Source organism: Streptococcus sp. HMSC36C04 (assembly GCF_001839535.1).
Taxonomy (GTDB): Bacteria; Bacillota; Bacilli; order Lactobacillales; family Streptococcaceae; genus Streptococcus; species Streptococcus hominis.
Window position 1 is genome coordinate 167628 of record NZ_KV841587.1, and the last position, 50514, is coordinate 218141.

Sequence of the window (50514 nt, forward strand, 5' to 3'; positions counted from 1 at the left end):
ATGAAGAAGTGAGCGAGATTGGTCACAAGCTCAGTCTAAAAGAACTGTATTTGGATGAATTGGTGATTCTCCGAGACCAGCTAAAGAGCTATCAAGCTCAACTGAGCCCAGAGAAACAAGAGCAGTACGAGCGCTTACTAGCCGATGAACGGTTCAAAGGCCGCCAAGCTATGATTCGAGAATTAAGGGTCTACTTAAAGGACTATAGCGATTAAGATAAGTCAGAACTTTCCCCTTTTCAAAGGTTATAAATTTCGAATGATTTTCTTCGTGCATTTGGCATGAAAAAACAGAAATTCTCTTGTAAAATGGAAGAAATTTTGATATGATAGTAGATGTCGTGTAATCGGCAAATACTCATTTCAGATGAATTGTGAAGCCGTTGCCTACGGGTGGTCTTGCGAGTTGAAATCTGGGAGAGGAAAAAACAAAAAAAGGAGACATTACTCATGGCAGTAATTTCAATGAAACAACTTCTTGAGGCTGGTGTACACTTTGGTCACCAAACTCGTCGCTGGAACCCTAAGATGTCGAAGTATATCTTCACAGAACGTAACGGTATCCACGTTATCGACTTGCAACAAACTGTAAAATTTGCAGATCAAGCATACGACTTTATGCGTGACGCAGCTGCTAATGATGCAGTTATCTTGTTTGTTGGTACAAAAAAACAAGCTGCTGATGCTGTAAAAGAAGAAGCAGAACGTGCTGGTCAATACTACATCAACCACCGTTGGTTGGGTGGAACACTTACAAACTGGGAAACGATTCAAAAACGTGTTGCTCGTTTGAAAGAAATCAAACGTATGGAAGAAGACGGAATTTTTGATGTTCTTCCTAAAAAAGAAGTCGCTCTTCTTAACAAACAACGCGCTCGTCTTGAAAAATTCTTGGGTGGTATTGAAGAAATGCCACGTATTCCAGATGTGATGTATGTTGTGGATCCACATAAAGAACAAATCGCTGTTAAAGAAGCTAAGAAATTAGGTATTCCAGTTGTAGCGATGGTGGATACAAATACAGATCCAGATGACATTGATGTCATCATTCCAGCTAACGACGATGCTATTCGTGCTGTTAAGTTAATCACTGCGAAAATGGCTGATGCAATTATCGAAGGCCGTCAAGGTGAAGATAACGTTGAATCAGTAGAAGCAGAATTAGCTGCAACTGATTCACAAGCAGATTCTATCGAAGAAATCGTTGAAGTTGTCGAAGGCTCAAACGAATAATCAAGTAACGAACCTATGGGGCGGGGCCTAGTCCTCCCCTTTTTATTAAATAAAACCGTAATATCTTAATTGGAGGATCAAAATGGCAGAAATTACAGCTAAGCTTGTAAAAGAATTGCGCGAAAAATCTGGTGCTGGTGTCATGGACGCTAAAAAAGCACTTGTAGAAGTAGATGGCGATATCGAAAAAGCAATTGAATTGCTTCGTGAAAAAGGTATGGCAAAAGCTGCTAAAAAAGCAGACCGTGTTGCTGCTGAAGGATTGACTGGTGTCTATGTAAACGGCAATGTTGCCGCTATCGTTGAAGTGAACTCAGAAACAGACTTTGTAGCAAAAAACGCTCAATTCGTTGAATTGGTAAACGAAACAGCTAAAGTAATCGCAGAAGGCAAACCAGCTAACAACGAAGAAGCTCTTGCTTTGACAATGCCTTCAGGTGAAACACTTGAAGCTGCTTATGTTAGTGCAACTGCTACAATCGGAGAAAAAATCTCATTCCGTCGTTTTGCAGTTGTTGAAAAAGCAGATGATCAAGTATTTGGAGCTTACCAACACAATGGTGGACGTATCGGTGTTATCACAGTTCTTTCAGGCAGTGACGAAGATCTTGCAAAACACGTGGCAATGCATGTTGCAGCTATGAAGCCTTCTGTTCTTTCATACAAAAAATTGAGCGAAGAATTTATCCATGATGAATTGGCTCAAATGAACCACAAAATTGATCAAGACAACGAAAGTCGTGCAATGGTTGGTAAACCAGCGCTTCCACACTACAAATTTGGTTCTAAACTTCAATTGACGGATGAAGTGATTGCACAAGCTGAAGAAGACATCAAAGCTGGTCTTGCAGCTGAAGGTAAACCAGAAAAAATCTGGGACAAAATTATCCCTGGTAAAATGGATCGCTTCATGCTGGACAATACAAAAGTTGACCAAGCTTACACATTACTTGCGCAAGTCTATATCATGGACGACAGCAAGACTGTTGAAGCATTCCTTGAAAGTCAAGGGACTACAATCGCTAGCTTCACTCGTTTTGAAGTAGGTGACGGTATTGAAAAAGCTGCCAACGATTTTGAATCAGAAGTAGCTGCAACTATGGCTGCTGCTCTTGGTCAAAACTAAGGTAATCAATAATTAGCATTTAAATCATAAATAAAAAGGCTAGAGAGCTGGTGTAACTCTCTAGCCTTTTCTAGTAGCGTCTGCTATTATTTTACAATTTTTTTCGTGAATCCCTTGTGAGAAATCACAGAATCTACAAAGATTAAAACGATTAAAGAAATTAGTAGATAAGTAATTTCAGAGTAAGTGAAAGCGATTCGGTAAGTTTGTGTAAAAAGAATAGCAAAGACACTAGCGACAACGATGGCTAAGTCAATTGTCCATTTTGTTTTAGGGTTTATTGAAGATGGTTCAAATAAAAACGGGGCAAATAAGCAGATGACTAACGGGACGACTTGGACATCCACATAATCAGCAGAAATAACTGTAAAAAAGAATAAAGTTGAAACCAACCAAACCAGTACATGACGTGTATATTTGAACCAATCCATTTTCATTCATTTGGCCTCCTTTTATTATTATCGTCAAATTTTCATCTATATTATAACGCTTTAAAATTAAAAGGCAAGCGTTTACACTCGAATTATTCCTATTCTATAAGCTTTTTCACTTGCTTGAATAATCAGACTTTTCAGTTTTTCATTTAGGTCTTTTTCTTTCAAAAATAAGAGATTTTCGGTATAATATTAGTCAAAGATAGTCAATATCAGTTGCTCATTTATGGAGCAAAAGAAAGAACTGGAAGAAAGGGTTGTCATGAGCCATAAGAATACGTCAGACAGTATTGAGGAATATATCAAAGCGCTTTTAGCTCAAGCTGGGATTGCAGAGTTGAAGCGCAGTGAAATTGCGGATGTTTTTCAGGTTGTTCCAAGTCAGATAAATTATGTCATCAAGACACGTTTTACGGAAAGTCGTGGCTATGTTGTTGAAAGCAAGCGTGGTGGAGGCGGCTACATTCGGATTGGTCGGATTGAATTCTCTAATCATCATGAGCTACTTTGTGATTTGCTGCATAGCGTTGGCGAGCAGATTAGTCAACAGGTCTTTACAGATATCATTCAGCTATTGTTTGATGAAAAAATCATGACAGAACGAGAAGGGAATCTTCTTTTAGCGACGACAACTGATAGAGTATTGGGAGTAAATGCTGCACAGATTCGTGCGCGGATGTTAAAGAAAATTTTACAACAAGTTGATAGAAAAGGGAAAAACTAATATATGAAATATTCAAAAGCTTTGACAGAAAGTATTGAGTCGGCGCAACTGCTAGCAAGCCATTTTGAAACAGATTATTTGGAGTCTTGGCATTTGTTGATTGCCATGGCGAATAATCCTTATAGTGTTGCGGGTTCTGTTTTAAATGATTATCCGCTTGAAATTGATGATTTTGAGAAAGCAGCCTTTCATATCACAGGAAAGATTTATCAACAAGAGGGGAGCTTTACCATTTGGCCATTTTCTCATCGTATGAAAGTGTTGTTTTTGACAGCTGAGCGAATTGCAGAGGCTGTACATGCTAAGAATCTTGGGACAGAGCATGTGTTGTTAGCTATGCTATTTGACCGAGGAAGTTTGGCGGCACGTCTCCTTGAATTCACAGGATTTAGCTATGAGGATAAAGAAGGCGTTTTGCGCATGACCGATCTTCGGAAAAACTTAGAGCATAAGGCAAGCTGGAATAAAGAGGATTTAAAGGCGATTCGTCACCTAAATAAAAATGCTGCAGCAACAAGACAAACGATGGCTAATATGATGGGAATGCCTCCTGCAACCAGTGGCGGACTAGAAGATTATACTCGTGATTTAACCGAAATGGCTCATACGGGTCTTTTAGAACCGGTCATTGGGCGGGATAAAGAGATTTCTCGCATGCTTCAGATTTTAAGTCGCAAGACGAAAAATAATCCAGTGTTGGTAGGAGATGCAGGAGTTGGGAAGACAGCATTAGCCCTTGGTTTGGCGCAACGTGTGGCAGCTGGTCAAGTTCCAAATGAGCTTGCAAAGATGAGAGTTTTAGAGCTAGATTTAATGAATGTGGTGGCTGGAACTCGTTTTCGTGGTGATTTTGAGGAACGGATGAACAATATTATCAATGATATTGAAGCAGATGGACATGTCATTCTTTTCATTGATGAGCTTCATACTATTATGGGGTCGGGTAGCGGGATTGACTCGACATTAGATGCAGCGAACATTCTCAAGCCAGCTTTGGCTAGAGGGACGCTCAGAACGGTCGGCGCAACGACACAAGAAGAGTACCAGAAATATATTGAAAAGGACGCAGCTCTTTCACGGCGATTTGCCAAAATTACTATTGAAGAGCCGACGGTAGCCGATAGTATTGCGATTTTACAGGGGCTCAAGAAAAGTTATGAAGAACACCACAAAGTGGTGATTACAGATTCAGCGATTGAGACAGCTGTTAAGTATGCTCATCGTTATCTAACAAATAAACATCTACCTGACTCGGCGATCGATTTGCTAGATGAAGCTGCCGCAACGGTACAAAATAAAGGTCCGCAAAATCATGTAAAAACAGAATTGAGTGCAGCAGACGAGGCTTTAATGGCAGGCGATTGGAAAAAGGTTGGCACTTTGTTGGAGAAAGAAAGTCAGCCAATTGTCTACAAACTAAAGGTTAAAGATGAGGATATTTTGGCAACACTCAGCGGTTTATCGGGAATTCCTGTGCAAAAGTTGACGCAAACAGATGCGAAGAAATACCTCAATTTAGAAAAGGAACTGCACAAGCGGGTCATTGGGCAAAATGAAGCAATTTCTGCTATTAGTCGAGCGATTCGGCGCAATCAATCCGGTATCCGCACTAGCAAGCGTCCAATTGGCTCCTTTATGTTCTTAGGGCCAACCGGGGTCGGAAAAACTGAGCTAGCTAAGGCTTTGGCAGAAGTTCTCTTTGATGACGAAACAGCACTGATTCGTTTTGATATGAGTGAATACATGGAAAAATTTGCTGCCAGTCGCCTCAATGGAGCGCCTCCAGGTTATGTTGGTTATGAAGAAGGGGGCGAATTAACTGAAAAAGTTCGCAATCGTCCGTACTCTGTACTCCTCTTTGATGAGGTAGAAAAAGCACATCCTGATATTTTCAATGTGCTTCTCCAAGTCTTAGATGACGGGGTGCTGACAGACAGCAAGGGGCGTAAGGTGGATTTTTCCAATACCATTATCATTATGACCAGCAATCTTGGTGCGACAAGTTTGCGGGACGACAAGACGGTTGGTTTTGGAGCACGTGATGTTCACTTTGATCATGAAAGCATGGAAAAACGGATGATGGAAGAGCTTAAGAAAAGTTATCGTCCAGAATTTATTAACCGAATTGATGAAAAGGTTGTTTTTCACAGTTTGACTAGCGAAGACATGCAAGAAGTGGTAAAAATCATGGTGAAACCACTCATTGTCAGTCTCGCTGAAAAAGGAATTAAACTCAAATTCCAGCCGAGTGCTTTGAAACTTCTGGCTCAAGAGGGTTATGACCCTGAAATGGGAGCTCGTCCACTGCGCAGAACTCTACAAACTCAGGTAGAAGATCATTTATCCGAATTACTTTTAGCTGGTGAGTTACAGATGGGACAAAGTTTGAAAGTCGGTGTCAAAGCTGGACAGCTGGAGTTTGAAGTGCTATGAGTTTTTCCTTGAAACGTTCAGGGATAGATAAGGACTTAAAAGATGAACATTCGTGAAATGGCAGAAACGGATTATGATCAGGTTTATCAATTGTGGTTATCATGTGCAGGCATGGGATTGAATGATTTAGATGATTCAAAAGAGGGAATTGCTCGGTTTTTGCAGAGAAATCCTCAAACTTGTCTGGTGGCAGTAGAAAATCAAACGATTATCGGAGCGATTTTAGTTGGTTCGGACGGACGAAGAGCCTATATCTACCATACAGCTGTTCATCCGAACTATCGCAGGAGAGGGATTGCAAGACAGCTGGTTGAAACGGTTTTAACCGTCCTAGATGATTTGAAAATTCATAAGGTTGCCTTGGTTGTCTTTAAAAGGAATGCAGAAGGAAACAAGTTTTGGGAGAAATTAGGATTCTCTGTTCGAGAAGATCTCATTTACCGCAATCAAGCAAGGACTGAAATGGTTCGGCTGGATACCTAGTAGAAATGACTAATAAAAAACATCAACCATTTAGGAATAATTTCCCAGATGATTGGTGTTTTTTTAATGTTTAAACTTGTAGTAATTCTTCAATTTCTGCAAGACTGTTGGCTTGGGAAATAGCGCTGCGGAGTTTGGCAGCACCAGCTGTTCCGCGGAGGTAATGAGGTGCTAAGCCACGAAATTCTCTAATGGCGATATGCTCTCCTTTAAGGTCAATCAAGCGCTTCAAATGATCGTAAGCAATGTGCATTTTATCCTCAAAGCTGAGGTCGGGCAAGATTTCTCCCGTTTCAAAATAGTGATTGATTTGATGAAAGAGGTAAGGATTGCCCATGGCAGCGCGTCCAATCATGACTGCGTCAGCACCGACTTCTTCTATACGCTGTTGAGCATCTTGGACAGTACGAATATCGCCATTGGCAATAAAAGGAATCTTGGTTAAGGCTTGCGCAACATTGTGGAGGGTTTCAAGATCAGCGTGACCAGTATACATCTGCTCGCGTGTACGTCCATGCATAGCCAGCGCTGCCGCACCAGCAGCTTCAGCTGCAAGAGCATTTTCCACAGCTAGTGAGGCATCTGCCCAACCAGTACGCATTTTCACGGTTAACGGAATATCTAGAACAGAACGAACTTTATTGATAATAGAATAGATTTTTTCTGGATCTTTGAGCCATTTTGCCCCAGCTTCGTTTTTAACAATTTTATTGACGGGACAGCCCATATTGATGTCCACAATATCTGTTTGGGTATTTTCTTGGATAAATTCGGCTGCGCGCGCCAAACTATCTTCGTCACTGCCAAACAACTGAATGGAAACGGGATGTTCTCCTTCATCAATATGCAGCATGTGAAGTGTCTTTTCGTTATTGTACTGAATGCCCTTGTCTGAGACCATTTCCATGACGACAAGACCTGCACCCAGCTCTTTTGCAATCGTCCGAAAAGCTGAATTGGTGACGCCTGCCATAGGAGCGAGAACTGTTCGATTGGGAATTTTTACATCGCCAATCAGAAAAGGGGTATTAAGATTTGTCACGAATGAGTTCCTCCAAGTCTTTCTCGTCAAAATGATACGTGCTTTGGCAGAATTGGCAAGTGATTTCAGCTCCGTGGTCTTCGTCTCGCATTTCTTCAAGGTCTGACTTAGGTAGGCTTGAGAGAGCATTTAGGAAGCGCTCTTTGCTGCAATCGCATTGGAAGCGAACTTCTTCTTCTGACAATCGTTTGTAAGGTTCGTTGCCGTAGATAGCTGAAAGCAGGGCTTCAATATGGTCTTCGGATTCCAAAAGTGTTGAAATAGCAGGCATTTCTTGGATTCGTTTTTCAAAGCGGGCGATTTCTTCTTCTTTGGCACCTGGAAGGACTTGCAAGAGGAAACCACCAGCAACCTTGACCTTGTCATTGGCATCTAGTAGAACATTTAACCCGACAGCTGACGGAGTTTGCTGGCTTTCTGTTAGATAGAATGCCAAATCTTCGCCAATCTCACCGGATACAAGTGGTGTCATAGAATGATAAGGATTTCCAGTTCCATAGTCTGTAATGACGAGGAACTCGCCGTTTCCAACAAATGGTCCGACCAGCACTTCGCCAGTCGCGGTTTTTTTAATGTCTACGCCGGGATTTTGCACATAGCCTTTGACCGTACCTTTTGTATCTGCGACGGTAATAATAGCACCGATAGAGCTTGTCCCTAGCACTTTGACGGTGATTTTTGTATCTCCTTTTTCATTTGCGACAAGGATTTGACTGGCAATGAGCGTACGGCCTAGTGCTACAGTTGAGCTGGCCTGAGTATGATGCTTTTCTTGAGCTGTCCGAACGGTTTCAGTACTGTCCAGTACATAAGCCCGGAAAGCACCGTTTTTTGAAATAGTTTTAATAATCTTGTCCATACCCTTTATTGTAACATAAAAAAAGAAAAGGGAGCGGGACAAAAATCGGTATTTCGTAAGAAAGTGATTTTGTTGTCCCACCCCGCATAGTTGACGAGGCTGTTGTCATTCTTTGCATAGCAAGGAATAACAACCACCAAGCACCTATTTCGTTTCGGTGAAAAAATAGTATATTGTAAGAATTTAGGAAATTTTTGTCCTAAATTCTTGTTCCAGTCCATTAGTTTTCGTTTGTAGTTCGTTCATCCACTTCTTTTTGAGTTTCTTTTCCCTGATCTAGCAGAGCCTGGATAATCTTGTGGTCGCGTAGTTTAACAGAGTCGTTAATGGTTTCAGCGGATTGGATAACAGTCGCTTCAAGGAGAGCGCGTTTCTCCCGTCCTTTGTCAATGGCTTCGATAATACCTTGGTTTTGAGCGACTAAGCTTTCAGCCAACTTAGTAACAGATTCGACAGCAATTGTTGGATTTTGCGAGATTCTCTCCATTTGTGGAATGACTTCTTTGCTGGTTTCAGCCAGCATTTGAAGCGCTGCATTGTTGGCATTAGAAATGGCGTCCGCTACCTGACCAGATTTCATTGATTGTTGCAAAATACCTAGTTGAGCAATAGAGAGCTTCATGGTCGGAATGGTATTGCGACGGAGCATGCCGAGTTTTTGGCGCATATCAGAAGACACCTTCACGAGATTACGCATTTGCGGGGTAGTGGCCCAAGCAACATACAGACGGCTGATGTATTCTGTGTGCTGCTGTTCCAATGTATTGACAACTTCAGTCAAGCGGGCCAATTCTTGTGATTTGGTTTGGTAATCTAGAGTGGCGGTATCTAATTGTGCCACTTCATTTTGAAGAGTCAAGGCACGCGCACTGGCTTCTCTTTGACTGGCTTCAATAAAGGAAATGACACCGACTAGATTTTCAATGGATTTGGTATTGTCTTCAATCAACATCTCAGCAGAAACGATATTGCGTGCGAGTACATCTTCTTGCTTGACGACAGTAGCAGCCATTCCGTCCATTTTTTGCTCGATATTTTGTGAATCAAAATAGAACTCTTGCAAGGTATTCTTGCTTTGTTTAAAGAGTTTTTCTAAGAAATTTGGCTTTTTATCTAGTTCTGCAATTTGAGCATCCTTGTACTTAGCAACAAAACCATTTAACTCTTTATTAGTATTTTTTAGCAATTCATCGACTTGTGGGATTTGAAGTTTCTTTTGCTCGGCTAAAATACGGTTGACAGTGTTATTAACATCTTCGACCGCGGCTTGTCCAAAATCTAAAAGAGCATTCTGGTCAGAAATAAAGTTATCTACCAACTGTGGGGCTTTTGCCATGATAGCATTTTGTTGTTCAGGAGTTAATTTCTCCAAAAAAGTTAACTGCCCATTTGCTTGAGTTTTGGTTGATTCAATAATCTCGGTGGTTTTATCCGTTTTCGTAATGGCATTGTTAGCGATTTTGTCAATGTCGAAGTTAAATTCTTGGCTCATAAGGTCTCCTTTTGATGTTATAGTTCTGTGTTCGTTTCTTTTTTAGTTAAAATCCGCAAGCTGATGTCAAAATCTCGTAGATCAGCTTCGTTGAGCTGACGGAGTGTTTCGTCCAAGTCTAAATCAAACTGCTCAATAGCCGCTTTGGCGCTGGACAGTCGTTCTTCGGCATTGTAAAAATCTTTCGGGGAAGCCTTGATTTTTAGGTAGCCTTCCAAAATATCCTCATAATGCTCCATTTGAGATTGATGAATAGCGGTTAATTCTTCCTTGTTGTTGCTTTCTGATTGAGAAATTTTCTTGAGAATAGCTTCATGGTCGGTTTGGATATTGTGAATGGTTTCGAGCAATTCTGGTACTAATTCTTCAAGGATTGACTTTGTACTCTCAGCATTTTGCGTGCGGAGATTGTAAAGTTGAGCATGAATGTCTGCTGTTACGTCTTGCACTTTCCGTTGAATCCGCTGGTAAATCTCAGGTGAGATATGTTTTTTCAAAGTATCAGCCCGTCCTTGAATATAGCTTAATTGAGGCAAGAGCTGTTCAGCCAACTGTTGGTATTTTTCATAAGCCTTTTCTTCTAGATAAGCATCTAATTGTTTGATTCGACTATCTGCGGCACCGATTTCCTCTTTCAAATCTTCAATTTGTTGACTGGCGCTAGGTCCTGTGATTTTTTTCGGCTGATGGGTTGCATAGTAGTAAATTCCGTAGCTTACACCGACAGCAAAGAGGATCGGGATGAGGTACTGCATAATAATACCAACTGCGATAAAAATAAGCAATATACCAATCCATCTTCTAGAACGTACATTTCTATAATCTCTTCTGGACATAAATTATCTAATCCTGTTTCTTCTGAAATTTCTAAGTCTATTTTAGCATAAAAAAGCATCAAAGACGGAACTGAACGATATTTTTAATAAAAAGTTTGGCTGAAAATAATCATGGAATGATCAGATTTTTCAAAAATTTCTTGACTTAGAGTGAACTCCAAGGTATATAATAAAAGTGTAAATATTTTACCTTTTTGATGAATGTGGAACATCATCTTTTTAATAGAGAAAGGAGCAATAAAATGAAAGCAGCAGTTTTTGTAGAACCAGGAAAAATGGAGGTGAGAGAGGTTGCGCGTCCCGGTGCTGTTGTCGGACGCGTCGGTGTGCCACATACAGGAGACATCAATATCGGTGACTACTGGATGGTCAACTTGGCAATGGCTGGTGGACCAGCTTCTTGTACAACTTATGACAAAGAAATCTTGCTAAAAGCAGTTCTAGACGGTCAAATCAATCCTGGTAAAGTTTTCACTCAATCTTACAAATTGGAAAACATTGACCAAGCGTACAAAGATATGGCTGACAGAAAAACAATTAAAGCGATGATTGTGATGAATTAAGAATTCCGAAAGAGGTTGGTAGAATCCGACCTCTTTTATGGTTGTGAATGTTAGTCCAATAGTTCTCAAATACCTTCATTTTTGATAAAATAAAAGAAAAGCAGTTAAAAGGGGAGAAAATCATGTCTTTAACTAGTCAGATTGTTACAGCTGAATTTCCAGATTTAGAAAAAGTGGAACGACTCAACACGGAAGCTTTTCCTGAGGAAGAGCGTACACCGCTATCCGAGTTGCTACGCTATGGAGATGGGGAATATTCTCATTTTTTTGCCTTTTATGATGGCAATGAATTTGTCGGTTTTGCCTTTTCAGTTTACAATGAAAGAGCCTTTTATATCAGTTTTTTTGCGATTATGCCTCATTTGCGTAGTCATGGTTATGGCGGGAAGATTATTGATAAGTTGGTGGATTTTTATCAAAGAACCATGGTTTTAGAAGTAGAACGGCTGGATGAGCCTTGTGATAATCTAGAACAACGAAAAGCTCGAATGGATTTCTACAAGAGAAATGGTTTTCGCTCTTCGCACGCCTACTTAGAATACGACGGTTTAAGTTTTGAAATTCTTTATAAAGGACCGTTTTTTGATGAAAAAGCCTATCGGGACATTTTCAAAAAGATTCAAGAAGATGGTTATTTTGAATTTGAAATCAAGCATGGACATGGCAGGGACTGGGAATAAACTAAGAATCACTATCGAATATTTCTATTTTTCGTTGATCTACCTAAAAAACGAGCTGTTGTTTTCGGCTCGTTTTACAGTGTATCTAGTGTTTAATGGATTTCTGGGAAAAGTTTAGCCAATATTTTAGGTGTAATGCTTTGACCGGGACCTTCTGCACAATAAGTGTGCATATACATAGAAGGATTGAAATTGAGCTCAATGCAGGTACAGTTAGAATTGTTTTTGCTGGCTGGAAGTGTGCTATTCGGGATAATTAAATCCACGCCACAGACCCAAGCTCCCATAGCAGCTGCCATTTCTGCTGCTAGTTCCTTATAGGAGGTGTGCATGGTTTCAGTCACATCTACTGAGTCTCCACCAGTAGAAATATTAGAATTGCGACGGAGAAAGACTTGAACCCCTTGCGGTAGGACATCATCTGCTTTATAACCTTGCTGGGCTAGCATGAGTAGCTCAATCTCACCAAGCTCAATCATTTCCAGTGGAGAGCGATGGTCGCGCCCTCGTAGGGGATTGGTATTTTTAAAAGCTACCAGTTCTCGAATGGTGTGCCGACCGTCTCCTACAACATTGGCTGCTAAGCGCAGAAGCACCGCCTCACATTTGCCGTCTAGGACAAAGAAACGGTACTCGGTTCCTGCGATAAATTCTTCGACAAGGACAGAGCTGTCCTCTGAAAAGGCAATTTCCAATGCTTTTTGGTAACTGTCTCGATTGGCAGGTGCTTGAAAAATAGAAATTCCTAACCCGAAGTTGGTGGATTTGGGTTTGACAACAATCGGCATATTTTTGATAAGGGGATAGTAAGCTAGCCCTTCTTCCAGAGTGGAGAATTCAGCTCCAGCAGGAACGAGAAAACCAGCAGCAGATAAAATTTTCTTAGTCACCGTCTTATTTGCCATCGCAAGAGGCACGATATAGTTGTCCTTTGAGGTCATATTGCCATTTTTGACATACTCGATGTGATCTTTATGTTGAAGTTTTAAAAACTGGTCACTTTCGTCCAATATTTCGACCTGCAACCCTTTTTGAATCGCATCAAAGAGCAGCATCTGGGTAGAGAGCTCCATTTCCTCGTAGCCTTTCAGAGCGTATGGAGCAGTCCAGGCGTAGTGGTGATATTCTTTAGCTTTTTCCAAACCAAAGGCTTCTAAGGATTGGTTATAAATATCAGGCAAGAGCTGGGCAGAAAGGGTCAGACTGGGATTAGCAACTGCATCTTTCACATGATGAAGCAGGTCTTGATAATAGGAGCTTAATCCGAACTGGTGGATGACAGCTTGCATGGCTCTAAGGAGCAGATTACTATCAGCTTCAACAGGCAAAGGAGTCAGAGGGTGGCTAAGAGCGATTTTTTCATTTAGATCATGAGCTTGCTCTAGGATTTCATCAGGGTCTGCTATATCATCTAGCCAGAGCAAGGCAAGCAAAAAGAGATGAACCGTGTCCATAGTTTCTTGGCTGATTCCCAGCACCTCAAAAGGATTGAGGTCAAAGCAGCGGAATTCTAAATAGGTGATTCCTTTTTCTAAGTAAAGTCGATTTTCTTTTTGCCCACGGAAACGAACAGGCATGTAGCATTCTTTCTCGGCAATTAAATCGCCTTGTGCTACGTATTTCTCTATATCGCTTACATAAGACTCTAGTGAAGCATAGGAAATGTGAATCTTTTTATCGTTTACATATCCCAAATCACTGTTGCGGATAGAGCGTACAGGCTGAGAAATCTTTCTCGTCAAAAACCCTTCTTCAGCAATTGGTGCTGCTCCGTATAAATAAGTCAGAAACCAGCGAAAACGTAAAAAGTTTCGAGCCAATTTGAGATAGAGGTCATTTTTAAAAAGCCGACTATTTTGGTAATCACTGACCTTGAAAAGGGCTTGAATCAAGTCTGGTCCTAATTCCATGTTGTAGTGAATGCCTGAGATAGCTTGTAGCGTTTTTCCATATTTTTTTGCTAAACTTTCTCGATAATGCCGTTCAAAGTCATTTTCTAAATGAGCGATTTGAATTTCTGCTGGCGATAATTTTGGGGGCATAGAGAGTGGCCAAATCACTTCGTTTTTAGGAATGGTTCGTCCAGCCACATCAGTAATTGCAGCAAGAAAACGCCTTGCTTCTTTTGTAGAAGGAGCAATTGGAGTGATGAGTTCTAACTGCTGCTCGCTAAAATCTGTCTGAATCGTTGGATGAAAATTGCGACTGCCAAATGCTTTTGGATGAGAAGTTTGTGCTAATTTCCCGTTTTGATTGACGCGCAAGCCCTCCCTTTCCAACCCGAAAGTAGCTTGTAAAATAGGTGCATCTGCTGTTAATTTTTCGAATAAGTGATTGATGTTCATGGGAAATACCTGTTTGTTTTCTAATACTTTTAGTCTATTATAAAAATGCTCAGAAAACAAATTTCTACTACGTTTTCCGAACCTTTTTTAAAAGAAAACGATTCTATTTTAGATAGGATAAGAATTTTCCAAAAGAGGGGGTCTCAAACTTCGTCATTTGCAAACAACTGCGATAGTCTTATCTTGAAAAAAGAAGGAATTTTTCTTATAATAGAGTGTAAGACATAATTGCAGGTGAAACTCCTGCCATGTAGACAAGAAAGGATGAGCGCTTAGCTCAGACAAGATTATGACATCAGTTGTAGTTGTAGGAACCCAGTGGGGAGATGAAGGAAAAGGAAAGATTACAGATTTCCTTTCAGCTAATGCCGAAGTGATTGCCCGTTATCAAGGCGGAGACAATGCCGGTCACACCATTGTAATTGACGGTAAAAAGTATAAATTGCACTTGATTCCATCCGGTATTTTCTTCCCAGAGAAAATCTCTGTTATCGGAAACGGAATGGTAGTCAATCCCAAGTCTCTTGTAAAGGAATTGGCTTATTTGCACGAGGAGGGTGTCACAACAGATAATCTGCGCATTTCAGATCGTGCACATGTGATTCTTCCTTATCATATCGAGTTGGACCGTCTGCAAGAAGAAGCTAAAGGCGATCACAAAATCGGAACGACTATCAAGGGGATTGGTCCAGCTTATATGGACAAAGCAGCTCGCGTGGGAATCCGCATTGCGGATTTGTTGGATAAAGATATTTTCAGAGAACGTTTGGAGCGCAACTTAGCTGAAAAAAATCGTCTCTTTGAAAAACTCTACGACAGCACAGCTATCCAATTTGACGATATTTTTGAAGAATACTACGCTTATGGTCAACAGATTAAACAATACGTGACAGATACGTCGGTTATCTTGAACGACGCTCTTGATCAAGGTAAACGTGTCCTTTTTGAAGGAGCGCAGGGAGTGATGCTAGATATTGACCAGGGCACTTATCCATTTGTTACCTCTTCCAATCCTGTTGCAGGTGGTGTGACGATTGGTTCCGGTGTGGGTCCAAGCAAAATTGACAAGGTTGTTGGGGTTTGCAAAGCCTATACCAGTCGTGTTGGTGACGGACCATTTCCTACAGAACTGTTTGATGAAGTAGGCAACCGCATTCGTGAAGTCGGACATGAATATGGAACGACCACAGGGCGTCCTCGTCGTGTTGGTTGGTTTGATTCGGTTGTTATGCGTCACAGTCGCCGTGTGTCTGGGATTACCAACCTTTCTCTCAATTCAATTGACGTTTTGACGGGACTGGATATAGTTAAAATCTGTGTAGCTTACGACCTAGACGGTGAACGTATTGACCATTACCCAGCTAGTTTAGAGCAACTCAAACGCTGCAAACCAATCTATGAAGAATTACCAGGCTGGTCAGAGGACATTACAGGCGTTCGTAGTTTAGAAGAGTTGCCAGAAAACGCCCGCAACTACGTCCGCCGTGTGAGTGAACTTGTTGGTGTTCGCATTTCCACTTTCTCTGTTGGACCAGGTCGTGAACAAACTAATATTTTAGAAAGCGTTTGGTCAAGTTTGTAATAGAAATTATAGTCGGAAGCGAGTTCAAGCTCGCTTTTTATGCGTAAAAAACAAAGAATTTAAAAAATTTTAAATAATACATCTCTTCTTAAGTTAATTTTAAGCTAGCGGGTTTATACTAACATCATCAGATGAAGACCTCCTAACTTTATTTGATAGAAATCCTAAACTTTTTCATAATAATCTCCTGAAAGTCACTGTAAAGTGGCTTTTTTTCTTTCTCTTTGTCTTATGATATAATGGAAAGCAGAGTGAAAATGAACTGAAGAAGAGATGAGAAGATGGAATATACTCGCGAAGAAAAAGAAGAATTCATGCTAGAAGCCTTGAAAGAAGCAGAGATTGCGCTTGCTAATGATGAAATTCCGATTGGTTGTGTTATTGTCAAGGACGGGAAGATTATCGGTCGTGGGCACAATGCGCGTGAGGAATTGCAGCGAGCGGTCATGCATGCTGAGGTGATGGCGATTGAAGAAGCCAACGCTTATGAAAAAAGCTGGCGCTTGTTAGACACGACTCTTTTTGTCACCATTGAGCCTTGTGTCATGTGTAGCGGTGCTATTGGTCTAGCTCGCATTCCGCAGGTTATTTACGGAGCAAAAAATCAAAAATTTGGTGCTGCCGGTAGCCTCTATGATATTCTAACAGATGAGCGACTTAATCACCGAGTTGAGCTTGAAAGTGGGATTTTGGAAGCAGAATGTGCTCAGATGATGCAAGATTTTTTTAGAAAGAGGAGACAAAAATGAAGCGTTTTGTTAAGAAGGCTATGATTTTATCCAGATAGTGGCAGAGTTAATGTTATTATTGCTAGGTTAGCAATTTTTCGCTCTGAATATCTATTCTTTTTTGAGAAAAAGAAAATCTTGATTGGCACAAAAACAAATTTATGGTATAATACTTATCGGAGCAACAATTCTGCGTGAAGCGGGTCAGGGGAGGAATCCAGCAGCCCTAAGCGAGTGTGGATTGTGTGCTCTTTTTGTATATGAAGAAGTATGAACGATTGCTAAAGTGTGTGTTGAAAGGATTTTTCAAAAGACAACATTCAGTGATGAATCAATATCATTTTTCAGTAAAGGAAAGACATATGTATTACATGGGTGAAATTTTTAGAGAACTGCGAACAGGTCGGCACATCTCTCTTAAGGCGGCAACAGGAGAAGAATTTTCCTACTCCATGCTTAGTAAATTTGAAAATGGGACGTCAGATATTTCGGCTTCAAAACTGTTAATTGGTCTAGAGAATATTAGAACAGAATTAGAAGAATTTGTCTATTTGGTGCGTGGCTTCCAGCCCACTTCCTATACTTTGTTAAAAAATAAACTGTGGCAAGCTCAGGAAAAGAAAGATATGAATACATTATGGGAAATGTACCACAATGAAATGAATCAATATCAGTCTGAACAGGAAGAAAAGTATATCCTAAATGCGATTGTTATCAAAGGTCACATGTTTTTCTTAGATGAAACCATTCAAGCAACAGAGATTGAGTTGAATTTTTTATATGATTATTTATTTTCTGTTGAAATCTGGGGAGAGTATGAATTACACTTGTTTTCAGATATTGCCGCCTTGCTCCCTCTTGATCTTTACTTTCGATATGTTCGAGAAATGCTTCAAAAGGTTGATTTTTTAGGAGATTTACAGAAGAACAAAAACTATATTTACACGATTCTTTTAAATGGTTTGTTTAAATCCATTGCAGAAAAAAGTTTAACAAAAGCTGCTTATTTTGATAAAAAAATCAAAGAAAAATTTTTTGATGAAAATGATGCATACCTGAGAATTGTCTATTTATTTGCAGATGGACAGCATGATTATATTTTGGAAAAGAGAGATGAAGGTCTTACAAAAATGAAAAATGCTATATCAACCCTTGAAATCATAGGTTGCAAGCAGAGTGCTGATTATTACTCCAAAAATATGTCTGATTGGTTAAAAGAATGTGAATAAATGACAATCGGAACTTTTTTGCAAAAAAATTTAAAGTGAGGAAATGAGTCTATGGAATAAAAAATAGACTGCTTTCCTTATTTTTTTGCTCAAAAACGGAGTTGAATATATGACAATTTTGTTTTGGAAGTCGCTTTTCAAGTTATACTTAGTGCAACAAAAGTTTGAAAGGAAACTTGATATGAAATTATTCTTCTCAAATGCATTATATAGAAGTATTACGCTCTCTCGGATGCTTAATCTAATGGGGTCTTATTTATACAATATTGTGTTTGTGATTTATGCTGCTAGTTTGCCTTATGCCAATACAGCTGTGTTTATTGCAAATATCATTACAATTATTCCTACACTTTTCACATTTTGGATAGGAGTACAAGCTGATAGGACAGGTAGAAAAGGCGATTTCATGATTGTTATCGGCCTTGTTCAGGCACTTCTATTTACAGGAGTAGCTTTTCTGATTTCTAATAAGACATTTCTTATTTTTGCAATTATCTGTTTTTTGAATGTGCTAACAGATATGTTAAGTGACTATGCTGGTGGGTTAAGAATGCCGATTTTGCAAAAGAATTTAGAAAAAGATGATTTATTTGAAGCCTATTCCTTTACGCAATTTATCACTTATTTATGCAGCATTACTGGACAAACAGTAGGGGTCTGGTTGCTCGCAACTTCAGACAATAATTTTGCACTAGTTGCCATAATCAATGCGTTGTCATTTCTAGCCTCTTCTTTAGTGCTTTTGCACAAGCGTCGTCAATTAACCCATGAAGCTGTGGTAGCAACTCCTGAAAAAATTTCTCTTTTTACGCAATTTAAAATGCTTTATCAAAATATGGAGTTGATTTTTCAAGAATCCGAAAATGCTTCATTCATTCACTTGTTACTTGCGATTTTAACTTTGAATATGATGGGAGGAGCTATTAACAGTATTTACAATTTTTACTTTTTAAAACATACCATTTTTTACCTGACTTATGCACAATCTCTCCTAATCGTAGAAGTCGTTTTGCTGGTTGGCGCCATTTTAGGAAGTTTAACACCTCACGATTATTTTTCAAAAAAATCATTCTCATTTCTGCTCATAATAAATAGTTCTTCATTTGGATTAGTTGGCATTAGCAACTTAGTAGGATTGCCACCAATCATTGGGATTATTATCCTAGCTTTTTCTGCTTACATAATGGGGAAATCCACGCCTAAACTAGATGCTATGTTAATGGCAAATCTACCGTCTGATGTCCTGGCTCAAAGCAATAACTTTCTCGGATTGTTATTTACCTTCTCTTTGCCTTTAGGAACGGTCCTCTTTTCAGTTCTCTCTGCCTACAATATCTACTTGTGCTGGTTTATTTTTGTTGTCTTTTCACTGTTGGCATTTTTGCTGTCTCTGCAAAATAATCGACTCAAAAAAGGAAACATTAGTTAAACTCTAGAACCTAAGATTAGGCTACTATTTATTTTCCTCTATTTTTTATTTTAGAAGTATTCTGTGTGTGATTATTTTTTGATTTACGCAAACGATTGCTTTAAAGGTTGGTATGAGATTGCGATTTTTGAAAGTTAATTATAAAAAAACAATTTGGAAACGTTTTAGTCAAGAAAATTGCTTGATAAAAAAGTAGTAAAGCGGTATCATAGTAGAGAAGAAAAATTGGAGGACTATAATGACACATATTCAGTTTAATTACTCAAACGTGCTTGGAAAATTTGTTGCACCGCATGAAGTAGATTACATGCAAACACAAGTTTCTGCGGCAGATGAACTGTTGCGCAAAGGAACTGGTGCAGGAAGTGACTTCCGTGGCTGGCTTGACCTTCCAGAAAACTATGACAAAGAAGAATTCGCTCGCATTTTGAAAGCGGCAGAACAAATTAAATCAGACAGCGATGTTTTGGTCGTGATTGGGATTGGTGGGTCATACCTTGGAGCAAAAGCAGCGATTGATTTCTTGAGCAATCATTTTGCAAACTTGCAAACCAAAGAAGAACGCAAAGCTCCACAAATCCTTTATGCTGGAAATTCTATTTCATCTACTTACCTTGCAGACTTGGTCGAATACGTCTCAGATAAAGATTTCTCAGTTAATGTGATTTCTAAATCAGGAACAACGACAGAACCTGCCATCGCATTCCGTGTCTTCAAAGAACTTTTGATTAAAAAATATGGTGAAGCTGAAGCTAACAAACGTATCTATGCGACAACTGACCGCCAAAAAGGTGCAGTTAAGGTGGAAGCAGATGCCAATGGTTGGGAAACATTTGTGGTGCCAGATGACATTGGCGGACGTTTCTCTGTATTGACAGCAGTAGGACTTCTACCAATTGCAGCATCAGGCGCAGACATCAAAGCCCTTATGGAAGGTGCTAATGCTGCTCGTAAGGACTACACTTCAGATAAGATTGCAGAAAACGAAGCTTATCAGTACGCAGCTCTTCGTAATATCCTTTATCGCAAAGGCTATGCGACTGAAATTTTGGTTAACTACGAACCATCTCTGCAATACTTCTCAGAATGGTGGAAACAATTAGCTGGTGAGTCAGAAGGAAAAGACCAAAAAGGTATTTATCCAACATCTGCTAATTTCTCAACAGACCTTCACTCTCTTGGGCAATTCATCCAAGAAGGTGCGCGTATTATGTTTGAAACAGTTGTCCGTGTGGACAAACCACGCAAAAACGTGACGATTCCTGAATTGGCAGAAGACTTAGACGGACTTGGATATCTTCAAGGAAAAGATGTTGACTTTGTTAACAAGAAAGCGACAGACGGTGTACTTCTGGCTCATACTGACGGTGACGTGCCAAATATGTATGTCACTCTTCCAGAGCAAGATGCCTTTACTCTTGGGTACACTATTTACTTCTTTGAACTGGCTATCGCTATTTCTGGCTACTTGAATGCTATTAACCCATTTGACCAACCAGGTGTAGAAGCATATAAGAAAAATATGTTTGCTCTTCTTGGAAAACCAGGATTTGAAGAATTGAGCAAAGAATTGAACGCTCGTTTGTAATTTGTATACAATGGAACGACTTCTGAAAAGGAGTCGTTTTTTATACGCCAAGCATATAATTGAGTGAAATTTTCACAAAAACAGAAGAAAAGGATAGAAAGAAAGCGCTTTATTGTGTATAATAAAAGCAGATTATACAACGGAGGCGCTTTATGTCACAAGAAACTTATATCATGGCGATTGACCAAGGAACAACCAGCTCACGGGCGATTATTTTCAATAAGAAAGGTGAGAAGGTTGCTACGAGTCAAAAAGAGTTTACTCAGATTTTTCCACAGGCGGGCTGGGTTGAGCACAATGCAAATGAGATTTGGAATTCTGTGCAGTCGGTCATTGCAAATGCTTTTATTGAAAGTGGCATCAAGCCCACAGAGATTGAAGCAATTGGCATTACCAATCAACGGGAGACAACAGTTGTGTGGGATAAGAAAACGGGTTTGCCCATTTACAATGCCATTGTCTGGCAGTCTCGGCAAACAGCTCCTTTAGCAGAAAAGCTCAAGCAAGATGGATATGTAGATTTCTTTCATCAAAAAACAGGTTTAATCATAGATGCTTATTTCTCTGCGACCAAGGTACGCTGGATTTTGGATCAGGTAGAGGGCGCGCAGGAACGTGCAGAGCGAGGAGAATTGCTTTTTGGTACGATTGATACCTGGTTGGTTTGGAAATTAACGGATGGTGCGGCTCATGTGACAGATTATTCAAATGCAGCGCGGACCATGCTATACAATATCAAAGAGTTACAATGGGATGATGAGATTTTATCCTTGCTCAATATTCCTAAGGCTATGTTGCCAGAAGTTCGCTCGAATTCAGAAATTTATGGCAAAACAGCACCCTATCATTTTTATGGTGGAGAGGTACCAATTGCAGGAATGGCGGGCGATCAGCAGGCAGCTCTCTTTGGGCAATTAGCATTTGAGCCAGGAATGGTGAAGAATACTTATGGGACAGGCTCTTTCATCATTATGAATACTGGTCAGGAATGCAATTTATCAAAAAATAATCTTTTGACAACCATTGGTTATGGGATAAATGGCAAAGTGACTTATGCTTTGGAAGGTTCGATTTTTATTGCGGGTAGTGCTATTCAGTGGCTTCGTGACGGCCTGCGCATGATTTCTAATTCACCTGAATCTGAGAAATATGCAAAAAATTCCACCAATGAAAATGAAGTGTATGTTGTTCCAGCTTTTACAGGCCTTGGAGCGCCTTATTGGGATCCAGAAGCAAGAGGTTCTATTTTTGGATTGACACGTGGAACGAGTAAAGAAGATTTTATCAAAGCAACTCTGCAATCCATTGCTTATCAAGTGCGCGATATCATTGATACGATGCAAATGGACACAGATACAGCTATCCAAGTCCTGAAGGTAGATGGTGGTGCTGCCATGAATGATTTCCTCATGCAGTTTCAAGCAGATATTCTGGGAATTGAGTTAGCGCGTGCGGCAAATTTGGAAACAACGGCTCTTGGAGCAGCTTTTCTAGCAGGACTTGCGGTTGGCTATTGGAAAGACATGGAGGAGCTAAAAACATTAAATGCGGTTGGGGAAATATTCCAGCCAACTATGCCAGAACTAGAGCGCCAAAAATTGTACCAAGGCTGGAAAGCAGCAGTTGCAGCCACACAATTTTTTGCAAAAGAATCTAATAAATAATTGAAAATATGGTGTTGCCCAAATTTATAAATACGTGCAATCATTGAGTATCAGGCGTAGAGAAGCGGTTAGGAATAGATCTTAGTCGCTTTTTCGTGTTTACCATTTTAAATAGCTTTCGCATAAAATTTTAAGCAGAACAGCTCACAAAATTCATTCTAATTTAGCTTGGAAAATTAGTAAAATGGTGAATATACCTGCTCTTATTGGTTTTTTTGAAAATTATGGTATAATAGATATAATTTTGGTAGATGGAGTTGAGTTTTGAAGAAAAGCTATCGCGTCAAGAGCGAGAAAGATTTTAATGCGATTTTCAAAAGTGGGCAAAGTTTTGCCAATAGAAAATTCGTCATTTATACATTAGAAAAGAAGCAAAAACACTTTCGAGTTGGAATATCCGTCAGTAAAAAGCTAGGAAATGCGGTAATGCGCAATAAGATTAAACGCCGTATTCGACACGTTTTGATAGTTCATCAAGCAGAGTTAGCAACGCTTGATTTTGTCGTTATTGCACGAAAAGGTGTGGAAATTCTGACTTATCAAGAATTAGAGCAAAATTTGCTTCATGTACTAAAAATAGCAAAAATTTATCAGGAAGGTTTGAGTAGTGAAAAAGAAAAGTAAACTGGTGGGGCTTTTAATTTTAGCTTCGCTCATCTTAACAGCGTGTGGGACGAGTGAGGTTACAGCGAGTTCGCCGGATTTATGGGAGAGATTTGTCTATTTCTTCGCCGTAACGATTCGTTTTCTGTCATTCAATGGAAGTACAGGAATTGGGATTATCCTTTTCACATTGATTATTCGGACAGTTCTTTTGCCTGTTTTCCAATTGCAAATTAATGCTTCTCGGAAAATGCAGGAAGCGCAGCCGTTAGTGAAAGAATTGCAGGCGAAGTATCCAGGACGCGACATGGAAAGTCGCAGTCGTTTGGCAGAAGAAACACAAAAGCTGTATAAGGAATTAGGAGTAAAGCCATCGGCATCATTTTGGCCCTTGCTCATTCAAATGCCTGTGTTGATTGCCTTGTATCATGCCTTGACACGCGTTGAATTTCTCAAAGTAGGGCATTTTCTCTGGCTGAATCTGGGCGCGACAGACCCCTATTATATTTTGCCGGTTTTAGCAGCCGTTTTCACCTTTTTGAGTACTTGGTTGAGCAATAAAGGAATGGCGGAACGCAATGGCTTGATGACAGGAATGATGTTTGTCATGCCACTGTTTGTTTTCTTCTTTGCCATGAGTGTAGCGAGTGGGGTTGCTTTGTATTGGAGCACATCGTACGCGTATCAAGTGTTCCAAACGCTTTTACTGAGCAATCCATATAAAATCATTGCAGAAAGAGAAGCGAAAGCGACTGCTGAGCGGGAACGTGAAGAAAAGAAAAAACGTGCTTATCGTAAAGCACAAAAAAAGAAAAAGTAAGGAGGCGCTTGTATGGTATTATTTACAGGAGCGAGTGTTGAAGAAGCTATTCAAAATGGCTTGCGCGAGTTAGATATTCCACGGATGAAAGCACATATCAAAGTGATTTCTCGTGAGAAAAAAGGATTTTTAGGATTATTTGGCAAGAAATTAGCCCAAGTTGATGTGGAACCTATTAACGAAACAACGGTAGTAAAAGCTAACCAAAAAGCTGTCAAAGGTGTTCCGGAAGAAATCAATGCTCAAAATGAGCCCGTTAAAAGCGTGAGTGAAGCAACTGTTGACTTAGGACATGTTGTTGCAGCCATTAAAAAAATCGAAGAAGAAGGCAAGGAAATCTCAGATGATGTGAAAGCTGAAATTTTGAAGCACGAAAAAGAAGCCAGCACGATTCTTGAAGAAACAGGCACAATTGACTTATTGAAAGATAGTGACATCGTAAATTTTCAAAAATCGGTCGCTCAAGAAGAAAAGCCAACTGACAAGATTATTGCTTTTGGGCAGGCTGTAGAAAAGCACTCGGAAGTCCAACCGATAGCTGAGGAGCCGGCTGATTTTGAAGATTTGGGCATTCAAGTGGAAGAAGATTATGATGTTGAAGAAGTTGTTGCGAGTGTGACAGGTTATGTGCAAAACATCGTGGACGAAATGGACGTTGAAGCTAGCATTGCAAGTGCTCATAATCGTCGGACAATCAATATGCAGATTGATACCAATGAGCCTGGTCGCATTATCGGCTATCACGGAAAAGTGCTGAAAGCTCTTCAATTGTTGGCACAGAATTATCTTTATAATCGCTATTCTAAGAGTTTTTACATTTCTATCAATGTTAATGATTATGTAGAACATCGAGCAGAAGTTCTACAAAGCTACGCTCAAAAATTGGCTGACCGTGTGTTGGAATACCAGCATAGTCAAAAAACCGACCCAATGTCCAACAATGAGCGGAAAATTATCCACCGTATCATTTCTAAAATGGACGGACTTACCAGCTATTCAGAAGGTGATGAGCCAAATCGTTATGTTGTCGTGGATATTGACAGTGAATAATAAACTGAGGACTGGGAAGAATTTCTTTTCAGTCTTTCTTTCCGCTTGATCTGCTATTTGCGGCACTTGGGATTGAGAAGAAGGGAGCTTATATGTCTATTTTTCTAGCTATTGAAACATACTTAGCATTACAAGGAAATAAATATATTTCTCCTGATAAAGCGGGAGAATTGAGAGAAATGATGCTTGATTTTAAACGGAAAGGTCAGGCAGCACGCGCGGAATTTTCGGACTTGGTTAAGCAATTTCAAAGATTTTATCCAAAATTAACTCTGGAGCGTACCAGCAACTGGATGAATCAAGCACAAATTTTGCGTCCCCATTTTTGGAACTATTTGTGTGGTTATGGCGATATCACAGAACCAATGTTTGCTCTGCGTTTATATGGGAAGCCAGGAGATTTTGGAGTATCGTTAGAAGTTAGCTTTATCGAGCGCAAGAAAGATGAAACCAGTCTGACGAAGCAAAATCGAGTGTTGCAGGTGCCAATCACAGCTCCAGTTTATTACTTGACTCAAATAAATGGTATCAGTCAACGATTTGCTGGGGCAGAAGAGAATCGGCAGTATTTGATCCGACAAGTAAAAATAGGGCAAGTTCGTAAAGTCTTAGTAAAATACGATGTAGATTTAGCCCAAGCCACATCGGTAAGACAAGTGTTGGAGCAACTCCAGAAGGCTATGACAACTCTCATTCCTTTTTATGAGGCAACCAGAGAATTATAAGAGGTTTAAGCAACCTTTTTTTAGATTTAGCAAAAACAATTTCGCGCTGCTATTGACAAAAGGCTTAGAATCATATAGAATAGTAAAGTATGTTTAGTAACTGATCACAATAGCCGGCTAAACGAATACAAGAATCTAAGAGGAGGTATTCAAAGTGAAACGTACTTATCAACCAAGTAAAATCCGTCGTGCGCGCAAACACGGTTTCCGTCATCGTATGGCAACTAAAAACGGTCGTCGCGTGCTTGCTAGCCGTCGTCGTAAAGGACGCAAAGTTTTGGCTGCATAATCCAAACGAATACAAGATGAAGAACCAACGGAAACTCGAGACCGCTGGTTTTTTTGTTGGAGAACAAAGGGACAATCTGCATTTGCTCAGAGATTTTGATATAATAGAAACTGATATAAAGAGGAATGAATGATGAACATTTTTGACACACATACACACCTCAACGTGGACAATTTTGCAGGCAAAGAAGCTGAAGAAATTGTTTTTGCACGCGAGTTAGGTGTTACCAAGATGAATATTGTGGGTTTTGATGCAGAAACCATTGAAAAGTCGCTAGCGCTGTCTCGTCAATATGATGAGCTTTACAGTACGATTGGCTGGCATCCGACGGAGGCAGGTTCTTACACGCAGGAAGTGGAGGACATGCTTGTCAGTCATTTGCATGCTCCCAAAGTTATTGCCCTTGGTGAAATTGGATTGGATTATCATTGGATGACAGCACCGAAAGAGATGCAAGAGCGAGTTTTTCGGCGGCAGATTCAATTATCAAAAGATCTTGACTTGCCTTTTGTAGTGCACACTCGTGATGCCTTGGACGACACATATGAGATTATTAAAAGTGAAGGTGTTGGTCCTCGTGGCGGCATTATGCACTCTTATTCAGGTTCTTTGGAAATGGCAGAGCGTTTTATCCAGCTTGGTATGATGATTTCATTTTCGGGTGTGGTCACGTTTAAGAAGGCTGTAGATGTGCAGGAAGCTGCGCAAAACCTCCCTTTGGATAAAATCCTAGTTGAAACTGATGCACCTTACTTAGCTCCTGTTCCAAAACGTGGTCGTGAAAACCGGACGGCTTATACTCGCTATGTTGTAGACAAGATTGCAGAACTTCGTAGTTTGACTGTCGGAGAAGTTGCGCAAGCGACCTATGAAAATGCGCTGCGAATATTTAATTTGAAAGAAGATTGATGAAAGAAAAAATTTCTCAAGTCATCGTTGTAGAAGGTCGAGATGATACAGCTAACCTTAAAAGATACTTTGACGTAGAAACTTATGAAACGAGAGGGTCTGCGATTTGTCAAAAAGACATTCAACGCATCAAACATCTCCATAACTTGCATGGAGTGATCGTTTTTACCGATCCAGATGTCAATGGCGAGCGGATTCGTAGAATGATTATGACCGCTATTCCTAGTGTTCAACATGCTTTTTTAAGGCGTGATGAGGCCGCTCCTAAGTCTAAAAATAAAGGGAAGTCATTGGGGATCGAGCATGCTTCTTATGAAGATTTAAAAGCCGCTCTTTCTCAGGTAACTAAAAATTTTGAAAAAAAGACTGATTTTGATATCACACATTCAGATTTGATTCGCTTAGGATTTCTGGCAGGCAATGACAGCCGCAAACGTCGTGAATTTTTAGGAGAAGAACTCCGCATTGGCTATTCAAATGGGAAACAGTTGCTTAAACGCTTGGAATTATTTGGAATAAATTTAGCAAAAGTTGAGAGCGTGATGGCGCATTATCAAGAAAGTGAAAAGTAAAGGAATAGTATGAAAAAATGTATCATAACAGGTGGAAATAGCGGGATAGGTTATCAAGCAGCTAAACAGCTAGCTGATAAAGGCTGGCAGGTAACGATTTTTTGTCGTAGTAAAGAGAGAGCTGAGAGCGCCTGTGAGACAATCATTAGTGAAACTGGTAATTCTCATGTCAGCTACCTATTAGCAGATCTTTCTGACTTAACGAGTACCAAAACAGCTATTGAAAATTATATCCAGACTCAAGGAGCGCTTGATGTCTTGATAAATAATGCTGCTGACTTTGATTTATCAATTAAGCAACCAGTTTTAACCAAAGATGGATTGGAAAAGCAGTTTGCGACCAATGTTGTAACTCCTTTTTTGCTATCCCAGTCTTTTATTTCCTTATTGAAAGAGTCCGAGAGTGGTCGCATTCTCAATATTTCATCGCAAGGTTTACAAGCCTATCCTTTTATTAAATTGAATTTTGATAATCTAAAGGGCGAACAATCTTACAGCCCTTCAAAAACTTATTACCAGAACAAATTAGCGCTTCTGATGCTGACCTTAGCGATGAGAGCAAGGTACAAAGACGTTACAATTCAGGCTATCAGAGTACCTAGTGTTAAGGTAGATATGAAGCGTTATAGTCACCTTTCTTCCTTTATGAAAAACCTATACAAACTGAAATCTCGATTCTCAATTTCGCCTGAAGAAATGGCACAAACCTATGTCGCTCTCGCCACGGGAAACAGCTATAACGGCTTTTTATACAATGAAAAATGCCAAGAGGTCAAAGCCAATCGCTCGGTTTATGATCAAGAGGCACAAGAGAAACTCTACCGAATTTTGACGCAACTAACAACAGAGAAAACCGGAGAATGATAGTCGAATATTATAGCGTTTAGTATGTTTTTTAAGCATGATGAGTGGTAAGGGGGATTTAGCTGGCGATAATATGTCAATTTTGATATTTACAAAAGATTGTGTTTGAAGTGCTTGACAGTGATGATGACTGATGTCACTAATGAAACATTATGTACTACTGGTTTCATATGAAGTTGATGTCCAAAAATGTTGTGGATTCTGAGTTGAAGAATTCTGCATGGGCTATCCAAATGAGAAACAATTGCTCAAACGACTAGAATTATTTGAGATTGGATTGACAGATGTTGAGATGGAATGAAAAAAATACGAAAGGAAGCGAGATGGCAAATAGAAGCTATATTTATTTAAAAAACGGAGATGAGGCACGTGTTTTAGCAGAGGGAATTTATATGATTCCTTATTTCTGGCAACTGTTTTGGGGTGAAGAAGAGTTGCAAACAGCCATTGCTCTATGGCAAAAAGCAGAAGAGCTTGAAAAAGAAGATAAAGGAAAAACAGAAGAATTTTATCGGACACAGGATATGGGGATTACTCTTTCTGTTGAAAACTTTCATCAGAATGCTCGTCGCAATCGCTCCTTTTTAGAGCAGCATGCTCCACAAACTTTGCAACTGTACGATGACTTTGTGTGTTACATTACTGCAAATATCAAAGAGGGTGATACGCTAGGATTTGACGTTTTAGAAATTATTTCTATGGACGAGTTGCCTATTGCTTCTGACAAACTTTTAAAAAATGTCCGTGCTATTCAGCAAAATCAACCGAAAGATTTGGATTTTTCTTTAACAGATAAAGATTTGCTTGGGATAGCTATGGGTTTCCCAGATGATTATGCTTCAGACATGTTGCCAGTAGATAATATTCTAAATTCGGTTGCCTACCAAGATGAGTTGAAGAAAGGTAAAAATCAAAAAAACAAGCAAATGACTGATGTGACTGAATCTACTTCAACAGAAACTAAACGCCGTATTCATCCGGCATTTTGGATTTTGCTTGTGCTGGGAATTATGCGAATTTTATATATTTTATTCAGATAACAGATAGAAAAGAGATTTATGAGAATTGCGGATTATAGTGTGACGCGGGCTGTGCTTGAGCGTCATGGCTTTACTTTTAAAAAATCGTTCGGTCAGAATTTCTTGACTGATACCAATATTTTACAAAAAATTGTGGACACAGCTGAGATTGATGAGAATGTTAATGTTATCGAAATCGGACCAGGCATCGGGGCACTGACTGAGTTTTTGGCGGAAAATACAGCCGAAGTTATGGCTTTTGAAATTGATGATCGCTTGGTGCCGATTTTGGCAGATACTCTGCGGGATTTTGACAATGTGCGCGTGGTCAATGAAGATATTCTTAAGTCAGACTTGCAAGCCCGAATCAAGGAATTTGCTAATCCAAATCTTCCTATCAAAGTGGTGGCCAACCTGCCCTACTATATTACTACTCCTATCCTCATGCACTTGATTGAGAGTGGCATTCCTTTTAGTGAATTTGTCGTGATGATGCAGCGAGAAGTGGCTGATCGTATCTCGGCGCAGCCCAATAGTAAATCTTATGGCAGTTTGTCAATAGCGGTGCAGTATTATATGACCGCAAAGGTTGCTTTTATCGTACCACGGACGGTCTTTGTTCCCGCTCCAAATGTGGATTCGGCTATCCTCAAGATGGTCCGCAGAGACCAGCCAGCAGTTGGGGTCAAGGATGAAGCCTTCTTCTTCAAAGTCTCAAAAGCTAGTTTTACCCACCGCCGGAAAACCCTCTGGAATAATCTGACCAGTTATTTTGGGAAGTCTAATGAAGTCAAAACAAAGCTAGAGTCCGCTTTGGACAATGCTGAGTTATCTCCAAGTGTACGAGGAGAAGCGCTTGATTTGCAAGAATTTGCGCATTTAGCAGACAGCTTATATGACGAGGGATTCAGATAAGTTGGATAATATTGTAAACAAAAAGCCTCACTAAGTTCATTTTAGTGAGGTTCTTTATAAGGAAAGGACGGGATTTGAACCCGCGCATGAATAAAATCCATTTGCCGGATTTCGAGTCCGGTGCCGTACCAAGCTGGGCCACCTTTCCAAAATTTAGAATAAGGAATTTTTGAATGGGCTCGATAGAAGCATTCAAAATAGGGTATTTCGTTTTAGGAGAGAAAGCAAAGCGCAGCATAAGCTGCAATACCAAAACACCTAACAAAATAAAAATGCGGAAAAAGGGATTTGAACCCTCACGTCCGAATGGACACATGCGCCTGAAGCATGCGCGTCTGCCGTTCCGCCATTTCCGCTCGGTATCTATTATACCACATTGGCAACGTTTTTCATCATTTTTTTGCACTAAAAAGCAAAATACTTGTTTTTTTGATATAATGAACTTATTAAGGTTAAAGGAGTTCATTTGAAAGGAACAATTGTGAAAGCCTTGGCTGGCTTCTATTATGTAGAGTCAGAAGGCAAGGTGTATCAGACCAGAGCAAGAGGGAATTTTCGCAAGAAAGGTCAAACTCCCTATGTGGGAGATGAGGTCGAATTTTCTGCTGAGAAAGATTCTGAAGGATACATTTTAAAAATAGCAGAGCGAAAAAACAGTCTGGTACGCCCACCTATTGTTAATATCGATCAGGCTGTCGTGATAATGAGTGCCAAAGAGCCAGATTTTAATCCCAATCTTTTGGATCGGTTCTTAGTTCTTTTGGAGCAGAAAGCCATTCATCCGATTATTTATATCAGTAAATTGGATTTGTTGGAGGACGACAAGGAGCTAGATGTTTTCCTTGAGGTTTACCAAGCTATTGGTTATGATACTGCCAAAACAGTAGAAGAACTATTGCAGTTTTTAATCAGAAAAAAGACGGTCTTTATGGGGCAGACAGGAGTTGGTAAGTCCACTTTGCTTAATAAAATTGCACCGGATCTGAAATTGGAAACAGGGGAGATTTCAGAAAGCCTTGGTCGCGGTCGTCATACGACACGAGCTGTCAGTTTTTACAATCTTAATGGAGGAAAAATTGCGGATACGCCGGGGTTTTCTTCCTTGGATTACGAAGTGGACAATGCGGAGGATTTAAACCGAGCATTTCCTGAAATTGCTGAAGTCAGTCGCAGCTGTAAATTCCGAACCTGTACCCATACGCATGAGCCAAACTGTGCGGTGAAACCTGCCGTTGAAAATGGAACAATTGCAGCCTTTCGATTTGAAGATTACTTGCAATTTTTGAGTGAAATTGAACATCGTCGTGAAATCTATAAAAAAGCAGTTAAAAAGCAACCTAAATGAGGAGGAAGCTAAATGAAATCTTATAAAATTGCACCGTCTATTTTAAGTGCAGACTATGCAAACTTTGAATCAGAATTGAAAAAATTAGAAGCCACAGGGGCAGAGTACGCTCATATTGATATTATGGACGGACATTTTGTTCCCAATATCAGCTTCGGCGCAGGTGTGGTTGCGAGCATGCGACCACACAGTAGATTGGTATTTGATTGTCATCTTATGGTCTCCAATCCAGAACACCATATTGAAGATTTTGCTCGTGCGGGTGCAGATATTATCAGCATCCATGCTGAAGCAACACCACATATTCACGGAGCTTTGCAAAAGATTCGGACAGCTGGTGTCAAGGCAAGTGTTGTTATCAATCCGGGAACGCCTGTTGAAGCGGTGAAAAACGTACTTAATCTGGTTGACCAAGTCTTAGTAATGACTGTCAATCCGGGCTTCGGTGGACAAGCTTTTCTACCAGAAACAATGGATAAAGTACGCGAATTAGTCGTTTTGAGAGAAGTGAACCAACTAGACTTTGATATTGAAGTAGACGGTGGTATTGATGGTGAAACCATTCGCATTGCCAAAGAGGCCGGTGCTAATGTCTTTGTGGCAGGTAGTTATGTGTTCAAAGGTGATGTCGCTCATCAGGTTCAAACTTTGAAAGAAGCATTGCATGACTAAAATTGCTCTCTTTGCTGGTGGGACGATAGATAGCTTTCAAATGGATTTCGACCTCTTTATCGGAGTAGATAGGGGGAGTCTACTTCTCATTGAACAAGGTATTTGTCCAGACCTAGCGGTCGGTGATTTTGATTCCGTTTCGGAGAAAGAGTTGGCTTTGATTTATTCTCAATCTAAAGAGGTACTTCAAGCACAATCTGAAAAAGATGATACGGATTTAGAGTTGGCTGTCAAAGCTGTTTTTGCACGTTATCCACAGGCGCAACTAACGATTTTTGGTGCTTTTGGTGGGCGCTTGGATCATACTTTGGCAAATATTTTCTTGCCGAGCGATCCAGAAATCACGCCTTATATGCAACAAATTCGGCTTTGTAGTGCGCAAAATGAGCTCAGCTATTGTCCTCAAGGGCGTCACGAGATAAAGCCAGTAGCTGGTATGAATTATCTAGCCTTTATGCCTGTGAGCAATAGTCAGTTAACGATTGAAGGAGCCAAATATCCTTTAAACGAATCCAATTATTTTTTCAAAAAAGTGTATGCTTCTAACGAATTTATAGATGAACCCGTTTTTTTAGAGTGCCAATCAGGTTATGTTATTGTCATTTATAGCAAAGACAGGAGTTAGTATGGAGTTTATAATTATCCTCTTATTGCTGGGAGATCTTATTGTGACCTTTCTTTTGTGGCAAAAGAATCAGCAACAGACAGACCAAGCGAAGAAGATTTTTGAAGATCAAGCCGATCAATTATCTGATCAGTTGGATTACCGTTTTGAGCAGGAGCGGCAGCAACGCCTTCTAGCACAGCAACAACTGGAATTGGCTCTGGGAGATCGTTTGGGTGAGGTGCGTACGGATTTACATCGAAATTTAACGGAAATGCGGTTAGAGATAAGCGAGAATCTAACTAAAAATCGTGATAAGACAGACGAACGAATGCGTCAGATTCAGGAGTCAAATGACCGTCGTTTAGAACAAATGCGCCAAACAGTGGAAGAAAAATTAGAGAAAACGCTGCAGACGCGGTTGCAAACCTCCTTTGAAACGGTTTCTAAACAGTTGGAGTCAGTCAATCGTGGTCTAGGCGAGATGCAACATGTAGCGCGTGATGTGGGCACTCTAAATAAAGTGCTCTCCAATACCAAAACGCGTGGAATTTTAGGTGAATTGCAACTCGGTCAGATTATTGAAGATATTATGACACCGAGCCAGTACGAACGCGAATTTGCGACAGTTGCAGGCTCTAGTGAACGCGTAGAGTACGCGATTAAATTACCGGGGCAAGTGGAAAAAGAATATATCTATTTGCCGATTGATTCCAAGTTTCCGCTTGCTGACTACTATCGATTAGAGGATGCTTATGAATCAGGAAACAAAGAAGAGATTGATTTGTATCGCAAGTCTTTGCTAGCGAGCGTCAAACGTTTTGCCAAGGACATCAATAAGAAATACTTAGCGCCTCCTGCAACAACAAACTTTGGCGTGATGTTTTTACCAACGGAAGGGCTTTATTCAGAAGTCGTTCGCAATCCGGAATTCTTTGACAGTTTGCGTCGAGACGAGCAGATTGTGGTCGCAGGACCGTCTACGTTGTCTGCCCTACTCAATTCGCTTTCGGTTGGTTTTAAAACGCTCAACATTCAACGAAGTGCAGATGACATCAGTAAGGTTTTGGGCAATGTCAAATCAGAATTTAATAAATTTGGTGGCATTTTGCTCAAGGCACAAAAACATCTGCAACATGCTTCTGGCAATATTGATGAATTGCTGACGCGCAGAACCAATGCTATCGAGCGAACTTTGCGCCATATTGAAATTTCGGATAAGTCGGACTTCAACGGTCTACTAGATTTCCAAGATGAAGAGGAAGAATATGAAGATTAACCAAATGAAAAAAGACGAGCTGTTTGAGGGGTTTTACCTCATCAAATCTGCTGAACTTCGTCAAACAAGGGCAGGGAAAAACTATTTGGCATTCACCTTTCAAGATGACACTGGAACGATTGAAGGGAAATTGTGGGATGCACAACCGCACAATGTGGAAGAATTTACTGCTGGAAAAGTCATCCATATGCAAGGGCGCAGAGAAGTATATAACAATACTCCGCAAGTGAATCAAATTACACTACGTCTGCCAAAAGTTGGTGAGCCAAACAATCCAGCTGATTTTAAGGAAAAACCACCGGTTGATGTCCAGGAGTTACGTGACTATCTCTCGCAAATGATTTTTAAAATTGAAAATCCAGTTTGGCAGCGTGTGGTACGGGCTTTGTATGCTAAATACGATAAAGAATTTTACTCCTATCCAGCAGCGAAAACCAATCACCACGCTTTTGAGGCAGGACTTGCTTTTCATACTGCGACTATGGTGCGGCTAGCAAATGCTATTGGTGAGATTTACCCGCAACTAAATAAGAGTTTACTTTATGCAGGAATTATGCTCCATGATTTAGCAAAGGTGCTGGAATTGACAGGCCCAGAGCAAACAGAATACACTGTTCGAGGCAATCTCATCGGACACATCGCTTTGATTGATGAAGAAATAACAAAGGTGTTGGCAGAATTAAAAATTGACGACACTAGAGAAGAGGTCATTATTCTCCGTCATGTTTTGCTAAGTCATCACGGCCTGTTGGAATACGGTAGTCCAGTGCGTCCGAAAATCATGGAAGCTGAAATTATCCACATGATTGATAATTTAGATGCGGAAATGATGATGATGACTTCGGCTCTAGCCTTGGTTGGCGAGGGTGAGATGACCAATCGAATTTTTGCTATGGACAACCGCTCTTTCTATAAGCCTAATTTTGATAAGTAAAAAACGAAAAACGAATGTTATTGCAAAAATAATGTTCGTTTTTTGGACTGATTATGATATAATGAAGAAAATAAAATAAATTGGTGAAAAAATGAAATTAAGAAGAAGTGAACGCATGGTAGTTATTTCTAACTACCTAATCAATCATCCGTACGAATTAACAAGTCTCAATACATTTGCTGAAAAGTATGAGTCCGCAAAATCTTCCATTTCCGAAGATATTGTCATTATCAAACGTGCTTTTGAAGAAATGGAAATTGGGCACATCGAAACCATTACAGGAGCAGGAGGAGGCGTTATTTTTACTCCCTCTATCTCGGATAAAGAAGCTAGAGCAATGGTGGAAGACCTCCGCACGAAATTGTCTGAAAGCAATCGAATTTTACCCGGTGGCTACATTTACTTATCGGATTTGCTGAGTACGCCTTCTATTTTAAACAACATTGGGCGCATTATTGCCAAGACGTTTCGAAATCAAAAAATTGATGCCGTAATGACTGTTGCCACAAAAGGAGTGCCGTTGGCAAATGCAGTGGCAAATGTGTTAAATGTTCCATTTGTCATTGTCCGTCGCGACTTGAAAATCACAGAGGGCTCGACGGTTAGCGTCAATTATGTGTCAGGTTCGAGCGGTGACCGTATTGAAAAGATGTTCTTGTCGAAACGCAGCCTGAAAGCTGGAAGCCGTGTTTTAATCGTAGATGATTTCTTAAAAGGTGGCGGGACAGTCAATGGTATGATTAGTCTTTTACGAGAATTTGATTCAGAGTTAGCTGGTGTAGCAGTCTTTGCGGAAAATGCACAAACGGAGCGTGAACATTTGGATTACAAATCATTGTTGAAAGTGACAGCTATTGATGTGAAGTCCAACAAAATTAGCGTAGAAGTTGGGAATATTTTTGACAAATAGATGAGGTGAGAATTTGAAAAATATATTGGATAAATTGGATCAAAGCTCTTTGTGGCTAAGAATTTCGATTGTTACAGCTTTGGCGCTTATTCTTGCTGCTGGATTATTTTTCGTTAAAAAGCAAGATGACGCGATGCGTGCAGCTGCTCCGACTGTAAGGCGAACCATTTCAACATCAAAATCTTCAGAATCGAAAGCAGAAAAAGAGAAAAAAGAGCAAGCCAAAATTGCACAAGAGGCAGAAGAGGCTGTTAAAAAACTGGAAGCGGAGCAGACGACGGCTAATGTAACGCCTGCTCAAGAAAAAGTGGACAAGTTGAAAGACGAAGCTCAAAAAGCTCAACTTCAACAACGGATTAAGGCAGTTAGTGACGCGATTGCGGCGCGTGCAGCCAGCGAAGCAGCTGCTACAGCAAATCAAAACGCTGTGACGCCTCAAACAGATGCAGGGCAAACGTACCAACAAACTTATCCTCAAACCTATCAAGCTCCAGCAACTTCAGCTACCACAGGACAAGCTGAAACCAATTCAGCTCAAACTCCAACGACTAACGGAAACGGAGCAAGTGTCCCAGCCACAAATACTACTGGACAATAGCTGGGATTTCAATAGGAAAACTATAAAAAATATATTGACAAAGAAAGTACCGTCGTGTTATACTAATAGACGGTACTTTTTACTTTTGGTCTCTCAAAAGTGTACAGAGACGTGCTGACAAATGTTGCAAAAGTACACGTAGATGATAGCTGTCACCAAGTGTATCATCACCAAAATTAAAAAAATACAGGAGAAATGTAGATGCCTACAATTAACCAATTGGTTCGCAAACCGCGTAAATCAAAAGTAGAAAAATCTAAATCACCAGCTTTAAACGTTGGTTATAATAGTTTGAAGCGTGTACCTACTCGTGAAAACTCACCACAAAAACGTGGTGTAGCAACTCGTGTTGGTACTATGACACCTAAAAAACCGAACTCAGCTCTTCGTAAGTTTGCTCGTGTACGTTTGAGCAATCTGATCGAAGTAACTGCATATATCCCAGGTATCGGACATAACTTGCAAGAACACAGCGTTGTGCTTCTTCGTGGTGGACGTGTAAAAGACCTTCCAGGGGTACGTTACCATATTGTTCGTGGTGCACTTGATACTGCAGGTGTAACTGATCGTAAACAAGGCCGTTCTAAATACGGTACGAAAAAACCAAAAGCATAAGGAAAGGGGATAAAGATCAATGAGTCGTAAAAACCGTGCGCCTAAGCGCGAAGTATTGCCAGATCCGCTCTACAATTCAAAATTAGTGACACGTCTTATCAACCGCGTTATGCTTGATGGTAAACGTGGTACAGCAGCTTCAATCGTATATGGTGCTTTTGAGCAAATCAAAGAAGCTACTGGAAATGATGCACTTGAAGTATTTGAAGCAGCTATGGAAAACATCATGCCTGTACTTGAAGTACGTGCTCGCCGTGTCGGTGGTTCTAACTACCAAGTCCCAGTTGAAGTTCGTCCAGAACGTCGTACAACTCTTGGACTTCGTTGGTTGGTAACTATTTCACGTTCACGTGGAGAACACACTATGCAAGATCGCCTTGCAAAAGAAATCATGGATGCAGCTAACAATACTGGTGCAGCTGTTAAAAAACGTGAAGATACTCACCGTATGGCTGAAGCTAACCGTGCTTTTGCTCACTTCCGCTGGTAAGATTGCTTCTCTTTTTAGAGAATTGCAAAAGCTCTTTCAAAGGCTTAATACTCTTACTAATTAGCATGAGTAATCAACAAGCGGGTAGGATTTGCCTACTCGCTTTTCTTAAAATATGTTATAATAAACTGTAAATAAAATAATAGGAGAAACAACCAAATGGCTCGCGAATTTTCACTTGAAAAAACTCGTAACATCGGTATCATGGCTCACGTCGATGCTGGTAAAACAACAACGACTGAACGTATTCTTTACTATACCGGTAAAATCCATAAAATTGGTGAAACACACGAAGGTGCTTCACAAATGGACTGGATGGAACAAGAACAAGAACGTGGTATTACTATTACATCTGCTGCAACAACAGCACAATGGAAGGATTACCGTGTCAACATTATTGACACACCAGGGCACGTGGACTTCACAATTGAAGTACAACGTTCTCTTCGTGTATTGGATGGTGCCGTAACTGTCCTTGACTCACAATCAGGTGTTGAACCTCAAACGGAAACAGTTTGGCGTCAAGCAACTGAATATGGCGTTCCACGTATCGTATTTGCTAACAAAATGGATAAAATCGGTGCAGACTTCCTTTACTCAGTAAGCACACTTCACGATCGCCTTCAAGCAAATGCTCATCCAATTCAATTGCCAATCGGTGCAGAAGATGATTTCCGTGGTATCATTGACTTGGTTCGCATGAAAGCTGAAATCTATACAAATGACCTTGGAACAGATATTCTTGAAGAAGATATTCCAGCTGATTATCTTGAACAAGCTCAAGAATGGCGTGAAAAATTAGTCGAAGCAGTTGCTGAAACTGATGAAGATTTGATGATGAAATACCTTGAAGGGGAAGAAATTACTGAAGCAGAACTAAAAGCTGCCATCCGTAAAGCAACTATCAATGTTGAATTCTTCCCAGTTCTTGCTGGTTCTGCCTTCAAAAACAAAGGTGTTCAAATGATGCTTGATGCAGTTATTGACTACCTTCCAAGCCCACTTGACATTCCAGCTATCAAGGGTGTAAATCCAGATACTGAAGAAGAAGAAACTCGTCCTGCATCTGATGACGAACCGTTTGCAGCACTTGCTTTCAAGATTATGACAGACCCATTTGTTGGTCGTTTGACTTTCTTCCGTGTGTACTCAGGTGTCTTGAACTCAGGTTCATACGTTTTGAATACTTCTAAAGGTAAACGCGAACGTATTGGACGTATCCTGCAAATGCACGCAAACCACCGGAATGAAATTGAAACAGTTTACTCTGGTGACATCGCTGCAGCTGTTGGTTTGAAAGATACTACAACTGGTGACTCATTGACAGATGAAAAGGCAAAAATTATCCTTGAATCTATCGAAGTTCCAGAACCAGTTATCCAATTGATGGTTGAACCTAAGTCAAAAGCTGACCAAGATAAGATGGGTATTGCCCTTCAAAAATTGGCTGAAGAAGACCCAACTTTCCGCGTTGAAACTAACGTTGAAACTGGTGAAACAGTTATCTCTGGTATGGGTGAACTTCACTTGGATGTCCTTGTAGACCGTATGCGTCGTGAATTCAAAGTTGAAGCAAACGTAGGTGCTCCTCAAGTATCTTATCGTGAAACTTTCCGTGCACAAACATCAGCACGTGGATTCTTCAAACGCCAATCAGGTGGTAAAGGTCAATTCGGTGATGTTTGGATTGAATTTACTCCAAACGAAGAAGGTAAAGGTTTCGAATTTGAAAATGCTATTGTTGGTGGTGTCGTACCACGTGAATTTATCCCAGCCGTAGAAAAAGGTTTGATTGAGTCAATGGCAAACGGTGTTCTTGCTGGTTACCCAATCGTTGACGTGAAGGCAAAACTGTATGATGGTTCATACCACGATGTCGACTCATCAGAAACAGCCTTCAAAGTTGCTGCCTCTCTTGCTCTTAAAGAAGCTGCTAAGACTGCGCAACCAACCATTCTTGAACCAATGATGCTTGTTACCATTACTGTACCAGAAGAAAACCTCGGTGACGTTATGGGACACGTAACAGCTCGTCGTGGGCGTGTTGATGGTATGGAAGCTCATGGTAACAGCCAAATCGTGCGTGCCTATGTTCCACTTGCTGAAATGTTCGGTTATGCAACAGTTCTTCGTTCAGCATCACAAGGACGCGGTACTTTCATGATGGTATTTGACCACTACGAAGATGTACCGAAGTCAGTACAAGAAGAAATTATTAAGAAAAACAAAGGTGAGGCTTAATCAAGTCAAGCCCATACGTCCGCACCGCAATTGCGGGCGTTTTTTATAAACAAAGGAAGCTGGGACAATGTACTCAGCTTCCTTTGTTTATATAGTCAGAATTATAAAACGCAGTAGTTTGGAGAAGCTCTATTCACCTTAGTCAATGTAGAGTTTCCCATGCACAATTAATTAGGCACTTTAGTGCCAATTAATCACTGCTGAGTGGACTCTAATACGTTGATAAATCAACTTGTACAGCCCTACTCAACCGTACAGAGGTGGGACGATGAAATCAAGTTTCTACGAAACTACTGATTTCTGTCTCACTCTCTTTTTGCATATCTCCCACTTAGCTTCCGGAAATGAAAGAGAAGTGAAAATCTGTGAAAGAAATGATATTCCTTGTTAATAATGCTGAAATCAGTTGCAATTTTAAGGGATAAAGTATATAATAGATATGTTGAAAGGTGATTTGTAGCAACTCAAGTTACTCTTTTCACATAAAAATTTTTTGATTTTCATAAGGAGGAAATCACGAATGGTAGTTAAAGTTGGTATTAACGGTTTCGGTCGTATCGGTCGTCTTGCATTCCGTCGTATCCAAAACGTAGAAGGTGTTGAAGTTACTCGTATCAACGACCTTACAGATCCAGTTATGCTTGCACATTTGTTGAAATATGACACAACTCAAGGTCGTTTCGACGGTACTGTGGAAGTTAAAGAAGGTGGATTCGAAGTTAACGGTAAATTCGTTAAAGTTTCTGCTGAACGTGACCCAGAACAAATCGACTGGGCTACTGACGGTGTAGAAATCGTTTTGGAAGCAACTGGTTTCTTTGCTAAGAAAGATGCAGCTGAAAAACACCTTAAAGGTGGAGCTAAGAAAGTTGTTATCACTGCTCCTGGCGGAAACGATGTTAAAACAATCGTATTTAACACTAACCACGATGTTCTTGATGGTACTGAAACAGTTATTTCAGGTGCTTCATGTACTACAAACTGCTTGGCTCCAATGGCTAAAGCACTTCAAGACAACTTCGGTATCGTTGAAGGTTTGATGACAACAATCCACGCTTACACTGGTGACCAAATGATCCTTGACGGTCCACATCGTAAAGGTGATCTTCGCCGTGCTCGTGCTGGTGCTGCAAACATCGTTCCTAACTCAACTGGTGCTGCTAAAGCTATCGGTCTTGTTATCCCAGAATTGAACGGTAAACTTGATGGTTCAGCCCAACGTGTTCCAACTCCAACTGGATCAGTTACTGAATTGGTTGCTGTTCTTGAAAAGAATGTAACTGTTGATGAAGTAAATGCAGCTATGAAAGCAGCAGCTAACGAATCATACGGTTACACAGAAGATCCAATCGTATCTTCAGATATCGTAGGTATGTCATTTGGTTCATTGTTTGATGCAACTCAAACTAAAGTTCTTGATGTTGACGGAAAACAATTGGTGAAAGTTGTATCTTGGTACGATAACGAAATGTCATACACTGCACAACTTGTACGTACTCTTGAATACTTTGCAAAAATTGCTAAATAATTCATCAGTATAGAGAAGAGAGGTTCGCCTCTCTTTTTTGTTGTCATTCGCTCCTCAGCTTATACTTGTGGAAGTTGGGAGTTGAATATGTATAAAAATCAAATTAGAATGTTGATAAAACTCCAGAGTTTCCACTCGTTTGGTCGTTATGACCAAGCTACAATAAAAACAACTTGACTTTACCCAAATCAAGTTGTTTTTTTTAGTATGTAAGGATTATATTGCTAGATTTATTCATCTGGTGTTAAAATCATTGGGATGATAATAGGATCGCGTTCGGTATTTTCATATAAGAATGGTCGAAGAGCATTTACAATAGCTCCGTTGACTGACTGGATGCTGGCATCTTTATTTTTCAATGCAATACGTATCGCATTGAAAAGAATACGCTGGCTGTGACGAATGAGATCGCCTGATTCACGCATATAGATAAAACCGCGACTAAGAATATCAGGACCAGCCAAAATCATTTTTGATTTAAAGTCAACGGTAGCTACTGCAAGGACAACGCCATCTTCGGAAAGGTCACGTCTGTCGCGGAGGACTGCAGCACCGATTTCTCCGATACGATTACCGTCAACATAAATATCTTGGGCATTGAAACTTCCTGCGATGCGAGCCGAATTGGCAGTTAAAGCAAGGACGTCTCCATTACTCATGATAAAGATATTCTTTTTAGGGATGCCTGTATCCATTGCAAGTCCAGCATGAACTTTTTGCATGCGGTATTCACCATGGACTGGCATGAAATACTTAGGTTTTATCAAACGGAGCATCAATTTTTGCTCTTGTTGTCCACCGTGTCCAGATGTATGGATGTTATTGATTTTTCCATGGATAACATCAACGCCAGCTTCTGAAATGGTGTTGATGAGCTTATTGACACTGGTGGTATTTCCAGGGATAGGACTAGAAGAGAAAATCACTGTATCACCTGGTTGGAGTTGGACTTGACGATGGGTTCCATTCGCAATGCGTGAAAGAGCTGCCATCGGTTCTCCCTGACTTCCTGTACACATGATTAGAATTTCATTTGCGGGATAATCTTTGATTTCATTTGGTTCAATGAACGTTCCTTTTGGGGTTTTAATATACCCTAGTTCAATTCCGTTGACAATGGCTTTTTCCATTGAACGTCCAAAAACAGCAATTTTTCGGCCAGTTTTAACCGCAGCATCCGCAGCTTGTTGGAGACGGAAGATATTTGAGGCAAAGGAGGCAAAAATAATCCGCCCATGAATGCCTTCAATGATTTTCATAATAGACTGACCAACGACTTTTTCGGAATTTGTGAAAGTTGGAATTTCTGCATTGGTGGAGTCAGAAAGAAGTGCTAAAACACCATCTTCACCAAGTGCTGCCATTCGATGTAAATCTGCTGGCTCGCCAACAGGTGTAAAGTCAAACTTGAAGTCACCCGTACAAACAATTTTCCCTTGAGGTGTGTGGATGACAATTCCCAAAGGCTCTGGGATGGAGTGAGTTGTGCGGAAGAAGGTTGCTTTTAAATTTTTAAATTGAAGTTCGGTATTTTGATTGATTTCGTAGAGTTTAGCGTCACGTAAAAGTCCGTGCTCTTCTAATTTACCACGAATCAGTGCAAGGGCAAGTGGTCCAGCATAAATAGGAACATTTGCTTGCTTGAGAAGGAAGGGAATCCCTCCGATGTGGTCTTCATGACCGTGAGTAATCAACACTCCTTTGATACGGTCAATATTTTCTACGATATAAGAATAGTCAGGAATGACATAATCAATCCCTAAGAGGTCATCTTCAGGAAATTTAATCCCTGCATCAACGATGATAATCTCATCTTGGTATTCAATCCCGTAGGTATTTTTCCCGATTTCTCCTAAACCACCAATGGCAAATACACCGACTTCTTCGGATTTTAAAGTATATGACATGGTTTAGAGCTCCGTAATTGTAAAGTTGCCTGATTCTTTTTCGTATTCTAAATGTTTGTCAGACAAAAGTGTAATCAATTCAACATTGTAAGGTGTTTTTTCTTCGACGAGTTTCCGGGCTTTGATGCGTCCTTCTAATTCGTTTTTGGCGTCAATATCCAAGTAGAGAGAATGCGTGTTTTCCCGACGTGGATTGCGTTCTTTTGTTTCTTGATAAAAAACTTTGTAAATCATTTCAATTCCTTTCTCATTCATGATCAATCTACCAGAAAATAGCCACCTTATTTTCAAGGGCGGTCTTCATCTATTTGATTTTCCGGGTAATAAATTGATTTTGATACGTTACAATTATAATTATTATATCATAAAAAGGTTATTTAGTAAAAGAAAGAAGTGAGAAAATCTAGGAAAGCGATTTTCAAAAGGTCTTGTTTTTTTGGAAATCATATTAAGGAAATCCGTATTTTTTGTAGTATAATAGAAAGTAGATTATCACAAAGGAAAGATAAGAATGAAAGTTTTAGCTTTTGACACATCCAGCAAAGCCTTAGCAATTGCGATTTTAGAAGATAATAAGTTGCTTGCTGAGATGACGATAAATATTAAGAAAAATCATAGCGTTACATTGATGCCGGCTATTGATTTTTTAATGGAAAGTTTGGATTTGAAACCAAGTGACTTAGGTCGCATTGTAGTTGCAGAAGGTCCTGGTAGTTATACAGGTTTGCGAATTGCTGTGGCAACGGCCAAAACGTTAGCACATACGCTTAAAATAGATTTGGTGGGAGTTTCTAGCTTGCGGATTCTGGTGCCAGAGGACATTGACGGCTTGGTCATTCCTCTCATGGATGCTAGACGAAACAATGTCTATGCTGGTTTTTATGAAAATGGCAGAGCAACTCAGCCGGAAGCTCATTTATCTTTTGAAGAAGTTTTAGAAAAAGCCAAGTCTGCTTCTCAGGTAACTTTTGTAGGAGAGGTGAAAAATTTTGCGGAGCAGATTCAATCCGCTTTGCCAGAAGCTCTTATCAAAGCAACTCTGCCAAGCGCTGTGCTCCTTGCTAAAATTGGTCTGCAACTACCAGCTCGCTCTGTTCATGATTTCGTGCCGAATTACCTCAAGCGAGTGGAAGCAGAAGAGAATTGGCTGAAAAATCATCAAGAAACAAAAGATTCTTACATCAAGCGTTTATGATTGAGATTAAAAAAGATGAAAAAAAGCAGGTTGCTAATTTAGCGGAGCAAATTTACCAAGTATTGAAAGATGTGTATGCTGTCAGTCCTTGGAATATAGAGCAGATTGAGAAAGATTTACAAAATCCTTTGTCAGTTTATGTTTTGGCTTTGCAAGCTCAAAATTTAATCGGGTTTCTGGCTTTTCAAGAGTCGGACTTTGAAGCAGAAGTTTTACAAATTGCGGTTAAGAAAGCCTATCAAGGAAAGAAAATTGCGACCGCTTTGTTTGAATATCTACCGATTGAAAAAGATATTTTTCTCGAAGTGAGAGAATCCAACAAAGCAGCTCTGCTATTTTACCAAAAAGAGAAATTTATAGAAATCGCTCGGCGCAAGAATTACTATCATGAGCCAGTGGAAAATGCGATCGTAATGAAAAGAGAAAACAATGAATGATAAATATATTTTAGCTTTTGAGACCTCCTGCGATGAGACTAGCGTAGCGGTTTTAAAGAATGGCGATGAACTCTTATCCAATGTTATTGCCAGCCAGATTGAGAGCCATAAACGTTTTGGTGGCGTGGTACCGGAAGTGGCTAGCCGTCACCATGTGGAAGTTATCACGGCTTGCATTGAGGAAGCTCTTGCGAAAGCCGGTATTACAGAAAAAGAGGTAACCGCAGTAGCAGTAACTTATGGACCAGGGCTCGTAGGCGCCCTCTTAGTCGGACTGGCAGCTGCTAAGTCTTTTGCGTGGGCACATCATTTACCGCTTATTCCTGTCAATCATATGGCAGGTCATCTTATGGCGGCTCAAAGTGTTGAGAAATTAGAATACCCTCTTTTAGCGTTATTAGTCAGCGGGGGGCATACTGAGTTGGTTTATGTCAGCGAAGCCGGTGATTATCAGATTGTCGGGGAAACACGCGATGATGCAGTTGGAGAAGCTTATGATAAAGTTGGTCGCGTGATGGGCTTGACTTATCCAGCAGGGCGTGAGATAGATGAATTGGCCCATAAAGGACAAGATATTTATGATTTTCCGAGGGCGATGATCAAAGAGGATAATTTGGAATTTTCCTTTTCTGGGTTGAAGTCTGCCTTTATCAATCTCTGTCACAATGCGGAGCAAAGGGGTGAAAGTTTGTCGAAAGAAAATTTGGCTACTAGTTTTCAAGCTGCTGTTTTAGATATTCTCATGGCAAAAACAAAAAAAGCTTTGGAGAAATATCCTGTTAAGACCTTAGTCGTTGCGGGCGGTGTTGCTGCTAATCAAGGTTTACGTGAACGTTTAGCAGCTGAAATGACAGATATCAAGGTAATCATACCACCTTTGCGTCTCTGTGGGGACAATGCAGGAATGATTGCTTATGCGAGCGTCAGTGAGTGGAATAAAGGGAATCTTGCAACATTGAGCTTGAATGCTAAGCCAAGTCTGGCATTTGACACAATGGAAGAATAAATATGATAGGAAAAAGTTTTAGGGATGGGGCTAAGGCAGCGATGCCAACGGCTCTTGGGTATGTTAGTATTGGACTAGCTTGTGGAATTATTGGTGCTTCTTATGTCAGTCCTCTTGAAATGACACTCATGAGCAGTTTAGTCTATGCAGGAAGTGCTCAGTTTGCTATGCTAGCACTTCTTGCGATTCACGCCCCGGTAACAGCTATTGCTCTGACAGTTTTTTTAATCAATTTGCGTCTATTTTTGCTAGGTCTTCATACATCTACTTTTTTTCGGCATGCAAGTCTCTTGCAAAATATTGGTATCGGAATACTCTTGACAGATGAAACATACGGCGTTTTACTAAGTGAGCACGTCCATACAAAATATATTTCGCTTCAATGGATGTACGGCAATAACATTACGAGCTATCTCGCTTGGTTCGTCGGATCTGTAGTCGGAACGACATTAGGAAGCCTTTTGCCAAATCCAGAAATGTTTGGCTTGGATTTTGCGCTGGTGGGTATGTTTATTGGGATTTTTTCTTCCCAATTTTTAGTGATGTTACACAAAACAAAATTTCAAAAACTATTAGTGATGTTGTCTGTGGTAGCGTTATCGTTCTATGCTTTAAGCATGCTTGTTTCTTCGTCTTTAGCTGTTTTAATGTCGACCTTATTAGGCTGTGCTGCGGGGGTAATGCTAGATGATAAATAATTATATATTTGTCGCCATTCTTCTCTCAGCCTTGGTGACGTGGCTAGCGCGGGTGACTCCTTTTATCTTGGTAAAATATCGCGGCTTACCTAAAGTTGTAGAACGATTTTTACAGTATTTACCAGTCTCTATTATTTTTGCATTGATTTTATCCAGCCTTACAAATGGGAAGATAGGACAGTTGCCAACCTTTAAATGGCTAGATTTAATAGCTGTTTTTCCAACAATTTATATTGCTTTTCGCTATCGTAACTTAGTGGTAACTGTGATTTTTGGTGTGGTATTGGTGGCTGGTTTGCGATTCATCTTTTAAATTTATAGAAATAACTCTGTCTTAGGAAATCACTAAGGCGGAGTTTTAGTTAAAAATGACCGTTTAAGACCTAAAACAGACCATTCAGGATTTTAATGAGTTTTTTATTTAGATTGGGTACAATGAGAGTTTGTTGTAAAGTAGATTTGCGGTTATTATTTTCATTTCCAAAGGGGCTTTTTCCGAGTCTGCCAAAAGCAGTATTGAGACTTACTTTGCAAACTCTATCTATAACCTCAAGTTAGTGCTTTGAGCAATTATCTACTTCATTAAGAATTTTGGGTATCAAAAAGTAAGGCAGGGATGATATTTTCCCTGCCTTTTACAAGTTATTGTTTTCCCAACAAATGTAGTGATTGGAAAAGCACTTTTGATTTTAATCAATTAGAGTTCCTTGGAACAATTGATTAGGAATAGGTGCCACCCATCACAGCTATCTGTTAGTTTTCTTTTTTGTCTAATTTCTTGCCTAACTCAATAATGTATTGTTTCATATCGTCTTTGACTTGAGGATGTTTGAGGGCATAGTCAATAGATGTTTTCATAAAGCCAAATTTGTCGCCGACATCATAACGGTCACCTGTGAATTCACGAGCGAATACTCTTTGTGTTTTGTTGAGAGTATCAATAGCATCTGTCAGCTGGATTTCATTTCCGGCACCTGGCTTTTGTGTTTCCAAGATGGAGAAGATTTCAGGCGTCAGTAGGTAGCGTCCGATAATGGCGAGATCACTTGGTGCGTCTTCTGGTTTTGGCTTTTCAACGAAAGTTTCAACGCTGTAGAGTCCATTTACTCCTTCACCTTGTGGATCAATAACGCCATAAGAAGAAACTTCGTCGTGTGGCACTTTCATGACAGCAATAGTTGAAGCGTGTGTTTCCTCGTAATCGTTCATCAATTGTTTGGTAAGTGGTACTGCTTTGTCATTTGTAATGTCCATTAGGTCATCGCCTAGCATGACAACGAAAGGTTCGTTACCAACGAAAGCCTTAGCTTGCAAAACAGCATCGCCAAGCCCTCGTGGATGGCTTTGACGAATGAAATGAAGACCGATACCAGTCGTTTCATCTACGAGTTTTAAAAGATCAGATTTACCTTTTTCTTTGAGGTTGTACTCCAATTCAAAATTTGAATCAAAGTGGTCTTCAATAGAGCGTTTGGATTTACCTGTTACAACCAGAATGTCTTTGATACCGGATTTTAACGCTTCTTCAACGATAAATTGAATAGTTGGTTTGTCAACAATAGGCAGCATTTCTTTTGCGAGTGCTTTTGTGGCTGGTAGGAAACGAGTTCCAAGTCCAGCAGCAGGAATGACTGCTTTTCTTACTTTTGTCATAGAACGACTCCTTATTTAATGTGGCTAATCACGACCATTCGTTCTCAGCTTTGAATTCATTATTCATTATATCATAAATGGCATCTTTTATGTTAAGGTTTTCATAAATGACATGATAAATGGCTTGGGTGATAGGCATGTAGACGTCTAACTCTTGTGCGAGTTCATAGGCCGCTTTGGTAGTGGAAATGCCTTCGATAACCATGCCCATGTTAGCTTCGATATCTTCTAGCTTTTCACCGCGACCAAGAGCGTCACCAGCGCGCCAATTGCGTGAGTGAACGGAGGTCCCTGTGACAATTAAATCTCCTACTCCTGATAACCCGCTATATGTCAAGGGGCTGGCACCAAGTTTGACGCCGAGACGGGTGATTTCTGCTAAGCCACGCGTGATAATAGCGGCTTTTGCATTGTCACCATAACCGAGACCGTGAAGAGCCCCTGCTCCGACCGCAATGATGTTTTTTAGGGCTCCAGCCGTTTCCACACCGATGACATCTGTATTAGTATACAAGCGGAAGTAGTGATTGCTGAAAAGATTTTGGACATATTTAGCTGTTTTTAAATCTTTTGAAGCTGCTGTGATGAGAGTAATGTCGCGAACGATAGTTTCCTCAGCATGGCTGGGACCAGAGACGACGACGATTTCGCTACGGAATTGTTCAGGCAATTCTTCCTCTAAAATCATGGAAAGTCGCTTATGGGTATCAGGCTCCAGACCTTTTGAAGCGTGCATGACTTTAACTGGATGATCAAGCACCTCGGCGACTTGTTTGGCTACAAGACGTGTAACCTTGGTTGGAACGACGAAAAGGATAGCATCCACGCCATCAAGGGTTTCTTTTAAGTCGTAATACGCTGTGATCTTTTCATCAAGAACAATATCTTTAAAATACCGTTTGTTAGTGTGGTGCTCGTTGATTTCAGTAATTTGTTCGGCAATATTGCCCCAAATACGAACTTCATGTCCGTTGTCATTTAATACTTGTGCCAAGGCAGTACCCCATGAACCAGGGCCTAAAACAGCAACTGTTTGTTTTTCCATGTTCTTCTCCTTATAGAGTTTTCTAATTTCATTTTACCATAGAAAGCGATAAATTTCTTGTTTAGTAGCAGCTTGTTTTTATAAGTTATTATTTTATAAGAATAAAGTCTGATTAAAGTGCATAAAAAGAGTGTAATGAGGCAGGAGTTGCGGCTAGTATAAAAACTATTTATCACGACCTTTAAAAAAATCAATTGGACGACTAGCTGAGGAAGTGGTAAGCTTGTGTATATCAATGAGGAGGGAATCGTATGAGCAGACCGATAGTTGGAGTGACCGCTAATCTTTGTCCTGTTGATAAGGAAGGTAAAAATATTCACTCGTCCGTTTCTAGTAAATTTGCTGAGAGTATCAGAATCGCTGGCGGATTGCCTATGATTATCCCTGTTGGTGACAAAAATTTGGTGAGGGATTATGTTGAAAGTATTGATAAATTGATTTTGTCTGGCGGACAACATGTGCACCCCACTTTTTACGGAGAAAAGCAGACGATTGAGAGTGATGATTACAATATGGTGCGAGACGAGTTTGAGCTGGCTCTGTTAGCAGAAACTATTCGACAGGAAAAACCAATTATGGCGATTTGTCGAGGTTTGCAGCTAGTCAATGTTGCTTTTGGTGGAACGCTGAATCAGCATATTGACAACCATTGGCAGGGCTTACCTTTTGGAACTTCTCACTCTATTCAAACTGAGAAAGGCAGCATTGTTGAAGAACTATTCGGTCGTGCTAGTCAGATTAACTCTGTCCACCGACAAAGTATTAAAGATTTGGCGCCGAATTTTCGCGCAACAGCTTTTGATCCTAGGGATAAAACCATTGAAGCGATTGAGTCGCTAGATGATAGTCGGATCATCGGGCTTCAATGGCACCCAGAGTTTTTAGTCAATGAAGAAAAAGGAAATCTAGAACTTTTCCAGTATCTTTTGCAGAAATTGTAAATTTAAAATGCAGCTTAAGCTTCATTTAAGAAAATCATTTTATAATAACATCATCAAATGAAGACCTCCTAACTTTGTTTGATAGAAATCCTAAACTTTTTCATAATAATCTCCCTATAAGGGCCACCAAAGAGGTGGTCTTTTTTCTACCATTTGTCAAGCAATTCAATGTTTTTCAGTC

At 40.1% G+C, this 50514-nt stretch carries 49 protein-coding genes, 2 tRNA genes, 1 other RNA gene and 2 pseudogenes; 42 read left to right on the forward strand and 12 right to left on the reverse strand.

Going from position 1 to position 50514, the window contains the following annotated elements; genetic code table 11:
• The 3 genes and pseudogenes from HMPREF3249_RS03855 to tsf all read left to right on the forward strand — a co-directional run.
• Positions 1-215, forward strand: a pseudogene (locus HMPREF3249_RS03855) (sigma-70 family RNA polymerase sigma factor); the annotation flags it as partial.
• Between the two features lie 234 nt (positions 216-449).
• Entirely contained in the window at positions 450-1232 is a 783-nt protein-coding gene (gene rpsB / locus HMPREF3249_RS03860) for a 30S ribosomal protein S2 (protein WP_059221593.1), read from the forward strand.
• An 82-nt stretch (positions 1233-1314) separates the two neighbouring features.
• Complete coding sequence (gene tsf, locus HMPREF3249_RS03865; protein ID WP_049533055.1) at positions 1315-2358, forward strand: translation elongation factor Ts; 1044 nt, start codon at positions 1315-1317, stop codon at positions 2356-2358.
• 86 nt (positions 2359-2444) lie between these two features.
• Here the strand turns inward: tsf and HMPREF3249_RS03870 are convergent, their stop codons facing one another.
• On the reverse strand, positions 2445-2795 hold the full coding sequence (locus HMPREF3249_RS03870; RefSeq protein WP_021002166.1) for a hypothetical protein: 351 nt from the start codon (positions 2793-2795) through the stop codon (positions 2445-2447).
• 259 nt (positions 2796-3054) lie between these two features.
• Between HMPREF3249_RS03870 and HMPREF3249_RS03875 the strand changes: the two genes are divergently transcribed.
• Genes HMPREF3249_RS03875 through HMPREF3249_RS03885 form a run of 3 tightly spaced genes read left to right on the forward strand, consistent with a single transcriptional unit; the run spans position 3055 to position 6432 of the window.
• Entirely contained in the window at positions 3055-3516 is a 462-nt protein-coding gene (locus tag HMPREF3249_RS03875; RefSeq protein ID WP_049533054.1) for a CtsR family transcriptional regulator, read from the forward strand.
• A 3-nt stretch (positions 3517-3519) separates the two neighbouring features.
• Entirely contained in the window at positions 3520-5949 is a 2430-nt protein-coding gene (locus HMPREF3249_RS03880) for an ATP-dependent Clp protease ATP-binding subunit (protein WP_070496917.1), read from the forward strand.
• Positions 5950-5991: 42 nt separating this feature from the next.
• A complete protein-coding gene (locus HMPREF3249_RS03885) occupies positions 5992-6432 on the forward strand; it encodes a GNAT family N-acetyltransferase (protein ID WP_021002163.1) in 441 nt (146 codons plus the stop codon).
• Positions 6433-6502: 70 nt separating this feature from the next.
• Here HMPREF3249_RS03885 and dusB read toward each other — a convergent pair whose 3' ends face one another.
• The 4 genes from dusB to HMPREF3249_RS03905 all read right to left on the reverse strand — a co-directional run bounded on the left by dusB (position 6503) and on the right by HMPREF3249_RS03905 (position 10661).
• Positions 6503-7474, reverse strand: coding sequence for a tRNA dihydrouridine synthase DusB (gene dusB, locus HMPREF3249_RS03890; protein WP_049533052.1), 972 nt, complete (start codon positions 7472-7474; stop codon positions 6503-6505).
• Positions 7461-8333 carry an Hsp33 family molecular chaperone HslO gene (gene hslO, locus HMPREF3249_RS03895; protein WP_003041832.1) on the reverse strand — a complete coding sequence of 291 codons (873 nt, stop codon included), beginning with the start codon at positions 8331-8333 and terminating at the stop codon, positions 7461-7463. Before hslO ends, dusB begins: the two co-directional genes overlap by 14 nt.
• 220 nt (positions 8334-8553) lie before the next feature.
• On the reverse strand, positions 8554-9825 hold the full coding sequence (locus HMPREF3249_RS03900; protein WP_049533051.1) for a toxic anion resistance protein: 1272 nt from the start codon (positions 9823-9825) through the stop codon (positions 8554-8556).
• 17 nt (positions 9826-9842) lie between these two features.
• A complete protein-coding gene (locus tag HMPREF3249_RS03905) occupies positions 9843-10661 on the reverse strand; it encodes a coiled-coil domain-containing protein (RefSeq protein ID WP_003041789.1) in 819 nt (272 codons plus the stop codon).
• A 287-nt stretch (positions 10662-10948) separates the two neighbouring features.
• Between HMPREF3249_RS03905 and HMPREF3249_RS03910 the strand changes: the two are divergent.
• Both HMPREF3249_RS03910 and HMPREF3249_RS03915 read left to right on the forward strand, forming a co-directional pair.
• Positions 10949-11224: pseudogene (locus HMPREF3249_RS03910) on the forward strand (alcohol dehydrogenase); the annotation flags it as partial.
• Positions 11225-11346: 122 nt separating this feature from the next.
• Positions 11347-11904 (forward strand): GNAT family N-acetyltransferase, encoded by a 558-nt coding sequence (locus HMPREF3249_RS03915; RefSeq protein WP_049533049.1) that lies wholly within the window; start codon positions 11347-11349, stop codon positions 11902-11904.
• Between the two features lie 92 nt (positions 11905-11996).
• Here HMPREF3249_RS03915 and gshAB read toward each other — a convergent pair whose 3' ends face one another.
• Complete coding sequence (gene gshAB / locus HMPREF3249_RS03920; RefSeq protein WP_059221587.1) at positions 11997-14249, reverse strand: bifunctional glutamate--cysteine ligase GshA/glutathione synthetase GshB; 2253 nt, start codon at positions 14247-14249, stop codon at positions 11997-11999.
• Positions 14250-14538: 289 nt separating this feature from the next.
• Here gshAB and HMPREF3249_RS03925 point away from each other — a divergent pair, with 289 nt between their 5' ends.
• The 17 genes from HMPREF3249_RS03925 to rsmA all read left to right on the forward strand — a co-directional run bounded on the left by HMPREF3249_RS03925 (position 14539) and on the right by rsmA (position 30235).
• The gene (locus HMPREF3249_RS03925) at positions 14539-15831 is read left to right on the forward strand and encodes an adenylosuccinate synthase (protein WP_049533047.1); all 1293 of its coding nucleotides are present in this window, start codon (positions 14539-14541) and stop codon (positions 15829-15831) included.
• Between the two features lie 281 nt (positions 15832-16112).
• Positions 16113-16580, forward strand: coding sequence for a tRNA adenosine(34) deaminase TadA (gene tadA, locus HMPREF3249_RS03930; RefSeq protein WP_059221585.1), 468 nt, complete (start codon positions 16113-16115; stop codon positions 16578-16580).
• 147 nt (positions 16581-16727) lie between these two features.
• An RNA gene (gene ffs / locus HMPREF3249_RS03935) (signal recognition particle sRNA small type) lies at positions 16728-16823 on the forward strand.
• Between the two features lie 98 nt (positions 16824-16921).
• Positions 16922-17788 carry an Rgg/GadR/MutR family transcriptional regulator gene (locus tag HMPREF3249_RS03940; protein ID WP_059221583.1) on the forward strand — a complete coding sequence of 289 codons (867 nt, stop codon included), beginning with the start codon at positions 16922-16924 and terminating at the stop codon, positions 17786-17788.
• A gap of 181 nt (positions 17789-17969) precedes the next feature.
• Complete coding sequence (locus HMPREF3249_RS03945; RefSeq protein ID WP_059221581.1) at positions 17970-19217, forward strand: MFS transporter; 1248 nt, start codon at positions 17970-17972, stop codon at positions 19215-19217.
• A gap of 238 nt (positions 19218-19455) precedes the next feature.
• Complete coding sequence (locus tag HMPREF3249_RS03950; protein WP_003026484.1) at positions 19456-20805, forward strand: glucose-6-phosphate isomerase; 1350 nt, start codon at positions 19456-19458, stop codon at positions 20803-20805.
• A 152-nt stretch (positions 20806-20957) separates the two neighbouring features.
• Positions 20958-22469 carry a glycerol kinase GlpK gene (glpK, locus tag HMPREF3249_RS03955; protein ID WP_059221579.1) on the forward strand — a complete coding sequence of 504 codons (1512 nt, stop codon included), beginning with the start codon at positions 20958-20960 and terminating at the stop codon, positions 22467-22469.
• A gap of 264 nt (positions 22470-22733) precedes the next feature.
• Entirely contained in the window at positions 22734-23093 is a 360-nt protein-coding gene (gene rnpA, locus HMPREF3249_RS03960) for a ribonuclease P protein component (protein WP_003028698.1), read from the forward strand.
• On the forward strand, positions 23077-23892 hold the full coding sequence (locus HMPREF3249_RS03965; protein ID WP_003028697.1) for a YidC/Oxa1 family membrane protein insertase: 816 nt from the start codon (positions 23077-23079) through the stop codon (positions 23890-23892). The genes rnpA and HMPREF3249_RS03965 overlap by 17 nt, the downstream gene beginning before the upstream one ends.
• 12 nt (positions 23893-23904) lie before the next feature.
• Positions 23905-24942: an RNA-binding cell elongation regulator Jag/EloR gene (jag, locus tag HMPREF3249_RS03970; protein ID WP_049533045.1), complete on the forward strand. Its 1038-nt coding sequence runs from the start codon at positions 23905-23907 to the stop codon at positions 24940-24942.
• Between the two features lie 92 nt (positions 24943-25034).
• Positions 25035-25667: a hypothetical protein gene (locus tag HMPREF3249_RS03975; protein ID WP_059221577.1), complete on the forward strand. Its 633-nt coding sequence runs from the start codon at positions 25035-25037 to the stop codon at positions 25665-25667.
• Between the two features lie 154 nt (positions 25668-25821).
• Complete coding sequence (gene rpmH, locus HMPREF3249_RS03980) at positions 25822-25956, forward strand: 50S ribosomal protein L34 (protein ID WP_003026476.1); 135 nt, start codon at positions 25822-25824, stop codon at positions 25954-25956.
• Between the two features lie 129 nt (positions 25957-26085).
• Positions 26086-26865: a TatD family hydrolase gene (locus tag HMPREF3249_RS03985; protein WP_003028689.1), complete on the forward strand. Its 780-nt coding sequence runs from the start codon at positions 26086-26088 to the stop codon at positions 26863-26865.
• Complete coding sequence (rnmV, locus tag HMPREF3249_RS03990) at positions 26865-27437, forward strand: ribonuclease M5 (protein WP_003041752.1); 573 nt, start codon at positions 26865-26867, stop codon at positions 27435-27437. The genes HMPREF3249_RS03985 and rnmV overlap by 1 nt, the downstream gene beginning before the upstream one ends.
• A gap of 9 nt (positions 27438-27446) precedes the next feature.
• Complete coding sequence (locus HMPREF3249_RS03995; protein WP_003041802.1) at positions 27447-28301, forward strand: SDR family NAD(P)-dependent oxidoreductase; 855 nt, start codon at positions 27447-27449, stop codon at positions 28299-28301.
• A 323-nt stretch (positions 28302-28624) separates the two neighbouring features.
• On the forward strand, positions 28625-29341 hold the full coding sequence (locus HMPREF3249_RS04000) for a hypothetical protein (RefSeq protein WP_049514469.1): 717 nt from the start codon (positions 28625-28627) through the stop codon (positions 29339-29341).
• Positions 29342-29359: 18 nt separating this feature from the next.
• Positions 29360-30235: a 16S rRNA (adenine(1518)-N(6)/adenine(1519)-N(6))-dimethyltransferase RsmA gene (gene rsmA / locus HMPREF3249_RS04005; RefSeq protein WP_003028680.1), complete on the forward strand. Its 876-nt coding sequence runs from the start codon at positions 29360-29362 to the stop codon at positions 30233-30235.
• A 59-nt stretch (positions 30236-30294) separates the two neighbouring features.
• Here the strand turns inward: rsmA and HMPREF3249_RS04010 are convergent.
• Together HMPREF3249_RS04010 and HMPREF3249_RS04015 are read right to left on the reverse strand one after the other, a co-directional pair.
• Positions 30295-30383, reverse strand: a tRNA-Ser gene (locus HMPREF3249_RS04010).
• A 125-nt stretch (positions 30384-30508) separates the two neighbouring features.
• Positions 30509-30591, reverse strand: a tRNA-Leu gene (locus tag HMPREF3249_RS04015).
• Positions 30592-30701: 110 nt separating this feature from the next.
• On the opposite strand from HMPREF3249_RS04015, the gene rsgA reads away from it, so the two are divergent.
• The 11 genes from rsgA to gap all read left to right on the forward strand — a co-directional run bounded on the left by rsgA (position 30702) and on the right by gap (position 41451).
• Entirely contained in the window at positions 30702-31580 is an 879-nt protein-coding gene (rsgA, locus tag HMPREF3249_RS04020) for a ribosome small subunit-dependent GTPase A (RefSeq protein ID WP_049533043.1), read from the forward strand.
• 12 nt (positions 31581-31592) lie between these two features.
• Positions 31593-32252, forward strand: coding sequence for a ribulose-phosphate 3-epimerase (gene rpe, locus HMPREF3249_RS04025; RefSeq protein WP_003041774.1), 660 nt, complete (start codon positions 31593-31595; stop codon positions 32250-32252).
• Positions 32245-32877 carry a thiamine diphosphokinase gene (locus HMPREF3249_RS04030; protein WP_003041807.1) on the forward strand — a complete coding sequence of 211 codons (633 nt, stop codon included), beginning with the start codon at positions 32245-32247 and terminating at the stop codon, positions 32875-32877. The genes rpe and HMPREF3249_RS04030 overlap by 8 nt, the downstream gene beginning before the upstream one ends.
• 1 nt (position 32878) lies before the next feature.
• A complete protein-coding gene (locus HMPREF3249_RS04035) occupies positions 32879-34135 on the forward strand; it encodes a DNA recombination protein RmuC (protein WP_003041776.1) in 1257 nt (418 codons plus the stop codon).
• Positions 34125-35069 (forward strand): 3'-5' exoribonuclease YhaM family protein, encoded by a 945-nt coding sequence (locus HMPREF3249_RS04040; RefSeq protein WP_003041828.1) that lies wholly within the window; start codon positions 34125-34127, stop codon positions 35067-35069. Before HMPREF3249_RS04035 ends, HMPREF3249_RS04040 begins: the two co-directional genes overlap by 11 nt.
• A gap of 91 nt (positions 35070-35160) precedes the next feature.
• Entirely contained in the window at positions 35161-35979 is an 819-nt protein-coding gene (gene purR, locus HMPREF3249_RS04045; protein ID WP_003026455.1) for a pur operon repressor, read from the forward strand.
• A gap of 13 nt (positions 35980-35992) precedes the next feature.
• Positions 35993-36577: a hypothetical protein gene (locus HMPREF3249_RS04050; RefSeq protein WP_059221574.1), complete on the forward strand. Its 585-nt coding sequence runs from the start codon at positions 35993-35995 to the stop codon at positions 36575-36577.
• 201 nt (positions 36578-36778) lie between these two features.
• Positions 36779-37192, forward strand: a complete 414-nt coding sequence (gene rpsL, locus HMPREF3249_RS04055) for a 30S ribosomal protein S12 (RefSeq protein ID WP_003026451.1) — start codon at positions 36779-36781, stop codon at positions 37190-37192.
• A gap of 19 nt (positions 37193-37211) precedes the next feature.
• Entirely contained in the window at positions 37212-37682 is a 471-nt protein-coding gene (gene rpsG, locus HMPREF3249_RS04060; RefSeq protein WP_003041799.1) for a 30S ribosomal protein S7, read from the forward strand.
• Positions 37683-37841: 159 nt separating this feature from the next.
• Positions 37842-39923, forward strand: a complete 2082-nt coding sequence (gene fusA / locus HMPREF3249_RS04065) for an elongation factor G (RefSeq protein WP_003026447.1) — start codon at positions 37842-37844, stop codon at positions 39921-39923.
• A 520-nt stretch (positions 39924-40443) separates the two neighbouring features.
• Positions 40444-41451: a type I glyceraldehyde-3-phosphate dehydrogenase gene (gene gap, locus HMPREF3249_RS04070; RefSeq protein ID WP_003026445.1), complete on the forward strand. Its 1008-nt coding sequence runs from the start codon at positions 40444-40446 to the stop codon at positions 41449-41451.
• A gap of 230 nt (positions 41452-41681) precedes the next feature.
• Here the strand turns inward: gap and rnjA are convergent, their stop codons facing one another.
• Together rnjA and HMPREF3249_RS04080 are read right to left on the reverse strand one after the other, a co-directional pair.
• The gene (rnjA, locus tag HMPREF3249_RS04075) at positions 41682-43358 is read right to left on the reverse strand and encodes a ribonuclease J1 (RefSeq protein ID WP_059221573.1); all 1677 of its coding nucleotides are present in this window, start codon (positions 43356-43358) and stop codon (positions 41682-41684) included.
• Between the two features lie 3 nt (positions 43359-43361).
• Positions 43362-43592 carry a DNA-dependent RNA polymerase subunit epsilon gene (locus HMPREF3249_RS04080; protein WP_037582642.1) on the reverse strand — a complete coding sequence of 77 codons (231 nt, stop codon included), beginning with the start codon at positions 43590-43592 and terminating at the stop codon, positions 43362-43364.
• Positions 43593-43869: 277 nt separating this feature from the next.
• Between HMPREF3249_RS04080 and tsaB the strand changes: the two genes are divergently transcribed.
• The 5 genes from tsaB to HMPREF3249_RS04105 are packed head-to-tail and all read left to right on the forward strand — an operon-like array spanning position 43870 to position 47007.
• Positions 43870-44553 carry a tRNA (adenosine(37)-N6)-threonylcarbamoyltransferase complex dimerization subunit type 1 TsaB gene (tsaB, locus tag HMPREF3249_RS04085; RefSeq protein ID WP_070496926.1) on the forward strand — a complete coding sequence of 228 codons (684 nt, stop codon included), beginning with the start codon at positions 43870-43872 and terminating at the stop codon, positions 44551-44553.
• On the forward strand, positions 44550-44990 hold the full coding sequence (rimI, locus tag HMPREF3249_RS04090) for a ribosomal protein S18-alanine N-acetyltransferase (protein WP_059221568.1): 441 nt from the start codon (positions 44550-44552) through the stop codon (positions 44988-44990). Before tsaB ends, rimI begins: the two co-directional genes overlap by 4 nt.
• Positions 44983-45996 (forward strand): tRNA (adenosine(37)-N6)-threonylcarbamoyltransferase complex transferase subunit TsaD, encoded by a 1014-nt coding sequence (gene tsaD, locus HMPREF3249_RS04095; protein ID WP_049533036.1) that lies wholly within the window; start codon positions 44983-44985, stop codon positions 45994-45996. The genes rimI and tsaD overlap by 8 nt, the downstream gene beginning before the upstream one ends.
• A gap of 2 nt (positions 45997-45998) precedes the next feature.
• Positions 45999-46694: an AzlC family ABC transporter permease gene (locus tag HMPREF3249_RS04100; protein ID WP_049533035.1), complete on the forward strand. Its 696-nt coding sequence runs from the start codon at positions 45999-46001 to the stop codon at positions 46692-46694.
• Positions 46684-47007, forward strand: coding sequence for an AzlD domain-containing protein (locus HMPREF3249_RS04105; RefSeq protein ID WP_070867492.1), 324 nt, complete (start codon positions 46684-46686; stop codon positions 47005-47007). Before HMPREF3249_RS04100 ends, HMPREF3249_RS04105 begins: the two co-directional genes overlap by 11 nt.
• 440 nt (positions 47008-47447) lie before the next feature.
• On the opposite strand, the gene galU is transcribed toward HMPREF3249_RS04105, so the two are convergent.
• Both galU and HMPREF3249_RS04115 read right to left on the reverse strand, forming a co-directional pair.
• Positions 47448-48347 (reverse strand): UTP--glucose-1-phosphate uridylyltransferase GalU, encoded by a 900-nt coding sequence (gene galU / locus HMPREF3249_RS04110; protein WP_003041845.1) that lies wholly within the window; start codon positions 48345-48347, stop codon positions 47448-47450.
• A gap of 28 nt (positions 48348-48375) precedes the next feature.
• Positions 48376-49392 (reverse strand): NAD(P)H-dependent glycerol-3-phosphate dehydrogenase, encoded by a 1017-nt coding sequence (locus tag HMPREF3249_RS04115; protein WP_049533033.1) that lies wholly within the window; start codon positions 49390-49392, stop codon positions 48376-48378.
• Positions 49393-49643: 251 nt separating this feature from the next.
• Between HMPREF3249_RS04115 and HMPREF3249_RS04120 the strand changes: the two genes are divergently transcribed.
• A complete protein-coding gene (locus HMPREF3249_RS04120) occupies positions 49644-50333 on the forward strand; it encodes a gamma-glutamyl-gamma-aminobutyrate hydrolase family protein (protein WP_049533032.1) in 690 nt (229 codons plus the stop codon).
• Positions 50334-50514: the final 181 nt, after the last annotated feature.

Bases quoted from the DNA above. Each gene is read 5' to 3' on its own strand.
- HMPREF3249_RS03915 (WP_049533049.1), top strand. From the start codon at position 11,347: ATGTCTTTAACTAGTCAGATTGTTACAGCTGAATTTCCAGATTTAGAA.
- rpe (WP_003041774.1), top strand. From the start codon at position 31,593: ATGAAATCTTATAAAATTGCACCGTCTATTTTAAGTGCAGACTATGCA.
- HMPREF3249_RS03885 (WP_021002163.1), top strand. From the start codon at position 5,992: ATGAACATTCGTGAAATGGCAGAAACGGATTATGATCAGGTTTATCAA.
- fusA (WP_003026447.1), top strand. From the start codon at position 37,842: ATGGCTCGCGAATTTTCACTTGAAAAAACTCGTAACATCGGTATCATG.
- gap (WP_003026445.1), top strand. From the start codon at position 40,444: ATGGTAGTTAAAGTTGGTATTAACGGTTTCGGTCGTATCGGTCGTCTT.
- HMPREF3249_RS03875 (WP_049533054.1), top strand. From the start codon at position 3,055: ATGAGCCATAAGAATACGTCAGACAGTATTGAGGAATATATCAAAGCG.
- HMPREF3249_RS03900 (WP_049533051.1), bottom strand. From the start codon at position 9,825: ATGAGCCAAGAATTTAACTTCGACATTGACAAAATCGCTAACAATGCC.
- HMPREF3249_RS04120 (WP_049533032.1), top strand. From the start codon at position 49,644: ATGAGCAGACCGATAGTTGGAGTGACCGCTAATCTTTGTCCTGTTGAT.
- purR (WP_003026455.1), top strand. From the start codon at position 35,161: ATGAAATTAAGAAGAAGTGAACGCATGGTAGTTATTTCTAACTACCTA.
- HMPREF3249_RS04080 (WP_037582642.1), bottom strand. From the start codon at position 43,592: ATGATTTACAAAGTTTTTTATCAAGAAACAAAAGAACGCAATCCACGT.
- HMPREF3249_RS03880 (WP_070496917.1), top strand. From the start codon at position 3,520: ATGAAATATTCAAAAGCTTTGACAGAAAGTATTGAGTCGGCGCAACTG.
- tadA (WP_059221585.1), top strand. From the start codon at position 16,113: ATGGAATATACTCGCGAAGAAAAAGAAGAATTCATGCTAGAAGCCTTG.
- HMPREF3249_RS03905 (WP_003041789.1), bottom strand. From the start codon at position 10,661: ATGTCCAGAAGAGATTATAGAAATGTACGTTCTAGAAGATGGATTGGT.
- tsaD (WP_049533036.1), top strand. From the start codon at position 44,983: ATGAATGATAAATATATTTTAGCTTTTGAGACCTCCTGCGATGAGACT.
- HMPREF3249_RS03995 (WP_003041802.1), top strand. From the start codon at position 27,447: ATGAAAAAATGTATCATAACAGGTGGAAATAGCGGGATAGGTTATCAA.
- glpK (WP_059221579.1), top strand. From the start codon at position 20,958: ATGTCACAAGAAACTTATATCATGGCGATTGACCAAGGAACAACCAGC.
- tsf (WP_049533055.1), top strand. From the start codon at position 1,315: ATGGCAGAAATTACAGCTAAGCTTGTAAAAGAATTGCGCGAAAAATCT.
- HMPREF3249_RS04035 (WP_003041776.1), top strand. From the start codon at position 32,879: ATGGAGTTTATAATTATCCTCTTATTGCTGGGAGATCTTATTGTGACC.
- galU (WP_003041845.1), bottom strand. From the start codon at position 48,347: ATGACAAAAGTAAGAAAAGCAGTCATTCCTGCTGCTGGACTTGGAACT.
- jag (WP_049533045.1), top strand. From the start codon at position 23,905: ATGGTATTATTTACAGGAGCGAGTGTTGAAGAAGCTATTCAAAATGGC.
- rnjA (WP_059221573.1), bottom strand. From the start codon at position 43,358: ATGTCATATACTTTAAAATCCGAAGAAGTCGGTGTATTTGCCATTGGT.
- rsmA (WP_003028680.1), top strand. From the start codon at position 29,360: ATGAGAATTGCGGATTATAGTGTGACGCGGGCTGTGCTTGAGCGTCAT.
- HMPREF3249_RS03975 (WP_059221577.1), top strand. From the start codon at position 25,035: ATGTCTATTTTTCTAGCTATTGAAACATACTTAGCATTACAAGGAAAT.
- rpsB (WP_059221593.1), top strand. From the start codon at position 450: ATGGCAGTAATTTCAATGAAACAACTTCTTGAGGCTGGTGTACACTTT.
- HMPREF3249_RS04000 (WP_049514469.1), top strand. From the start codon at position 28,625: ATGGCAAATAGAAGCTATATTTATTTAAAAAACGGAGATGAGGCACGT.
- tsaB (WP_070496926.1), top strand. From the start codon at position 43,870: ATGAAAGTTTTAGCTTTTGACACATCCAGCAAAGCCTTAGCAATTGCG.
- hslO (WP_003041832.1), bottom strand. From the start codon at position 8,333: ATGGACAAGATTATTAAAACTATTTCAAAAAACGGTGCTTTCCGGGCT.
- HMPREF3249_RS03945 (WP_059221581.1), top strand. From the start codon at position 17,970: ATGAAATTATTCTTCTCAAATGCATTATATAGAAGTATTACGCTCTCT.
- HMPREF3249_RS03950 (WP_003026484.1), top strand. From the start codon at position 19,456: ATGACACATATTCAGTTTAATTACTCAAACGTGCTTGGAAAATTTGTT.
- HMPREF3249_RS04105 (WP_070867492.1), top strand. From the start codon at position 46,684: ATGATAAATAATTATATATTTGTCGCCATTCTTCTCTCAGCCTTGGTG.
- HMPREF3249_RS03925 (WP_049533047.1), top strand. From the start codon at position 14,539: ATGACATCAGTTGTAGTTGTAGGAACCCAGTGGGGAGATGAAGGAAAA.
- HMPREF3249_RS04115 (WP_049533033.1), bottom strand. From the start codon at position 49,392: ATGGAAAAACAAACAGTTGCTGTTTTAGGCCCTGGTTCATGGGGTACT.
- rpsL (WP_003026451.1), top strand. From the start codon at position 36,779: ATGCCTACAATTAACCAATTGGTTCGCAAACCGCGTAAATCAAAAGTA.
- HMPREF3249_RS04030 (WP_003041807.1), top strand. From the start codon at position 32,245: ATGACTAAAATTGCTCTCTTTGCTGGTGGGACGATAGATAGCTTTCAA.
- rpsG (WP_003041799.1), top strand. From the start codon at position 37,212: ATGAGTCGTAAAAACCGTGCGCCTAAGCGCGAAGTATTGCCAGATCCG.
- HMPREF3249_RS04040 (WP_003041828.1), top strand. From the start codon at position 34,125: ATGAAGATTAACCAAATGAAAAAAGACGAGCTGTTTGAGGGGTTTTAC.
- gshAB (WP_059221587.1), bottom strand. From the start codon at position 14,249: ATGAACATCAATCACTTATTCGAAAAATTAACAGCAGATGCACCTATT.
- HMPREF3249_RS04100 (WP_049533035.1), top strand. From the start codon at position 45,999: ATGATAGGAAAAAGTTTTAGGGATGGGGCTAAGGCAGCGATGCCAACG.
- HMPREF3249_RS03940 (WP_059221583.1), top strand. From the start codon at position 16,922: ATGTATTACATGGGTGAAATTTTTAGAGAACTGCGAACAGGTCGGCAC.
- rimI (WP_059221568.1), top strand. From the start codon at position 44,550: ATGATTGAGATTAAAAAAGATGAAAAAAAGCAGGTTGCTAATTTAGCG.
- rnmV (WP_003041752.1), top strand. From the start codon at position 26,865: ATGAAAGAAAAAATTTCTCAAGTCATCGTTGTAGAAGGTCGAGATGAT.
- HMPREF3249_RS03985 (WP_003028689.1), top strand. From the start codon at position 26,086: ATGATGAACATTTTTGACACACATACACACCTCAACGTGGACAATTTT.
- HMPREF3249_RS03870 (WP_021002166.1), bottom strand. From the start codon at position 2,795: ATGAAAATGGATTGGTTCAAATATACACGTCATGTACTGGTTTGGTTG.